Annotated in this window: 54 protein-coding genes and 1 tRNA gene (1 of these 55 running past the window's edge); 32 read left to right on the top strand and 23 right to left on the bottom strand. The window is 68.8% G+C overall.

The genetic code is table 11. The features are described from left to right. The 3 genes from ML539_RS15570 to ML539_RS12220 all read right to left on the bottom strand — a co-directional run. A protein-coding gene (locus ML539_RS15570; protein WP_279341641.1) for an ATP-binding cassette domain-containing protein crosses the window boundary here: on the bottom strand, positions 1 to 332 show its 5' portion. The gene continues 1,294 nt to the left of window position 1, outside the view; only the first 332 of its 1,626 coding nucleotides appear in the window; it begins with the start codon at positions 330 to 332; its stop codon lies off the left edge, out of view. A gap of 109 nt (positions 333 to 441) precedes the next feature. Further along, positions 442 to 2,415, bottom strand: a complete 1,974-nt coding sequence (locus tag ML539_RS12225) for a M56 family metallopeptidase (RefSeq protein ID WP_243324235.1) — start codon at positions 2,413 to 2,415, stop codon at positions 442 to 444. A 320-nt stretch (positions 2,416 to 2,735) separates the two neighbouring features. Beyond that, positions 2,736 to 3,125 (bottom strand): BlaI/MecI/CopY family transcriptional regulator, encoded by a 390-nt coding sequence (locus tag ML539_RS12220; protein ID WP_243324233.1) that lies wholly within the window; start codon positions 3,123 to 3,125, stop codon positions 2,736 to 2,738. Between the two features lie 217 nt (positions 3,126 to 3,342). Here ML539_RS12220 and ML539_RS12215 point away from each other — a divergent pair, with 217 nt between their 5' ends. From ML539_RS12215 to ML539_RS12200, 4 genes are all read left to right on the top strand, one after another. Beyond that, complete coding sequence (locus ML539_RS12215; protein WP_243324231.1) at positions 3,343 to 3,729, top strand: BlaI/MecI/CopY family transcriptional regulator; 387 nt, start codon at positions 3,343 to 3,345, stop codon at positions 3,727 to 3,729. Next, positions 3,726 to 5,915, top strand: a complete 2,190-nt coding sequence (locus ML539_RS12210; RefSeq protein WP_243324228.1) for a M56 family metallopeptidase — start codon at positions 3,726 to 3,728, stop codon at positions 5,913 to 5,915. The genes ML539_RS12215 and ML539_RS12210 overlap by 4 nt, the downstream gene beginning before the upstream one ends. Before the next feature lie 171 nt (positions 5,916 to 6,086). Then, the gene (locus ML539_RS12205) at positions 6,087 to 6,461 is read left to right on the top strand and encodes a BlaI/MecI/CopY family transcriptional regulator (protein ID WP_243324227.1); all 375 of its coding nucleotides are present in this window, start codon (positions 6,087 to 6,089) and stop codon (positions 6,459 to 6,461) included. Continuing rightward, positions 6,458 to 8,170, top strand: a complete 1,713-nt coding sequence (locus ML539_RS12200) for a M56 family metallopeptidase (protein WP_243324226.1) — start codon at positions 6,458 to 6,460, stop codon at positions 8,168 to 8,170. The genes ML539_RS12205 and ML539_RS12200 overlap by 4 nt, the downstream gene beginning before the upstream one ends. Positions 8,171 to 8,273: 103 nt before the next feature. Here the strand turns inward: ML539_RS12200 and ML539_RS12195 are convergent, their stop codons facing one another. After that, on the bottom strand, positions 8,274 to 8,729 hold the full coding sequence (locus ML539_RS12195; RefSeq protein WP_243324224.1) for a single-stranded DNA-binding protein: 456 nt from the start codon (positions 8,727 to 8,729) through the stop codon (positions 8,274 to 8,276). 125 nt (positions 8,730 to 8,854) lie between these two features. Between ML539_RS12195 and ML539_RS12190 the strand changes: the two genes are divergently transcribed. The 3 genes from ML539_RS12190 (at position 8,855) to ML539_RS12180 (ending at position 10,772) form a co-directional block, all read left to right on the top strand. After that, entirely contained in the window at positions 8,855 to 9,568 is a 714-nt protein-coding gene (locus tag ML539_RS12190; protein ID WP_243324222.1) for a gamma-glutamyl-gamma-aminobutyrate hydrolase family protein, read from the top strand. Positions 9,569 to 9,636: 68 nt separating this feature from the next. Next, a complete protein-coding gene (locus ML539_RS12185) occupies positions 9,637 to 10,425 on the top strand; it encodes an enoyl-CoA hydratase-related protein (protein ID WP_243324221.1) in 789 nt (262 codons plus the stop codon). Between the two features lie 50 nt (positions 10,426 to 10,475). Further along, positions 10,476 to 10,772 (top strand): hypothetical protein, encoded by a 297-nt coding sequence (locus tag ML539_RS12180; RefSeq protein ID WP_243324219.1) that lies wholly within the window; start codon positions 10,476 to 10,478, stop codon positions 10,770 to 10,772. On the opposite strand, the gene ML539_RS12175 is transcribed toward ML539_RS12180, so the two are convergent. The 3 genes from ML539_RS12175 to ML539_RS12165 are packed head-to-tail and all read right to left on the bottom strand — an operon-like array spanning position 10,769 to position 14,855. After that, positions 10,769 to 13,573: a serine/threonine-protein kinase gene (locus tag ML539_RS12175; RefSeq protein ID WP_243324218.1), complete on the bottom strand. Its 2,805-nt coding sequence runs from the start codon at positions 13,571 to 13,573 to the stop codon at positions 10,769 to 10,771. The genes ML539_RS12180 and ML539_RS12175 overlap by 4 nt on opposite strands. Before the next feature lie 11 nt (positions 13,574 to 13,584). Beyond that, positions 13,585 to 13,887 (bottom strand): PH domain-containing protein, encoded by a 303-nt coding sequence (locus tag ML539_RS12170; RefSeq protein WP_243324216.1) that lies wholly within the window; start codon positions 13,885 to 13,887, stop codon positions 13,585 to 13,587. Next, positions 13,887 to 14,855 carry a transketolase C-terminal domain-containing protein gene (locus tag ML539_RS12165; protein WP_243324211.1) on the bottom strand — a complete coding sequence of 323 codons (969 nt, stop codon included), beginning with the start codon at positions 14,853 to 14,855 and terminating at the stop codon, positions 13,887 to 13,889. The genes ML539_RS12170 and ML539_RS12165 overlap by 1 nt, the downstream gene beginning before the upstream one ends. 104 nt (positions 14,856 to 14,959) lie before the next feature. Here ML539_RS12165 and ML539_RS15565 point away from each other — a divergent pair, with 104 nt between their 5' ends. Both ML539_RS15565 and hrpB read left to right on the top strand, forming a co-directional pair. Then, on the top strand, positions 14,960 to 15,946 hold the full coding sequence (locus ML539_RS15565) for a hypothetical protein (RefSeq protein WP_279341639.1): 987 nt from the start codon (positions 14,960 to 14,962) through the stop codon (positions 15,944 to 15,946). Further along, the gene (hrpB, locus tag ML539_RS12155) at positions 15,946 to 18,411 is read left to right on the top strand and encodes an ATP-dependent helicase HrpB (protein ID WP_243324210.1); all 2,466 of its coding nucleotides are present in this window, start codon (positions 15,946 to 15,948) and stop codon (positions 18,409 to 18,411) included. The genes ML539_RS15565 and hrpB overlap by 1 nt, the downstream gene beginning before the upstream one ends. A 35-nt stretch (positions 18,412 to 18,446) precedes the next feature. Here the strand turns inward: hrpB and ML539_RS12150 are convergent, their stop codons facing one another. After that, entirely contained in the window at positions 18,447 to 19,115 is a 669-nt protein-coding gene (locus tag ML539_RS12150) for an aldolase/citrate lyase family protein (protein WP_243324206.1), read from the bottom strand. Between the two features lie 29 nt (positions 19,116 to 19,144). Here ML539_RS12150 and ML539_RS12145 point away from each other — a divergent pair, with 29 nt between their 5' ends. Then, the gene (locus ML539_RS12145; protein WP_347710767.1) at positions 19,145 to 19,669 is read left to right on the top strand and encodes a GNAT family N-acetyltransferase; all 525 of its coding nucleotides are present in this window, start codon (positions 19,145 to 19,147) and stop codon (positions 19,667 to 19,669) included. 103 nt (positions 19,670 to 19,772) lie between these two features. Next, positions 19,773 to 20,141 (top strand): holo-ACP synthase, encoded by a 369-nt coding sequence (locus tag ML539_RS12140; protein WP_243324201.1) that lies wholly within the window; start codon positions 19,773 to 19,775, stop codon positions 20,139 to 20,141. Positions 20,142 to 20,274: 133 nt separating this feature from the next. On the opposite strand, the gene lpxD is transcribed toward ML539_RS12140, so the two are convergent. After that, on the bottom strand, positions 20,275 to 21,264 hold the full coding sequence (lpxD, locus tag ML539_RS12135) for a UDP-3-O-(3-hydroxymyristoyl)glucosamine N-acyltransferase (protein WP_243324199.1): 990 nt from the start codon (positions 21,262 to 21,264) through the stop codon (positions 20,275 to 20,277). An 85-nt stretch (positions 21,265 to 21,349) separates the two neighbouring features. On the opposite strand from lpxD, the gene ML539_RS12130 reads away from it, so the two are divergent. From ML539_RS12130 to ML539_RS12120, 3 genes are read left to right on the top strand one after another with little or no spacing between them, the layout of a single operon-like run. After that, a complete protein-coding gene (locus tag ML539_RS12130; RefSeq protein WP_243324197.1) occupies positions 21,350 to 22,165 on the top strand; it encodes a prolipoprotein diacylglyceryl transferase in 816 nt (271 codons plus the stop codon). Beyond that, a complete protein-coding gene (locus ML539_RS12125; RefSeq protein WP_243324195.1) occupies positions 22,162 to 23,142 on the top strand; it encodes an RluA family pseudouridine synthase in 981 nt (326 codons plus the stop codon). The genes ML539_RS12130 and ML539_RS12125 overlap by 4 nt, the downstream gene beginning before the upstream one ends. Positions 23,143 to 23,175: 33 nt before the next feature. Next, positions 23,176 to 23,640 (top strand): rhodanese-like domain-containing protein, encoded by a 465-nt coding sequence (locus ML539_RS12120; RefSeq protein ID WP_243324193.1) that lies wholly within the window; start codon positions 23,176 to 23,178, stop codon positions 23,638 to 23,640. Here the strand turns inward: ML539_RS12120 and ML539_RS12115 are convergent, their stop codons facing one another. Then, a complete protein-coding gene (locus ML539_RS12115; protein WP_243324191.1) occupies positions 23,641 to 24,855 on the bottom strand; it encodes an MFS transporter in 1,215 nt (404 codons plus the stop codon). Positions 24,856 to 24,885: 30 nt separating this feature from the next. Beyond that, positions 24,886 to 25,359, bottom strand: coding sequence for a DUF2231 domain-containing protein (locus ML539_RS12110; protein WP_243324189.1), 474 nt, complete (start codon positions 25,357 to 25,359; stop codon positions 24,886 to 24,888). A 177-nt stretch (positions 25,360 to 25,536) separates the two neighbouring features. Here ML539_RS12110 and ML539_RS12105 point away from each other — a divergent pair, with 177 nt between their 5' ends. Both ML539_RS12105 and ML539_RS12100 read left to right on the top strand, forming a co-directional pair. Then, on the top strand, positions 25,537 to 26,103 hold the full coding sequence (locus ML539_RS12105) for a Rieske (2Fe-2S) protein (RefSeq protein ID WP_243324187.1): 567 nt from the start codon (positions 25,537 to 25,539) through the stop codon (positions 26,101 to 26,103). Between the two features lie 13 nt (positions 26,104 to 26,116). Continuing rightward, the gene (locus ML539_RS12100; protein ID WP_243324185.1) at positions 26,117 to 26,920 is read left to right on the top strand and encodes a DUF5777 family beta-barrel protein; all 804 of its coding nucleotides are present in this window, start codon (positions 26,117 to 26,119) and stop codon (positions 26,918 to 26,920) included. Between the two features lie 400 nt (positions 26,921 to 27,320). Here ML539_RS12100 and acs read toward each other — a convergent pair whose 3' ends face one another. After that, positions 27,321 to 29,252, bottom strand: a complete 1,932-nt coding sequence (acs, locus tag ML539_RS12095) for an acetate--CoA ligase (protein ID WP_243324183.1) — start codon at positions 29,250 to 29,252, stop codon at positions 27,321 to 27,323. 121 nt (positions 29,253 to 29,373) lie between these two features. Here acs and ML539_RS12090 point away from each other — a divergent pair, with 121 nt between their 5' ends. Beyond that, complete coding sequence (locus ML539_RS12090) at positions 29,374 to 30,027, top strand: DUF5655 domain-containing protein (RefSeq protein ID WP_243324182.1); 654 nt, start codon at positions 29,374 to 29,376, stop codon at positions 30,025 to 30,027. Between the two features lie 20 nt (positions 30,028 to 30,047). Here the strand turns inward: ML539_RS12090 and ML539_RS12085 are convergent, their stop codons facing one another. Continuing rightward, positions 30,048 to 31,001, bottom strand: a complete 954-nt coding sequence (locus ML539_RS12085; protein WP_243324179.1) for an aldo/keto reductase — start codon at positions 30,999 to 31,001, stop codon at positions 30,048 to 30,050. Between the two features lie 159 nt (positions 31,002 to 31,160). Between ML539_RS12085 and ML539_RS12080 the strand changes: the two genes are divergently transcribed. Then, positions 31,161 to 31,493 (top strand): hypothetical protein, encoded by a 333-nt coding sequence (locus ML539_RS12080; RefSeq protein WP_243324177.1) that lies wholly within the window; start codon positions 31,161 to 31,163, stop codon positions 31,491 to 31,493. 441 nt (positions 31,494 to 31,934) lie between these two features. Here ML539_RS12080 and ybaK read toward each other — a convergent pair whose 3' ends face one another. Continuing rightward, positions 31,935 to 32,417, bottom strand: coding sequence for a Cys-tRNA(Pro) deacylase (ybaK, locus tag ML539_RS12075; protein ID WP_243324176.1), 483 nt, complete (start codon positions 32,415 to 32,417; stop codon positions 31,935 to 31,937). Between the two features lie 51 nt (positions 32,418 to 32,468). On the opposite strand from ybaK, the gene ML539_RS12070 reads away from it, so the two are divergent. Continuing rightward, a complete protein-coding gene (locus tag ML539_RS12070) occupies positions 32,469 to 33,170 on the top strand; it encodes a hemerythrin domain-containing protein (RefSeq protein WP_243324174.1) in 702 nt (233 codons plus the stop codon). Here ML539_RS12070 and ML539_RS12065 read toward each other — a convergent pair. From ML539_RS12065 to ML539_RS12055, 3 genes are all read right to left on the bottom strand, one after another. Continuing rightward, positions 33,167 to 33,964: an arylamine N-acetyltransferase gene (locus tag ML539_RS12065; RefSeq protein ID WP_243324173.1), complete on the bottom strand. Its 798-nt coding sequence runs from the start codon at positions 33,962 to 33,964 to the stop codon at positions 33,167 to 33,169. The two genes, ML539_RS12070 and ML539_RS12065, sit on opposite strands and share 4 nt — an antisense overlap. After that, complete coding sequence (locus ML539_RS12060) at positions 33,954 to 34,334, bottom strand: tautomerase family protein (protein WP_243324172.1); 381 nt, start codon at positions 34,332 to 34,334, stop codon at positions 33,954 to 33,956. The genes ML539_RS12065 and ML539_RS12060 overlap by 11 nt, the downstream gene beginning before the upstream one ends. A gap of 72 nt (positions 34,335 to 34,406) precedes the next feature. Next, positions 34,407 to 34,892, bottom strand: a complete 486-nt coding sequence (locus ML539_RS12055) for a DinB family protein (RefSeq protein ID WP_243324170.1) — start codon at positions 34,890 to 34,892, stop codon at positions 34,407 to 34,409. 99 nt (positions 34,893 to 34,991) lie between these two features. Here ML539_RS12055 and ggt point away from each other — a divergent pair, with 99 nt between their 5' ends. Both ggt and acnB read left to right on the top strand, forming a co-directional pair. Next, positions 34,992 to 36,698: a gamma-glutamyltransferase gene (ggt, locus tag ML539_RS12050; protein WP_243324168.1), complete on the top strand. Its 1,707-nt coding sequence runs from the start codon at positions 34,992 to 34,994 to the stop codon at positions 36,696 to 36,698. A 165-nt stretch (positions 36,699 to 36,863) separates the two neighbouring features. Further along, entirely contained in the window at positions 36,864 to 39,440 is a 2,577-nt protein-coding gene (acnB, locus tag ML539_RS12045) for a bifunctional aconitate hydratase 2/2-methylisocitrate dehydratase (RefSeq protein ID WP_243324167.1), read from the top strand. A gap of 92 nt (positions 39,441 to 39,532) precedes the next feature. Here the strand turns inward: acnB and ML539_RS12040 are convergent, their stop codons facing one another. Further along, entirely contained in the window at positions 39,533 to 40,093 is a 561-nt protein-coding gene (locus ML539_RS12040; protein WP_243324165.1) for a TetR/AcrR family transcriptional regulator, read from the bottom strand. Positions 40,094 to 40,198: 105 nt separating this feature from the next. Between ML539_RS12040 and ML539_RS12035 the strand changes: the two genes are divergently transcribed. The 8 genes from ML539_RS12035 to murJ all read left to right on the top strand — a co-directional run bounded on the left by ML539_RS12035 (position 40,199) and on the right by murJ (position 46,740). Then, complete coding sequence (locus tag ML539_RS12035) at positions 40,199 to 40,576, top strand: DsrE family protein (RefSeq protein ID WP_243324164.1); 378 nt, start codon at positions 40,199 to 40,201, stop codon at positions 40,574 to 40,576. Between the two features lie 70 nt (positions 40,577 to 40,646). Beyond that, a complete protein-coding gene (locus tag ML539_RS12030) occupies positions 40,647 to 41,585 on the top strand; it encodes a pyridoxamine 5'-phosphate oxidase family protein (protein WP_243324162.1) in 939 nt (312 codons plus the stop codon). A 114-nt stretch (positions 41,586 to 41,699) separates the two neighbouring features. After that, positions 41,700 to 42,188 carry a 6,7-dimethyl-8-ribityllumazine synthase gene (gene ribH, locus ML539_RS12025; protein ID WP_243316997.1) on the top strand — a complete coding sequence of 163 codons (489 nt, stop codon included), beginning with the start codon at positions 41,700 to 41,702 and terminating at the stop codon, positions 42,186 to 42,188. Continuing rightward, positions 42,189 to 42,656: a transcription antitermination factor NusB gene (nusB, locus tag ML539_RS12020; RefSeq protein ID WP_279341638.1), complete on the top strand. Its 468-nt coding sequence runs from the start codon at positions 42,189 to 42,191 to the stop codon at positions 42,654 to 42,656. A 69-nt stretch (positions 42,657 to 42,725) separates the two neighbouring features. Continuing rightward, entirely contained in the window at positions 42,726 to 43,319 is a 594-nt protein-coding gene (gene accB, locus ML539_RS12015; protein WP_243324154.1) for an acetyl-CoA carboxylase biotin carboxyl carrier protein, read from the top strand. Between the two features lie 2 nt (positions 43,320 to 43,321). Beyond that, positions 43,322 to 44,752 carry an acetyl-CoA carboxylase biotin carboxylase subunit gene (gene accC / locus ML539_RS12010; protein ID WP_243324153.1) on the top strand — a complete coding sequence of 477 codons (1,431 nt, stop codon included), beginning with the start codon at positions 43,322 to 43,324 and terminating at the stop codon, positions 44,750 to 44,752. A gap of 221 nt (positions 44,753 to 44,973) precedes the next feature. Then, a tRNA-Thr gene (locus ML539_RS12005) sits at positions 44,974 to 45,049 on the top strand. An 89-nt stretch (positions 45,050 to 45,138) separates the two neighbouring features. Beyond that, positions 45,139 to 46,740: a murein biosynthesis integral membrane protein MurJ gene (murJ, locus tag ML539_RS12000; protein ID WP_243324151.1), complete on the top strand. Its 1,602-nt coding sequence runs from the start codon at positions 45,139 to 45,141 to the stop codon at positions 46,738 to 46,740. Positions 46,741 to 46,785: 45 nt separating this feature from the next. Here the strand turns inward: murJ and ML539_RS11995 are convergent, their stop codons facing one another. After that, positions 46,786 to 49,503, bottom strand: a complete 2,718-nt coding sequence (locus ML539_RS11995) for an alpha/beta fold hydrolase (protein ID WP_243324149.1) — start codon at positions 49,501 to 49,503, stop codon at positions 46,786 to 46,788. A 144-nt stretch (positions 49,504 to 49,647) separates the two neighbouring features. Between ML539_RS11995 and dtd the strand changes: the two genes are divergently transcribed. Beyond that, entirely contained in the window at positions 49,648 to 50,082 is a 435-nt protein-coding gene (dtd, locus tag ML539_RS11990) for a D-aminoacyl-tRNA deacylase (RefSeq protein WP_243324147.1), read from the top strand. Here dtd and ML539_RS11985 read toward each other — a convergent pair. Together ML539_RS11985 and ML539_RS11980 are read right to left on the bottom strand one after the other, a co-directional pair. Beyond that, a complete protein-coding gene (locus tag ML539_RS11985) occupies positions 50,066 to 50,923 on the bottom strand; it encodes a phosphatase PAP2 family protein (RefSeq protein WP_243324145.1) in 858 nt (285 codons plus the stop codon). The two genes, dtd and ML539_RS11985, sit on opposite strands and share 17 nt — an antisense overlap. Next, complete coding sequence (locus ML539_RS11980; protein WP_243324144.1) at positions 50,920 to 51,798, bottom strand: 2-oxo acid dehydrogenase subunit E2; 879 nt, start codon at positions 51,796 to 51,798, stop codon at positions 50,920 to 50,922. Before ML539_RS11980 ends, ML539_RS11985 begins: the two co-directional genes overlap by 4 nt. A 113-nt stretch (positions 51,799 to 51,911) precedes the next feature. Between ML539_RS11980 and ML539_RS11975 the strand changes: the two genes are divergently transcribed. Together ML539_RS11975 and ML539_RS11970 are read left to right on the top strand one after the other, a co-directional pair. Beyond that, positions 51,912 to 52,676: a hypothetical protein gene (locus ML539_RS11975; protein WP_243324142.1), complete on the top strand. Its 765-nt coding sequence runs from the start codon at positions 51,912 to 51,914 to the stop codon at positions 52,674 to 52,676. A 12-nt stretch (positions 52,677 to 52,688) separates the two neighbouring features. After that, a complete protein-coding gene (locus ML539_RS11970; RefSeq protein WP_243324141.1) occupies positions 52,689 to 53,228 on the top strand; it encodes a hypothetical protein in 540 nt (179 codons plus the stop codon). Between the two features lie 27 nt (positions 53,229 to 53,255). Here the strand turns inward: ML539_RS11970 and ML539_RS11965 are convergent, their stop codons facing one another. Next, entirely contained in the window at positions 53,256 to 53,951 is a 696-nt protein-coding gene (locus ML539_RS11965; protein WP_243324140.1) for an alpha/beta hydrolase-fold protein, read from the bottom strand. 96 nt (positions 53,952 to 54,047) lie between these two features. After that, positions 54,048 to 54,515 (bottom strand): YceI family protein (locus ML539_RS11960; protein ID WP_243324139.1); only part of this gene is annotated, 468 nt, incomplete at its 5' end.

Here is a 54,515-nt window from a genome sequence, read left to right as displayed (position 1 = left end):
CCGTCCTCGTCCGTCATCTCGGCCTTCTCGTAGATGGCGTCCCGCTCCTGCAGCGCCTTCCAGAGCCCCGCGTTGCCCATGATCACCGTGTCGATGACGCGGAACGCGTCGAAGGCGAACTGGTCCTGGCGGAGGATGCCCATCTTGCGGGGCCGCTGCACGGTGCCCGTCTGCTGCTCCAGCTCGCCGGCCAGGATCTTCATGAACGTGGACTTCCCCGCCCCGTTCGGCCCCGTCAGGCCGTAGCGCCGGCCCGGGTTGAAGGTGGTGGTGACGTCCTCGAAGAGGATCTTCGCGCCGTAGCGCATGGTGACGTTCTGGACTGCGAGCATGCGGACTCCCGAACCGACCATTGTACGGGAGGATCCTTGATTCTCCGAGAGCCCAGCTCCAAACGAGGCCCTGCGGGCCCCGTTTGGAGATAGGCGGCTTCGCCGCCGCTCAGGGCTTCTCTGTCCTGATGACCTTGTTCAACTCGTCCCAGAGCGCGGAGGGGTTCTTGTCCTTGAGGTCCAAGGTGATCCGGGCCCCAGGCTCGTCCGGAGGCACCTGCACCCGGACTTCCTGCGGGATCCCGGCCTCCGGCTGCCTTGCCAACAGCTGTTGGAGGGCCTGCAGCACTGCCGGCGCCGGGACATTCCCAGCCCACACCTGCACGTTCAGCCCTTCTGGGATCACGCCGAGCTGGGCGGTGAACCTGGCCATCCGCTGCATGACGATGGTGCCGGGTTTCTTGTCCTCAGGATTGAGGGAACGGAAGGTGGCCCGGGCCAGAACCACACGCTCGACCCTTACGGGGTCCACGCCCAGAAACAGGTAGGTCCAAAGGCCATGTGGATCCTTGGCCTTAGGATCGGCCTTCAGATCCAGGTCCACATAGCCCTTGGATGGGTCCGCCGGCGCCTGGTCGAGCTGTTTCAAGGCCTGCATCAAGCTTCCGAACGGGACCGTGTTCACGTGGACGTAGATCGTTCCTGCGCGACGGAGGTCATCCGCCGAATCGCGGTCATAGCGGCGGAGCCACATCGTGCCTTCCGGCGGCCTCTGCCCGCTGACGAAATGGGGAGAAAGCTCGGTCCCGGCCACTTGGCCTGTCCCCGCGGACGGTGCCGGTTTCGTACGCTCGGCATCCAGGACCATGCGGAGCTCGTCCGGGTTCACATCACTGAGTTCGATGGTGAGCGCCCGATCACCCATTGAAGGTGCCCGACCTGATTTCTCGACCCTCTGGAAAAGGAACGGCGCGGGCTTCAAATCGGCTAATTCCCTGAGTGCGGCATCCACGAGATCTAGACCAGCCTCCTTCGCGACAACAGACAACCTGGATTTGCCCGGGAGCGGACTGAACTTGGGTGTTGCAGCATTCAGGCGGCGGATGATCACCCCATGCAACGGGCAGGATTGGAGAGTCAGCCGTTTCTCTTGGGCATGGTTTTCAAGAATCAGGCGTAGTTCGGAAGGGTCCACCGCCGGAAAGTTGTAAGAATAAGGCCCGATTTCCGGCTTGGGTTCTGTGGGGATGGGCAATCGAAGCTCTGTGACCGGTCCGCTGGCTGGAATGGATGAAAGTCGGTCAAGCGCCTGTAGACCGAATTCTGCTGGCACTCGGACCCCGTCGAAGGCGACCTGACCGGCCTTGGCCACGCCGTCGGAACTGGAGTCATTGAACCGTCGGAGGACGAGTTCGTTTCCAGAGGTGGACACCGCCTCCTGGGGCCGGGCGGCATGAAGCATGAAGGAAAAACCGATCAGTAGCGCCACGACCACTCCCGCGCGTGGAGCCAGGGGGATCGGGGCCATGGGTGAAACAAGTCGACGAATGCGGTGCATGAACGAACCTCCGATGGCGCCCACGGCCAGAGCCTGGGCGACGTGTCGTGGGGGATCCGGTGGGCGGCAAAGGGCCTCCAGCCGGGTGAGCGCGGCGGCATAGTCCAGGGCGTCCCCCGTCGTTCGCACCGCCAGATCGTCGCAGCACAGCTCCCGTTCCTGACGGATCTTCGCGGAGACCCACCACACGGCCGGGTGGTAGAAGAGCAGCACTTCGATGCAAGACTGAATGAGGTTGATGGCGAAATCATGGCGCAGGATGTGGGCCAGTTCGTGGGCCAGCACCAGCTCCATCTGGTCCGGTGGCATCCCAAGCAAAGCAGCGGGCGGGACGAGGATCACGGGCCGAAGCCAGCCCATCACCGTGGGTCCCGACACTCGATTGCAGAGGAGCATCCGGATGTTGCTGGCCAGGCGCATGCGCTGACACAGCCGCAGGAGCCGGAGCTGGATATCGTCCTCGACTGCCACAGTCTCCGGCCGATGGCGAAGCCACTGCAGCCAAGCCCAGCGGCCTGCCAGCCGCAGGCTCAAGAGAGCAACCCCTGCCATCCAGATGGCGACGCAGATGGGCAACCAGGCCACGGGGTTCCCTGGACGCGGTGGCACTTCCGGAACCGCGGAGATTTGACCGGTGGGCTGGTGGGCTCCAGAGCCCTCGGCCAGGGCCCGGATCGGTGGCGCCCCCGCACGGGGCGCCACATGGCCAAGCCACTGCCAAGTCGCCACTGGAGAGGCGGCCATCATCGTCAGCGCCAGGCATGCGAGCCCGTACCTCAGTCGCGGCGACCTTCCGGTGGTGAGCCAGAACGCTATGGCCAACAGGCCCGCCAGAAGCGCACCCTCCCAGATGAAATGGATCAGGGTCCACCCCAAACGAGCCATGAGCGGGGAAGCCATCCAGGTCATTTCCGCCCCCGTTCCGAGCGTGCCTGCTCGATGAGGGCCTGGATCTCGTCCAGTTCCTTGGTGCTAGGCCGCTTGGCATGGAGGGCATGGACCAGGAGCTGCAGGGCCGATCCCTCAAAGGCTTTATCCACCAGGTCTCGGACCATGCCCTGGCGGGTCTCCTGCGCTTCCTCGGCTGGGCGGTACACATGGCTCTTAGCCTGCTCGTCCCGGAGCAACAGCCCCTTTTCCGCCATGATCTGCATGGTTTTCAGCACTGTGGTGTACCCAAGCTGGCGCTCGGGCTTCAGCCCTTCGTGGACCTGCCGGACCGTGCCTGCTCCAAGGCGCCAGAGCACACGTAGGATGGCCAGTTCGAAATCCGAAGGACGGGGAAGCTCAGACATGGGGGCTCCGGGATGTCCCAGAATCTACGGCATCGTCCGTAGATTGTCAACGGATGTTTCCGTAGATCTGTTCCCCTGACTTCACCCGTGCTCCAAACAGCGCCTGCGACCGCCGTTTGGAGTCAGGTCAGCCCCGGCGCCGGAAAGAAAATCCGGAGCCGGGGTTGACACATACACTTTTTATCGTAGGTTTTCCGGTGTAATCCCAGGACACTCCATGCGACACCCCCTGAACCGCCCTACCGATGTGGAACTCTCTGTCCTCCGGACTTTGTGGGACCTCGGCCCGGCCACGGTGCGCCAGGTCCACGAAGTGCTCGGCGCGGACAGGGATCTGGCTTACACGGCTGTGCTGAAGATGATGCAGACCATGGTGGACAAGGGGCTGCTGCTTCGCGATGAATCGGGGCGCTCCCATATCTACCGTCCCGCCCAGGCCCGGGAGCACACCCTGAGGCACCTGGTGGACGACCTGCTGGAGCGCGCCTTCGGCGGCAGGGCCCTGGACCTGATGGCCACCACCCTCTCCAGCCGGAAGCTGGACTCCGACGAGCGCGAGGAGATCGCCCAGCTGCTGGCCAAGGCCAAGGAGAAGCGTCCGTGATCCCCCTGCTCGAATCGCCCGCGGCCCAGCGCCTCGCCTGGACCCTGCTCCACTTCCTGTGGCAGGGCGCCCTGCTGGGCCTGGCGGCCTGGGTGGCGTTCTCGCTCTTCAAGCGACGGGCCCCCCAGCTTCGCCATCTGGCGGGTTGCGCCTTCCTCCTGGCCTGCCTGGGGAGCGCGATCACCACCTTCATGCTGCTCTCGCCGGTTCCTCATGTTCCGGGTCAGGGCCTGAGCTTCGCCCTGCTTCCGGGCTCTCCAGAGGCCCCCTCCACACCGCTCGTGGCGTCCGCAGCCGCACCCTTGACGACCACCCTCCCCTGGCAGGCCCGTCTGCAGCCGTACCTGCCCTGGATCCTGGCCGCATGGGTCGCGGGTGTCCTGGCCTTCAGCCTTCGCACGGTGGGTGGATGGCTCTGGCTGCGCCGCCTGAAGGCCGCGGCTACGTCCATCGTCGAGCCGCCTTGGCTCGGGCGCCTGGTCCGCAGCGCCGCCCTCCGCCGCGCGGTGCGCTTCGTCGAGTCCGCCCGGGTGGCAACCCCCATGTGCATGGGCCTCCTGCGCCCGGTCATCCTCCTGCCCCTGGGCTTCTTCGCCAACCTCGATCCCCTGGCCGCCGAGGCGGTCCTGGCCCACGAGCTCGCCCACATCAAGCGCCTGGATGGCCTCGTCAACGGCCTCCAGTGCGTGATCGAGGTGCTCTTCTTCTTCCACCCCGCCGTGTGGTGGATCTCCCGCCGGATCCGGACCGAACGGGAACACTGCTGTGACGATGCCGCCGTATTGGCCTGCGGTGACGCCGTCTTCTACGCCGAAACCCTGAGCCGCCTCGATGAATTCCGCGACCGGCCCCCGTCCCTGGCACTCCGCGCCAGTGGAGGCAATCTCATGGAACGCCTGCGCCGCCTGCTCCTCGCCGACCCGCCCCAGCTGCGCTTCGCCACGCCCAGCCTGCTCCTCGTCGCCGCCCTGGCCCTGGTCTCATCACTCCCCGCCCAGGCGGAGCGACTGGAAGCCGCCCTGACCCGGATCGAGAAAGCCGTGTCCCATCGGACCGTGACACTGCCGGTCGCGGCCGACATCCCCCACGATCCCTTTGCCTCGAATCCTCGGGTCATTCCACCCTTCGAGTCCATGCCGCTTCCCCGCGCCGCAGGGCCTGCCGGCACCCTCCCGGTCGCCCAGGAGCCGGTGATGACACCTCCTCCGTCTCCGGCAGGTTCCGAGACGCAGCCCGGCCCGGCCCAGCCGCCCGCCAAAGAGACGTTTTATCCTGCTCCCACGAAAGCCCATCCCGCGCCCATCGCCATCCCGGTGGTCGATGCGAAGAGCCTGTCCATCCTGCCGGGGACGGCCGTCCGGACCCTCCAGGCCCCCCCGTGCCCCGTCCTCATCCGGGACGAGCTGCTCACCTGGCCGAAGAAGGGCTATGCGGTGCAGGTGCCCGGCCAGTCCCTGGCCAGGGCCACCCTCCAGAGCGAGTCCAGCCTGGCCTATTTCGAGGTCCGGGCCCTCAACAAGTGGGGCGCCCCGTTCGAGGGCAGCCGCCATGGCCTCGGAACCCCGGAAGCCGCCTTCCTCAACACGAGCGACACGCCCACGACCGTCTACTTCGTCGTATGGACGAGAACTGGGTACCCCAGCGACGGAAAGATCCAGATCCTGTTGACCATCGAGCCCCTGGCCCCGGCCGCACCTTCGCAGGAACCCCGACCTGACGCCCCGGCTTCGGGGGAAAGGGCGGGCACTCCCGTGACCCTGGACAGCGGCCCCCAGCCCACCCTGGAGGAGGTCCGCCCCCTCGTCCGGACCGTCGTGGACAAGACCACCTGGGGCGCCACCGCGATCATCGTGGAGCTGAAGGTTCGAGGCAAGGGGCGGTGGAATCGCGCCTTCACGAACCACTGGCCCAGGTCGGAAGAAAAGGATCGTGCGATCCAGGCCATCGGCCCGGACATCGAGGGTTGGCTGATCGACTTCGAGACCCTATCCCGGGATCCCCAGAACGCGGCGCGTACCACCCGCCAGGCCTTCACCCTGCTGATGGACCAGAATCGGGTGATCCACTGGCGCCTGCAGTATCCCTGGACCCGGCCCAACGAAACCATGCCTGACATCAGCCGGCCGCGATACTCGGAACCAAAAGCCCCGCCCGTTCCACCGCTCCCCCCGCCCCACCGTCCTTGACCCCTGGACGCAAGAACCATCAAAGGGACGGAGCCCGAAGGCGCCGTCTCGCGGACTTCTGAAACCTTGGTGTAGGCACCACCCAGAAATAAAGGATCGAGGATGTTGACATATACACTTTTTATCGTATATTTTTTGCTGTAATTCTCGGGATACCCCATGCGCCACCCCATGAATCGCCCCACCGACGTGGAACTCTCCATTCTCCGGACTTTGTGGGACCTCGGCCCGGCCACGGTCCGGCAGGTCCACGAGGTCCTCGGCGCCGACCGGGACCTGACCTACACGGCCGTGCTGAAGATGATGCAGACGATGACGGACAAGGGGCTGCTGCTCCGGGACGACTCCGAGCGTTCCCACGTCTACCGGCCTGCCCAGGCCCGGGAGCACACCCTCAAGCACCTGGTGGACGACCTGCTGGAGCGCGCCTTCGGCGGCAGCGCCCTGGACCTGATGGCCACGACGCTTTCGAGCCGGAGGCTGGGCGTCAAGGAACGCGAGGAACTGGCTCGGTTGCTGGCCCAGGCCAGGCAGAAGCGGCCATGATCCCCCTCTTCGGGACCCCCTTCGCCCAGCGCCTGGCCTGGACCCTGGTCCACTTCCTCTGGCAGGGCGCCCTGCTGGGCCTGTTGGCCTGGGCCGCCTTCACTTGGACGCGGCGTCGGAGCCCCCAGGTCCGCTATCTGCTGGGCTGCGCCTTCCTGCTGGCGTGTCTGGGAAGCGCCGCGACCACTTTCACCCTGCTGGCTTCTCCTTCAGCGCCCGTCACCACCCCTGCCTCCGGCCCTCTTCCCGCCCCATATGCGCCTGTGCCCACGGTCGGTTCGGCCTCCGCTCCGGATGTCGCGCCCGCCCAGTCCCTCGCTCGACCTTGGCAGACCTACCTGCAGCCGTACCTCCCCTGGGTGGCGGCGGCCTGGGCCCTGGGCGTCCTGCTCCTCAGCCTTCGGACTGCGGGTGGCTGGCTCTGGCTGCGGCGACTGCGAGCTGCAGCCAGACCCATGGCCGAACCGGGCTGGCTCGAAGACCTGGTGCGGCGCACGGGGCTGCTCAGGGCCGTGCGCTTCCTGGAATCGGCCCGGGTCGCGACGCCCATGTGCCTGGGGCTGCTCCGGCCGGTCGTCCTGCTTCCCCTCGGGTTCTTTGCGAACCTGGATCCCCTCGCCGCCGAGGCCGTCCTGGCCCACGAGCTCGCCCACATCCGCCGCCTGGATGGGCTCGTCAACGGCCTCCAGTGCGCGATCGAGATCCTCCTCTTCTTCCACCCCGCCGTGTGGTGGATCTCCCGCCGGATCCGGACCGAACGGGAACACTGCTGCGACGACGCGGCCGTCCAGGCCTGCGGAGACGCCGTCTTCTATGCCGAAACCCTGAGCCTCCTCGATGAATACCGCGGGTGGACTCCATCTCCGGCCCTCCAGGCCAAAGGAGGCGACCTCATGGAACGCCTGCGCCGCCTGCTTTTGTCCGACCCGCCCAAGGTGCGCTTCACGATGCCTGGCCTGGGGTTCGCCGCGGTCCTGGCCCTAGTGGCGAGCTTGCCCGCCCCGGCTGGAAAGCCCCAGACACGGTTACCGGCCGCCGGATTCCCGGCGCCCCTTCTGGAATCCGCTGCCGAGGCTCCCCAGATGCCTGTCATTGCCCGACGCATCCAGGCCCTCCCTGACCGACCTCCGCAGGTCTTTGAATTCCCAAGCGCCCCCGGGCCCATCGCAGCGCTTCCCCCGGGTCCGATCCAGGCGTCACGAATGGTCGTGGCGGAGTACCCGGCGCAGGTCTCCGGAACGCCGAAACCATCGCCTCCGCCGGAGGAAACCCAAACCCCGCAAAAACCGGAAGCTGTGCAGCCAGACCCAAACGACGAGGCGCCGTGGCCAGCGTGGCAGGTGGCCCGGAGGCGACCTGCTTCAGCGTTCGGTCCCGATCTGGACTGCGGACCCGAACCCACGCCGGAAGAGGCTCTGGCCTTCGTCAAAATCATGGCCGAGCGGTCCCTGTGGGGTCCGAACACACAGATCCAGGATGTGAAGGTGCTCGGGAAGGTCCGCTGGTATTCCGCCCTCACGAACCGCTGGCCGCGCGGAAAGGACGCCGACACCATCATCGGCTGGGAAATCACCTTCCTCGCCAAGCCGACCCAAGTCATGGCGCCCATCGGGCGTCCTCGGCTTCGATCCATCCTCGTGGACAAGGATCGTGTGGTCCATTGGCACACCCATATTCAGGGGACCTGGAACAACGTCATGCCGAGATAAGACCACCTGGCTTCAGTGCCGGAAAATTCTTCCTGACCTGCAAAACGGCGCCAATGGCGCCGTTTTGCAGCCGTGCCGAACAGGCCGGCGGAACCCTAAATGTTCAGAAGGGGATGTCGTCGTCGGGGAAGCTGCCGCCGGCGGCCGGGCTGGGCGCGCCGTGCTCTTCAAAGTCCTGGCTGCCGCCGCGGCCGTAGCCACCTTCCCGGCTGCCGCCGCCGTCCTCCATGCGGCCCAGCATGACGAAGTTGTCGCAGCGGATGTCGCAGGCGGTCTTCTTCACGCCGGCCTGGTCGGTGTACTCGCGGTACTGGATGCGTCCCTCGATCATCACCTGCTTGCCCTTGCGCAGGTACTTCTCGGCGATCTCGGCCTGCTTGCCCCACACCACGATGTTGTGCCACTCGGTCTTGCTCTGCTTCTCGCCGGCCTGGTTCTTCCAGGTCTCGGTGGTGGCCACGGAGAACCGCGCGACAGACTGGCCCGAGGGCGTGGACTTCAGCTCGGGGTCGCGCCCGAGGTTGCCGATGAGCAGAACCTTGTTCAATGAACCGGACATGATGTCCTCCTTTGTATCGGCGGAGCTCTCCGCCTCACCGTCGACTCAGACCATCTGAGGGGGTGGTAGGGTAATCACGATTCCCCCGGGGCCCAGGCATGTCAAGCGGCAACTCAAATCTTCTGGTGAGCTGTAAAAACAAGTCCGGCGCCGAGAAGCATTACCTTCCGGCCCTGAAGGCCGCGGGCTGGGCGGGGCCCATCCTGCTGGTGGCCCCCGGCGATCCCCTGCCGGATCTGACCGGGATCGCCGGCCTCCTGCTGACGGGCGGCGACGACATCCACCCCCGGCACTGGGACGAGGCCGAGGCCGTCCATCCCAAGGCCGACGTGGACGCGGGCCGCGATGGCTTCGAGATCCCCCTGGTGCGCGCCGCCTGGGAGCGCCGCCTGCCCATCCTCGGCATCTGCCGCGGCGAGCAGGTCCTCAACGTGGCCCTGGGCGGCAGCCTGGTCCAGGACATCCCGGACCACTACGGCTGCGAGCCCTCCCGCCACCAGCACGGCACGCCGGACCAGCCGGACATGCGCCACCGCGTGCAACTCGCCCCGGGCTCGCGCCTGCGGGCCCTGCTGGGCGAGGACGTCTTCCTCGTGAACAGCCGCCACCACCAGGCCGTGAAGCGCGTGGCACCCCTCCTGGCGGCCGTGGGCTGGCACCTGGACACGGTCCATGCGGCCACCGGCCCGCTGGTGGAAGCCGTGGAGACCACCGATCCCACCCGCTGGGTCTTCGGCGTCCAGTGGCACCCCGAGAACCTCGTCGGCCTGAAGGGCCCTGCCGGCGACGCCGCCCGTGACCTCTTCGCGGCGTTCGCCAAAGCGATCGGCCACAGATAAACACAGATGGTAGTTTTCTCTATCCGCGTTCATCTGTGTTCATCCGTGGCTAACCCCCTGGAGTTCCCATGCCCTCTCCCATCCGCTTCGAGATCCGCGACCGCGTCGCCACGCTGACGCTGGATCGGCCGGACAAGCTGAACGCGCTGGTACCGGAGATGAAGGAGGGCTTCGAGGAGGCGCTGGCGAAGGCTGCGGAGCCGGGCGTGAAGGCGCTCTTTCTGCGGGGCGCGGGGCGGGCCTTCTGCGCCGGCGGCGACCTCGGCTGGATCTCCGCGGCCCTGGCGGAGGGACGCTGGGCGGAGCTGGAGTCCCTGCTGGACCTGGGCGCTGCCGTGGCCCACAGCCTGGCCACGCTGCCGAAGCCCGTGGTGGCCGTGGTCCAGGGCCCGGCGGCGGGCGCGGGCATGAGCCTGGCCCTCTGCGCGGACCTGCGCCTCGCCACGCCCGAGGCGTCCTTCGGCATGGCCTTCGTGAAGATCGGCCTCCACCCGGACTGGGGCGGCAGCGTCATGCTCTCGCGCCTTGTGAACCCCGCCGTGGCCGCGGAGCTGATGATGACCGGCGACACCCTGGACGCCGCCCGAGCCCAGGCCCTGGGCCTCGTGAACCGGATCGTCCCCGCGGACCAGCTGGAGGCCGCCGTGGAAGCCCTCGCCCAGCGCCTGGCGGCGGGGCCCGCCGAGACCTTCGCCCGCATCAAGGCCACCCTGCTCCGCAACCAGGGCCTGGATGCCGAGACCCTGCAGGTCCGCCTCCAGGCCGAAGGCGCCCAGATGAAGGCCGCCATGCGGCACCCCGACGCCAAGGAGGGCCTGGCCGCCTTCTTCGAGAAACGGACGCCCCGATTCGCCTGATCCTCCATCCGAGGTGGTGCAAACCGGCATTGTGATAGATTTTTATGTCTATGCCGCCCATCCTCACCATCTGTGCCGATTGCGAACGCCAGGCCCTCCGCAGCCCCCGGCGCGGCAAGGCCATGACCGAGGCTCTGGCCTGCCTCACCCAGCTGCTCCTCAGCCGCAAGCGGCTTCAGGGGCTTCAGATCGTCCGGGAATCCTGCCTGCAGAACTGTCCCTTCGGGCGGATCTGCGTCGCCCTCAGCCAGGGCGATCAGGAAGTACGGCATCACCTCTCGCCGGAGGAGGACCTCAAGGCCGTGGCGGCGAAGCTCGCAGGCACCGCCCGGACTGAATCACGCTAGCGGGGCTCCGCCAGAAAGGCGGCCCGTGCGGCTTCGAGTTCGGCCCGGATCTCCGGAGCCTGGCGGTTGGGATCCTCGATCGCCCGCACCAGCTCGGCCAGGGCGGCGTCGCGCTGGCCCGACCGGGCCGCCAGCCAGGCCTTGGCCCGGTGGACGTAGGGCGAGTCCGCAGACCCGGCCGGAATGGCGAGGAGCCACTTCCCGGCTTCCTTCAGGTCGGGCCTGGGCCTGCGGACCAGACATTCCGCGGCCGCAGCCTGGGCGTTCGCCCGGACATCCGGAGTCACCCCTTCCGGCAAGAGCTCGAGGACCTGCCGGTAGCCCGCCAGGGCCGGGCCGAAGCGCTGCTGGAGGCGCTCCAGCTCGGCCGTGTAGAACCGGCACTCGGCCTCGATGGTCCGCAGCCCCGAGGCCTCCGCAAGGTCGAGCGCGCGGCGGTGGAAGACCGCGGAACCGGGCAGGTCCCCCTTCATCTGGGCCAGGATGCCGAGGTTCCGCAGGCAGGTGATGCGGCCCACCCGGTCACCCACGGACTCGCGGGTCGCCAAGGCCGCGGTCAGCCGCACCTCGGCCGCCGGCAGGTCCCGGGCCATGAGCGCGACCACCCCCAGGTTGTTCTGGGCCAGGGCCTCGCCCCATCGGTTCCTCAGCCCCTGCTGAAGGTTCAGGTTGCTCTGGTAGAGGGCTTCGGCGGTCCCGAGATCGCCCCGCTTCAGCGCCAGGTTGGCCAGGTTGTTCTGGGCCAGGGACTGGTAGACCTTGTCCCCGGTCTGCTGGCTGAGCTGGAGGGAACGCTCGTAGAATTCCCGGGCCGCCTTGGACTTCCCCCGCTCGGCCGCGATCAGCCCCAGGTGGTTGTAGGCGATGATCTCCCCATCCCGGTCGCCGATGGCCTGGGCCAGAGCCAGGGTGGCTTCCCGGAGCTTCTCCGATTCATCGAGCTGCCCGAGATCCTTGGCCAGGTACGCCTTCAGGCCCAGGGTCCGCCCCTCGGCCCACCGGTCCCCCGTGGCCTTCGCGGACATGAGCGCCCAGTTGGCGACCGCGGGCGCCTGATCCCGGCCGAGGCGACGGAGGCAGGCGGCATAGGCCGACACGGCGCTGGAGAAGGCCGGAGCCTTCATGGCGGCGTCCTGGAGATAGGGTTCGCTTCCCTTGAAGTCCCCCTTCAGGAACAAAGCCTTTCCCTGGGCATAGGCCGCAAAGGCTTGCGGCGGCACCGGCGTGTTCTGGACCGTGCCTGCCCGAAGTGGGTCCACCTTCCGAAGCAGGTCGTTGGCGGCGGGATCCACCAGTTCGTAGGGCGCGAACGAATCCTGGCGGGGGGCCCGAGCCGCCCCCGAGAAGCGGACGCGTCCCGATCCGTCCACCAGCTCGTAGGTCAGCACATTCACCTGCCCGGCGGGGTCCCGGCCCAGGGTTCCCCGGAGGAACAGCTGGGCGCCCAGGGCGTTGGCGATCCGGGGCTGGCTGGCCGGATCCAGGGCTTCTGCAGCGGAGATCCGGAGGGTCGACAACACCCGGGCCACGGATTCGGGTTCCACCACGTCCAGGTGCGGCGAGCCCCGCAGGGCCGTCGACAGGAGCTCCGTCATGCCCACGCCCACCTGGGCCTCGAAGGCCGGATCCCCCGTGGCGTTGCGGATCGGCATGACCGCCATCCGCGGCGGACGTCCCCTGCCGAGGTCCCCGATGATGCTGCGTCCGAACAGGTAGTAGGCGCCCCCCGCCACCATGGCGAGGCCGATGGCGAGGCCTGCGGCCCACCTTACGGCCGGGTTTCCCGCCAGGTGGCGGCTGATGGCATCGGCCACCTGGCGGCTCGTCGGCCGCTTGGCCGCTTCCCGCAGGAGCATGGTCCGCAGCAGGGCCCCGAGCCATCGGGGCAGCCCCCGACCCCGCAGCGGCCGGAGGTCGCCCTGGATGGTGGCCACCATCCTCTCCCGGCCCTCGCCGGGAAACGGGTGGTCCCCCAGCAGAAGCTCCCAGGCGACCACACCCAGGGAGAACACGTCGCTCGCCGGACCGGCGCGCCTCCCGCGCATCTGCTCTGGAGACGCATAGGTGGGGCTGCCCATGAACACGCCGGCTTCCGTCATCTCGCCCCAGTCAGAAGGCGACGGAGAGGGAGGCGCGGAGCCCACGCTCGTCCGTTCCTCCCGGTCCGGGGCCGGGACAGCCGCCAGCGTCGGTCCGCTCTCCTGCGGGTGAGACAGGCCCGCGAGATTGAGGATGTTCCCGGTCGGATCCTCCCCCTCGGCCGAGGTTGCATCCACGAGCCTGGCCAGGCCGAAATCCAGGACCTTGACCTGGCCATCGGCATCCACCATCACGTTGCTGGGTTTCAGGTCCCGGTGGATGATCCCCTTGGCGTGGGCCGCCTCCAGGGCGAAGGCAATGGCGCGCAGGACCTGGAGCTTGCGCCGGAGGTCCAGCCCCTTCGCCAGCTCGGCCAGGGTCTTCCCCTCGATGAACTCCATGGCGATGTAGGCGCTCCCGTCCGCCTCCACCCAGTCGTGCACCTGGCACACGTTCCGGTGGTTGAGCTGGGCCAGCGCCTTGGCCTCCCGGCGGAACCTGGCCTTGGCCATGGCCTTCCCGTCCTCGCCCAGGTGGATCGCCTTGAGGGCGACCCTCCGCTCCAGCACGGGGTCCCAGGCCAGATACACGGCCCCCATGCCTCCCCGCCCCAGGAGAGCCTGCACCTGGAAGCGGCCGATCCTGGACCCCGCGGGCAGGACGCCGGCCCCGGAAGGGCGCCGGGACTCCGGATCGGGAGGCGCTGGCGTCGCTGGCGGCATGGCCTCCCCTCTTAGCGCATGCCCCGGCTCTGCGCGGCCTCGATGAGCTCCTTGATGCGGCGGGCGTCGGCCTTGGTGTGGCCGTGGCTGGTAAGGGGGTCGCTGCCGCCGGTGCTCTCGATGACGATGTCCGACCAGAGCAGGCCGGTCTCGATGCGCACGCTGGCCACCTTGGAGAGGTGGATGCTGATCTCGTTCACCGTGAACCACGACCGCTTCCGTCGGATCACGGCCGCCTCGGTCACCTCGATGACCGTGGCGAAGAGGTGGTTGCCCTTCGTCCAGCGGCTGGCCTGGAAGGTCTCGGTGGCCATCAGAGGGCGGCCTTGGCGGCGGCCATCACGGCCGCGGGCGTGACGCCGTAGGCCTCCAGCAGCTTCTCGGGCTTGCCGCTCTGGCCGAACTGGTCCTGCACGCCCACGCGGCGCAGGGGCATGGGGTGAGCCTCGGAGAGGATCTCCGCCACCACACCGCCCAGGCCGCCGTGGGCCTGGTGCTCCTCGCAGGTGACGACGGCCCGGTGGGCCTTGGCCAGCTTCAGCAGCGTCTCCCGGTCGAAGGGCTTGATGGTGGGGCAGTGCAGCACCGTGGCCTCGATGCCTTCGGAAACCAGCCGCTCCGCAGCCTCGAGACAGATGGACGTCCCCAGGCCGCAGCCCACCAGCAACACGTCCGTACCAGGGCGCATCATCACAGCCTTGCCGATCTGGAAGCGGTAGTCCTCGGCATGGATACGGGGGAACTTGTCGCGGGTGAGGCGGACGTAGACGGGGCCCTGGTGGGCATAGGCGGCGCGGATGGCCTGCTTGGTCTCGAAAGCGTCCGCGGGCGAGATCACCGTCATGCCGGGGATCATGCGCATGAGGGCCAGATCCTCCAGGCACTGGTGGGTGCCGCCGTCCTCGCCCACGGTGAGGCCCGCATGGGTGGCCACGATCTTCACGTTCTGGTGGCCCACGCCACAGGCCTGGCGCACGAACTCGTAGGCGCGGCCCGTGGCGAACATGGCGAAGGTGCTCACGAAGGGCACCACGCCCGTGGTGCTGGCCCCGGCGGCGGCGGCCACCATGCCCTGCTCGGCGGCGCCCATGTTGAAGAAGCGCTCCGGGAAGGCCTTGGCGAACTTGCTGGTGCGGGTGGAGCCCGCCAGATCCGCGTCGAAGACGACGATGTTGGCGCCCTCGTTGCCCAGCTCCACCAGGGTGTCCCCGTAAGCGTCCCGCAGGCTGTCCATCGTCACGCCCGCCTTGCCGCCCACGCCCGCCGTCTCCATGCCCGCCATGAGGTCTCCTTGAGGCTCCATTCTACGCGAGGGAGGCCGGCGCTGCCGCGCGGCGCCGCATCGGGATCGCCAGAGGCGGTCCCGCAGGTTGGTAGGCTGGAAAGATGCGACGTCCCCGACCCGCCGCCCTCCTGTGGGGCCTCTTTGCCGGCCTCGGCCTCGCCGGGGCCGGCCTGCGCCTCCGCGCCCCCCACGCCCCGGCCCTGCCCTGGATCGGGGGTGCCCTGCTCGTACTGCTGGCGTTCCGCCTCTCGGCGATGGCCCTGGACTGGCGCCGGGGACGCCTCCCGGGCACGCGCCTTCTGCTGCCGGGCCTGCTGCTGGCCGAGGGCCTCGGACTCGCCCTGCCCGGCCTTTCGGCCCCGGCCGCGAAGGTCCGGCTGGGCATCGCCCTGGCGCTGGAGGCCCTGCTGCTGGTCCTGGCCCTCCGGGCCTGGCGCACGGCCCGGTTCGGGCCCGGCGCGTGGCCCGAGGACCGGATCGCCGCCGCCTTCGAGGCCCTCGTGCCTCCGCGCGCCGCCCGGCTCATGGCCCTTGAGCTGGTGATGCTCGGCGGCGCCCTGCGCTTCCTCCTCGGCGGCTTCCGCGATCCTGCCCCAGAAGGCTTCAGCCACCATCGGGAATCCGCCCTCCGCAGCTTCCTCCCGGCCCTGCCCCTCCTCATCCCCGGCGACGTCCTGCTGATGAAGGCCCTCTTCTCGGGAATGCCGGCCTGGGCCCGCTGGACGCTGCACGGCTCCACGGTCTACGCCGTGCTCTGGCTGGTGGGCCTCTACGCCTCGATCAAGGCCCGTCCCCACCAGGTCCAGGACGGTGAGGTGCGCCTCCACCAGGGCCTGGTGAAGTCCGTGGCCTTCCCGGCGGCCTCGGTGCGGTCCGCCGCGCCCCTGCCGGACTTCGACGACGACTGGGCCCGCCACGCCCACCTCAAGGGCGTGTCGAGGCTCGTCGCCAAGGGGGCGCCCCTGCTGGAGCTGGCCCTGGCGGCCCCCGTCCGGGTGGACGGGATGCTGGGCGCCGGCCGGCCCACCCAGCGGCTGCTGGTCTCCGTGGACGACCCGGCCGCCTTCCGCGCGGCGCTGGGGTGCTGATGCGAACGCCCCTTCCCATCGACCCCCTGCTGCCCCGGATCGTGGCCAGCCTGCGGGACGCCCCGAACCTGGTGCTCCAGGCCGATCCCGGCGCGGGCAAGACCACGCGGGTGCCGCCGGCCCTGCTGGAGGCGGGGCTTCTCGGGGGCGGCGAGTGCTGGATCCTGGAGCCCCGGCGCCTGGCGGCGCGGCTCGCCGCCACCCGCGTGGCCGACGAGCTGGGCGAGGCCCTGGGCGAGCGGGCGGGCTACGCCGTGCGCTTCGAGCAGAAGGTCTCGAAGGCCACGCGCCTGCGCTTCGTCACCGAGGGCCTGCTGCTGCGGCGCCTGCACGGAGATCCGCAGCTGAAGGGCATCGCCGCCGTGGTGCTGGACGAGTTCCACGAGCGCCACCTGCACACGGACCTGGCCCTCACGCTCCTGCGCCGGCTCCAGCGCGCCGCGCGACCGGACCTGAAGCTCCTGGTCATGTCCGCCACCCTGGATCCCGGCCCCGTGGCGGCCTACCTCGACGCGCCCGTGCTGCAGAGCGCGGGCCGGGCCTTTCCCGTGGACACGGCCTTCCTGCCCCGCCCGGACGACCGGCCCGTGGAGCTGCAGGTGGCCGACGCCCTGGACCGCCTCTACGGCGACGGGTGGAAGGGGCACACGCTGGTCTTCCTGCCCGGCGCCGCGGAGATCCGCGCCTGCCTGAGGGGCTGCGAGGCCCTGGCCGCGCGGCGGGGCCCGAGCCTCCGGCCCCTCCACGGCGAGCTGTCGCCCGAGGCCCAGGCTTTCGCCCTGGAGGCCACCGGAACCCCCAAGGTCATCCTCAGCACCAACGTGGCGGAGAGCTCCGTCACCCTGGACGGCATCGGCGCCGTGGTGGACACGGGCCTGGGCCGCGAGGCGTCCCACTCGCCCTGGTCCGGCCTCTCAGGCCTGCGCACCGTGCGCATCAGCCAGGCGCGCTGCACCCAGCGCACGGGCCGCGCGGGCCGCACGGGCCCGGGCCGCTGCCTGCGCCTCTTCACGGAGGCCGACTTCGGGGCCCGCCCCGCCTTCGACACGCCGGAGCTGCAGCGGGCGGACCTCGCCGAGCCGCTGCTGGCCCTGCATGGCATGGGCATCACACGGCTTTCTGAGCTCCACTGGTTCGAGGCGCCTCCCGAGGCCGCCGTGACCGCCGCCGAGGGCCTGCTCGCGCGCCTGGGCGCCCTGGCGGACGGCGCCCTCACGCCCGTGGGCCGGCGCATGGCGGACCTGCCCCTGCACCCGCGCCTGGCCCGCCTGGCCGTGGCCGGCGAGGACCTGGGCATCCCGCAGCTGGCCCTCCGCGCCGCGGCCCTACTGGAGACCGGCAGCCTGTCGGCCCGCCAGGGCCTGGATCGCGGTCCCGTGAAGACGGGCCACGGCGCCGACTCGGACCTGCTGCTGCGCCTGGACCAGTTCGAGGAGGCCGAGGCCGCGGGCTTCGGCGCGGGCGCCTGCCGGGCCGCTGGGCTGGACGCCTCCGCCGTGCACCGCGCCAAGCGGGCCGTGCAGTCCCTCTCGCGCCTGCTGCCTGCCGTGCCGGAACCTGCGGATGCCGAGGCGCGCCTGCTCCGGGCCCTCCTCGCCGCCTACCCCGACCGCGTGGGGCAGCTCTCGGCCAACGGCACCTGCGCCTTCGCGGGCGGCGGCGGTGCGAAGCTCGACCCCGCCAGCCGCGTGCGCCGGCCCGGCCTCGTCCTGGCGCTGGAGGCGGAGGCCGCGAAGCAGGGCACGGGCACCCAGACCCTCATCCGCCTGGCCTCCCGCTGCGAGGCCGACTGGCTGCTGGACGCATTCCCCGAGCGCCTGGAGGCCGTGGACGAGCTTCAGTTCAACACCTTCGCCGGACGGGTGGAGCGTCGTTCCGAGATCCGCTTCGACGGACTGGTGATCGATGCGAGCCGGGGGCCTGCGCCAGCAGACCCGCAGGTAGCGGGCCTGCTGGCGCAGGCCCTGAGGGAACGGCCTCTGGACGAGGTGCCTGCGCGCTATCTGGCGCGCCTCTCCTTCCTGCGGAAGCACCGGCCGGACCTGGATCTGCCCGAGGACCTGCTGGGCCCGCTGCTGGCGGGAGCCTGCGTCGGGCGGACGACGCTGCGCGAGGTGCAGGACGTGGACTGGCCCGCGGCCCTGCGCCAGGCCTTCCCCCCAGAAACCCTGCGCCTGCTGGACACCTGGGCCCCGGACGCCATACAGCTGCCCAAGGGGCGGCCCACCAAGGTCCACTACGAGGACGACCCGCCCTGGATCGCCTCGCGCCTCCAGGACTTCTGGGGCCTCAAGAAGACGCCCGCCGTGGCCGGCGGCGCGGTGCCCCTGGTGCTGCACCTGCTGGCCCCCAATATGCGGGCCGTGCAGGTCACCACGGACCTCGCCGGCTTCTGGCAGCGCGCCTACCAGGAGCTGCGCCCCGCCCTCTCGCGGCGCTACCCCAAGCACCACTGGCCGGAGTGAGGGATTCAGTCTGGAGTCCGGAGTCCAGACTTCCTTCAGCGGTCCAGCCCCTCCAACATCGCCCGGGCCCCGGCCTCCAGCAGGGCGCCGTCGGTGCCGGTGGCCAGGAGGGTGAAGCCGTCGGCTTCGTGGGGGCGAATCTCGGCGGCGGTCATGCGGAAGATGCCCAGGGGCATGTGGGCCTCGCGGCAGGTCCGGGCGATGGCCCCGATGGCGGAGCGCACTTCTGGGTGGTCGAACTGCTCGGACAGGCACAGGCTGGCGCTCAGGTCGTAGGGGCCCACGAAGACCGCGTCCACGCCGGCCACGCGGGCGATGGCCGCGATGTCGGTCAGGGCCTCCTTGGATTCGGCCTGCACCACCACCAGGCACCGGCCCTTCACGGCCTGCACCACGGCCTCAGCCTGGGCCGCGGCATCCACGTGAGGCACGATGAGGCCCGCCACGCCGCAGCCTGCGGCTTCGGCCAGGAGATCCGGATCCAGGCGCGGCACCCGCAAGAGGCAGGGCACCGCGCCCTTCAGGGCCGCCAGGGTGCGGGAGGCTTCCGGCAGGCCGAAGCCGCCGTGCTCCCCGTCCAGGAAGAGCCAGTCGAAACCCTGGCGCGCCAGGGCCGTGGCCACCTCCGGCCTCGGAATCTGCACCAGGGTGCCCAGCAGGCGCTCGCCGGCGCGGAGCCGGTCGCGGAAGGAAGTCAGGGACATGCGCACCTCCACCCTCCAGGGTGGACTGGATCCGATCGGTACGGGACCGGTTTGGTAACCTTGGACCCATGCTGACCTTCCGACCCATCGAGCCCCGGGACGACGCCGCCATGGCGGCCCTCATCCGCGCGGTGATGCCCGAGTTCGGCGCCGACGGGCCGGGCTTCGCCCTCCATGATCCCGAGGTGGACTTCATGAGCCGGGCCTACGGCGTACCTGGCGCGGCCTACTTCGTGGTGGTGGACGAGGCCGGGAAGGTGGTGGGCGGCGCGGGCGTGGCGGCCCTGGAGGGCGGCGAGTCCGGCGTGTGCGAGCTGCGCAAGATGTACTTCCTGCCCGAAGCCCGGGGAAAGGGCATGGGCGAGGCGCTGCTGCGGCACTGCCTCCAGGTGGCGAAGGACCTGGGCTACCGCACCTGCTACCTGGAGACCCTCACAGGCATGGACCAGGCCATGAAGCTCTACGGGAAGGTGGGCTTCCAGCCCCTCTGCGCGCCCATGGGCCGCACGGGCCACGGCGGCTGCGACCGCTGGTACGCGCGGGAGCTGGCGTGACAGTCCTCAGTCCTCAGTCTTCAGGCCTCAGTCAGCTCGCGCGCCATGGCTGGCCCTTCCTGACTGACTGCCGACAGCTGACCGCTGACAGCCAGGAGCTCGCATGATCCTCGGCCTCGGAACCGACCTCTGCCCGCCCAGCCGCTGGCGGCACCTCATCGTGCGCTTCGGGGCCGAGAAGGGCGCGCGGCGGATCCTCCACCCGGAGGAGGCAGACTACCTGCTGGGGGGCAACCGGGAGCGGCTGCCCGAGCGGCTGGCGGGACGCTGGGCCCTGCGGGAGGCCTTCGGCAAGGCCCTGGGCACGGGCCTGGACGGCTGGTCCTGGAAGGAGCTGCGCTACGTGAACGGGCGGATGTGGGCCGTGGGGGCCCTGGCCGACCTGCTGGCCGCCCGCGGCATCCGCAAGCTCCACGGCAGCGTGAGCCACGACGGGGACCTGGCCGTGGCCGTGGTCATCCTCGAGGACTGATCCCTCGCTACGCCCGCACTCGACTGGAAAAGCGTCCATAAGCGGAGGCAGAGAACATGCACCGGGCGTTTCCGCGCCTTCCGTGTCCCTGCTTGTCGGGCCGAGGTTCGCCGATGAACAGGCGTTGTGTTGATCAGCCCTTCCGCAGCTGCTTCATGAGCCGCGGCAGGCGGTTCAGGGCGGCCTGGGCCTCGGTCCACTCCTTGTGGGGCCGGGCGGGGAATCCCGTGACGAAGCTGCCCTCGGGCAGGCTCTTGGCCACCACGCTGTTGCCCCCCACCACGCTGCGGCTGCCGATCTCGATGTGGCCCACCACGCCCACCTTGCCGGCCAGGGTCACGTAGTCGCCCAGCTTCGTGGAGCCGCTGATGCCCGTCTGGCTCACCAGCAGGCAGTGGTTCCCCACTTGCACGTTGTGGCCCACCTGCACCTGGTTGTCGATCTTGGTGCCCTGGCCGATGCGCGTGGGGCCCAGCACGCCGCGGTCGATGCACACGCAGGCGCCGATCTCCACGTCGTCGCCCACCTCCACCCAGCCCACCTGGGGGATCTTGGCGTGGCGGCCCTCCACCAGCACATAGCCGTAGCCGTCGCTGCCCACCACGGAGTTGGCGTGGATGGCCACCCGGTTGCCCAGGCGGGTGCGGCGGTAGAGCACGGCGCCGGAGAACAGCTCGCAGCCCCTGTCCAGTACGCAGTCGTCGCCAACATGCACGCCCGGATGCAGCACGCAGCCTGCCCCGAGCACCGTCCGGGCGCCCACGGTGGCGCCAGGGGCGATGCGGCAGCCCTCCCCGATCACCGCCGTGGGATGGACGGGGCGGTCGCTCCACTCGGGAGCCGGCTCGGGGTGCAGCCAGCCGATGGCCTGGGCGAAGGCCCAGTAGGGATGCTTCACCCGGAGGACGGGGTGCTCGCCCATATCTGCCGTCGCGTCCACAAAGATCAGGCCCGCGGCACTTTCCCGGGCCTTCGCGGCATATTTGGGATTGGCCAGGAAGGATACCGAACCCGCTCCCGCCTCTTCCAGGGGCTTCACTTCGGAAATGGGCCGATCCGGGGGACAATGCTCAAGGTTGCCGCCCAGACGTTCCGCCAGCTCGCGGGCTGTGATGATCGGCATGGCACCCTCCTCGTCAGTCTTCAGTCTTCAGTCTTCAGTCTTCAGCCTTCAGCCTTCAGTTTCCAGTCTCCCGTCGGGATCCCGCATGCATCCAGTTCTTTTCGAGATCGGTTCCTTCCCCCTGGGCACCTACGGGCTGCTGCTGGCCATCGCCTTCTTCGCGGGCACAGCCCTGGCCAAGCGGCAGGCGAAGCTGGATGGTCTGAACCCCGCCGCCATCACGGACATGGCCATCGCCGTCCTCATCGCCGCCATCCTGGGCTCCAAGCTGCTGATGATCATCGTGGGCCTCTTCACGCCCGCCGGCCAGGAAGGCGCCATGACCTTCCGCGAGATCTTCACGATGTCCACGCTGCGGGCCGGCGGGGCCATCCACGGCGGCATCATCGCCGCCACGGCCACCTTCTTCTGGAAGCTCCGCAAGGGCCAGGGCCTGCCCCTGCGCCTCACCGGCGACGCCCTGGTGCCCGGCGTGGCCCTGGGCCAGGCCATCGGCCGGCTGGGCTGCTTCTCCGCCGGCTGCTGCTATGGCACGGAAACCCACGTGCCCTGGGCTGCCACCTTCACCGACCCCATCGCGCACGCCTTCAGCGGCACCCCGCTCGACATCCCCCTCCACCCCGTGCAGCTCTACAACAGCTTCGCCAACCTCACGGTGATGGCCGTCCTCCTGCTGGCCCGCGGGAAACGCCAGTTCCAGGGCCAGATCTTCGCCCTCTACTTCCTGGTGGAGGGCCTGGGCCGCATCGTCACCGAGACCTGGCGCGGCGACGGGGACCGTGGCACGGGCTGGCTGGGCTGGGCCTGGCTCAGCACCGGCCGCCTCACGGGCGTGGCCTTCATGATGCTGGGCGCGGGCCTCTGGCTCTTCTGGAGCCGCCGGAAGGAAGCGACCCGATGATCAGCCTCCGCGCCGAGGATGGCGCCCCCCGCCTGGACCGCTTCCTGGCGGACCGCTTCCCCGAAGTCCCCCGGGCGCGCTGGGACGCCCACGTGCGCACGGGCGAGGTGAAGGTGAACGGACAGCCGGTGTCCAAGGGCGGCGTGAAGCTGCGTCCCGGGGACCTGGTGGAGACGGAGCTGCCCATCATCGCCGCCCCGGCCGCGCACCTGGAGGCCGAGGCCATCGACCTGCCCACGCTGTTCGAAGACGGCCAGCTGTGGATCGTCGACAAGCCCGCGGGCATGGTGGTGCATCCCGGGCCGGGCCATGCGGGCGGCACCATCGTGAACGCCCTGCTGCACCGCCTCAAGGCCCCGGTGGTCCTCGAACCCGGCGACGAAGAATCAGAAGACGCCGAAGAATTGGCCTCCGGCTGGCCGGGCCTCGTGCACCGCCTCGACCGCTACACCACCGGCTGCCTCTGCCTGGCCAAGACCGCCGAGGCCCAAAGGGCCATCCAGGCCCAGTTCAAGGCCCGGACCGTGGAGAAGCGCTACCTGGCCCTGGTGCGCCACTCGCCCCGCCTGCCCCAGCTGGGCAGCCTCCTCATCGACGAGCCCATCGCCCGCCACAAGCAGGACCGCCTGCGCATGGTGGTGGCCGAGGGCGGGCGTCCCGCGCAGACCCGCATCCGCGTGCTGGCCCGCACCACCAGCGTGGCCTTGGTGGAGTGCGAGCTGCTCACGGGCCGGACGCACCAGATCCGGGTCCACCTCGCCCACCTGCGGGCCCCGCTCATGGGCGATCCGCTCTACGGCGGGCCGGGTCGCTGGAAGGATGTGGACGGCGGGGCCCTGCTGCTGCCCCATCCGGCCCTCCACGCCTGGAAGCTGTCCGTGGACCACCCCCTGACCGGGGCCCGCATCGATGCCGTGGCGCCGATCCCCGAGGCCTTCCGCGCCCTCGCGGCCGCTCTGGGCTTGCCGGAGGTCTGAGGCCGGGGCATCATCCCCGTACCGGGAGGTGCCATGTCCCCGCTCGCCCAGGCCCTGACAACGCTGAGAGGCTGGATGGAGACGTACCCCTTCCTGCCGGGCCTGGTCTTCGCGGCCCTCTGCCTCCTCCTGCTATTCGGGGTGGCCCTGCCGCGCCTCCGCTCCTGGCGCCGGGGCCGCGGACGGCCCGTGCTCGATCCCCTCCAGGTCGAGGAACTGCTCCAGGGCCCCGGCGTCCTGCTCGTGGACCTGCGGGACGAGGCGGCCTTCCGGCAGGGCCACATCCGGGGCTGCCTGCATGTGCCTTTCACGGAGCTCACCCGGCGCTTCGGGTCCCCGGACCCTCAGGCCAAGCGGGCCCTCGTCCTCGTGGACGAGACGGACGCGCTGTCTCATCGCGCCCTCAAGCGCCTCACCGCCCGGGGCTTCGACTGGGTCTACGTCCTCAAGGGCGGGATGCGCGCCTGGCGCGGAGCCAACCGGCCCGTGGTGAAGTGATCAGGCCCCGTCCGTCTCTTGCAGGCCCCAGCGGTCCCAGAGCAGCAGCAGGAGCAGGCCCGGGATGGCCGCCGCCGCGCAGACGGGGAAGTAGAGCTTCCAGCCGTACCAGTCCGCCATGAAGCCCGTCAGGCCCGCGAAGAGCGTGCGAGGCAGGGCCATGAGGGCGCTGAAGAGCGCGTACTGGGTGCCGGTGTAGCTGCGGTTGCAGGCGCCCATGAGCAGGGCGGCGAAGGCGCTGCCGCCCATGCCGTAGGCCAGGTTCTCCAGGGTGTTCGCCGCCACCAGCAGGGGCAGGTGGCGGCCCAGCAGGGAGATGGTCCAGAAGCCCAGGATGCTGCCGGCCTGCACGAAGCCGCAGATCCAGAGCGCCTTCCGAAGGCTCATGCGCGTGAGCATCCAGCCGCCCAGCAGGCCGCCGAGGATGATGGCCACCATGGCCGTGGTCTTCTGCACGAAGCCGATCTCGGTCTTCGTGAAGCCCATGCCCCGCAGCAGGAAGGGGATGGTCATGGACTCCGCCAGCCAGTCGCCCAGCTTGTAGAACACGGCGAAGGCCAGCAGGTAGGCGATGCCCCGGCGCTGGAGCAGGTCCTTGAGGGGCCCGGAGATGGCCTCCCGCAGCGTGCGCGGGGCCCGGGCCACGGCGTCGGTGTTCTCGGCCATCCAGGTGCCGATCATGCCCAGGACCGTGAGCCCGGCCATGGCCAGGTAGGTGGCGCGCCAGCCCAGCTTGTCCGCCAGGATGAGCGCCAGGCCGCCGCTCACCAGCATGGCCACCCGGTAGGCGGCGATGTGGATGCTGTTGCCCAGGCCCAGGTGCTTCTGGTCCAGGGCCTCGGCGCGCCAGGCATCCACGGCGATGTCGAAGGTGGCGCTGGTGACGGCCACGGCCAGGGCCAGGACCACCACGCGGAGCAGGTCCAGGTGCGGCTGGGTGAGGGCCAGCCGGGCGAGCGCGAGGGCCATGCCCGCCTGCATGACCAGCATCCAGCCCCGCCGCCGGCCCAGGCCCGGCAGGGAGAAGCGGTCCAGGAAGGGCGCCCAGAACACCTTCAGGCTGTACGGCAGCGTCACGAAGCTGAAGAGGCCGATGGTGGCCAGGCTCAGCTTCTCGTCCGTCATCCAGGCCTTCAGCGTCGAGCCCGTGAGGAACAGCGGGAGTCCCGACGCGAAGCCGAGGAGCAGGAGGACGGCGTACTGGCGGGGCTTCATCCCACCAGCCTAACCGGAGTCACCCGCCGCTCAGGGCTCGCCCCCGTGGGTGTGCAGATCATGAACCATGTGGCCGCCCAGGTGGCCCGTGCGGAGCACTGCCCCCACGCCCATGGCGCTGACCAGCAGCCAGAGGATGAACAGGAGCCGGGCCAGGCGAGGCGACAAGTCGCGATGGAGGAACCGGGAGGCTCCCAGGTGGAGGACCCAGGTTCCCGCCAGGATGCTGAAGATGGCCACGGTCCACTCGGCCGCCTCCTCATGCTGGTCCAGGGCGGCCCGCAGCGCCGGCGTCCGGTGCGCCAAGTTCTCCGCGGCGTCCCCCGTGGCCAGGGCCAGCAGCGCTCCCGCGAGCCCGAGCAGCAGCAGGAGCAGCGCCATGGCGTGGATGCCCCGGCGCTGGGCGGGCCAGAGCGCGCCAATGAGGAAGAGGAGCGGCGCCGTCATCAGCAGCGCGATGGGGAAGTGGACGATGGCGGGATGGAGGTGGTTGAAGGGCGGCACGGGAACTCCGGGGCAGGATCGGCAGGATGTCCCGATCAGGATGCGCCCAGGGCCAGGGCGGACGCCAGACCGGAGGGGCCGGTTTCTGCCATCCGGATCTGGGACCGCGGCGGGCCTCGCCGCATCCTCGCCTGCAGGTCCCGTGGCCACGGCCGCGGCCCTTCCTGAGGAGGCCCCATGCCCCGCCCCGAACCATCCATCCCCGCCGCCGCCCCCGCCTCCGCCCCGTCCAGCGGCCTCGACCGCCGGGAATTCTGCGCCTGCGCCCTGGCCGTGGCCGCCGCGGCCGCAGTCGTCTCCTGCGGGGGCGGCGGCGGAGGGTCAGCTTCGGCGCCTCCGCCGCCTCCCCCGCCTCCTCCTCCCAGCACGGTGACCACTTCGGAGACGAAGGCCAGCATGCTGGCCCAGCCGTCCGGAACGGTGAAGGACTACACCACCACCGCCTCCGGCAGCTGCCCCCTGATGCTCGGCGCCGCCCAGGGCTACTACCTAGTCCGGGACAGCGCCGGCATCTACGCCTTCAACGCGAGCTGCCTGCATCAGGGCGGGCGCCTCGGCCCCACCCAGACCGGCTTCAACTGCCCCTGCCACGGCAGCCAGTACGACCTCAACGGCACAGTGACCCAGGGTCCGGCCCCGGTCGGGTCCACCCTCCAGCACTACGAAGTCAGCGAAGCCACGCCGGGCGGGGTCCTGGTGATCGATCCGTCCAAGCCCGTCTCCGCCGCCACGCGGCTGACCTGAGCGAGACGGGACCATGCCCCTCCGGCCTTCCCTCACCGCCCTCCTTCCGCTCGTGCTCGTGGCCGCCCCCCTTAGCGCCCAGGAACCGGAGCCACCCTCCGATCTCCCCCTGGGCCTCAACCTGCCCACGGCGGACCACCTGGAGGGCTGGCAGCCTGCCATCCGCTTCACGCACCGCTTCACTGAATCCGCCCGAGGGAACTCGAAGGATTTCTATGGCCTGGATGGCGGCAACTTTCCGGGCCTGGGCTTCGATCTCGGCATTGCCGCGGTGCCCGGACTCAACGCCCAGATCTACCGCACGGCGGATGGCAAGACCGTCACCCTGGCCCTCCAGGAGCGGATCCTCAATCACCCTCATGTCCGCCTGGCGGTGCGGGTGGAGCGCTTCGACGAGACCATCCAGCGCACCACCTACGCCTTCGGGACCGTGGGCCTCACCGGCGCGGCCGTGCAGCTCCCCGCTGAGTTCCTGGTGGGATCCTTCTCCCTCAGCCTCGTGCCCACCTGGCTGTCCCGCACCACCACCCGGGACCAGGCGCTCTTCACCGCCGGGGCGGGCCTCCGGTGGCGCTTCGCCGAGAGCCAGTCGGTCCTGGCCGAGTACTACCCCCGCCCCTCCCGCCTGGACCGCGCCACCTACGAGCCCGGCTACGCCGTGGGCTACCGGTTCCAGACCAAGGGCCACCGCTTCACGCTCATGGCCACCAACGTCCAGGGCACCACCGCCCACCAGGTGCTGAGCGGCGACTACGCCGGAGGCCCCCGGCCCCCCGGCCGCTGGGCCTTGGGGTTCAACCTCGTGCGAATCTTCTAGCTCCCAAGGAGCGTGGTGCCGTCAGGTGGAAGCAGAAGCTCGGCGCGGCTTCGCCGGGCCGAGCGCGGGGGTCCGGGGGTGTTCGCGCAGCGAAGCGGAGCGAGAAACCCCCGGAGAGCAGAAGCGAGGCGCGGCTCCGCCGAGCCGAACGCGGGGACCCGGGGTGTTCGCGAAGCGAAGCGGAGCGGCACCTTAGATCCTCGTGCCGCTCGCGCCGCGGGGGATCCCCCGGAGAGCAGAAGCGAGGCACGGCTCCGCCGGGCCGAGCGCGGGGGTCCGGGGGTGTGCGCGCAGCGAAGCGGAGCGAGAAACCCCCGGAGAGCAGAAGCTCGGCACGGCTCCGCCGGGCCGAGCGCGGGGGCCCGGGGGTGTGCGCGCAGCGCGGAACCCCCGGACAGCATCAATCCGCCAAGGTGCTCAGATCCCCCGGATCCTGCCCCAGGGCCCAGGCCTTCAGGGCGCGGCGGACGATCTTGCCCGAGCGCGTCTTGGGCAGGCTGGCGCGGATCTCGATGTCCGAGGGGGTGGCGATGCCGCCCAGGTCCTCGCGGACATGGTCCTTGAGACTGGCGATGAGCCCGGGGCCCGCCTCGACACCAGCCTTGACCACCACGTAGGCCTTGATGCTCTCGCCCTTGATGGCGTCCGGGATGCCCACCACGGCGCTTTCCGCCACGGCGGGATGCCGGATGAGCGAGCCCTCGATGTCGGCAGTGCCGATGCGGTGGCCCGCCACATTGAGCACATCGTCGGAGCGGCCCAGCACGGCGATGTAGCCGTCGGCATCCCGCACGGCCACATCGCCGGCGCTGTAGCAGCCGGGGATGTCCCGCCAGTAGTCCTCATAGCGCTTGGGGTCGTTCCATACGGTGCGCAGCATGTAGGGCAGCGGGAACTTGATCACCAGCAGCCCGCCCTGGCCGTCGGGCACGGGGCTCCCGTCCCGGTTCACCACGGCCAGCTGCGCCCCGGGCATGGGCTTGCCCGCCTTCCCCGGCCTGACTTCGAAGGTGGGCAGGGTGCCGATGACGGGCCCGGCGATCTCCGTCTGCCACCAGTTGTCCACCACCTGGCCATTGCCCTGCCCGACGAGATGCTGCTGGGCCCAGCGGTGGGCCTCGGGATTCAGGGGCTCGCCGGCGCAGGCCAGGAGGCGCAGCTTGCTCAGGTCGAACTTCCCGGGGGCCTCGGCCCCGTGGCTCATCCACATGCGCACGGCCGTGGGGGCCGTGAACATCACGTTCACCCCGAAGCGCTCGCAGAGCTCCCAGGTGACTTCCGGACTGGGGTAATCCGGCGCGCCCTCGCGGCACAGCACGGTCGCGCCGATGCTGAGGGGGCCGTAGACGATGAAGCTGTGGCCCACGATCCAGCCGATGTCGGAGGTGCTCCAGTAGATGTCCCGCTCCTGGATCTGGTAGAAGGCCTTGCTCAGGTAGTTCACCCCCACCAGGTAGCCCCCGGTCGCATGCACCACGCCCTTCGGCTTTCCCGTCGTTCCGCTGGTGTAGAGGATGAACAGCGGATGCTCGGCGTCCACCATCTCCGGCTCGCAGTGGATGTCGCGGCCCTGCTGGATGTCGTAGAAATCCTTCTCGCGCTCGCTGGCGAAGGTGACCGGCGCGTCGCCCGGCCGCGAGCCACGGCGATGGACGATGACGTGATCCACGGAACTCAGGTCACGCACCGCCTCGTCCACGATGGGCTTGAGGGCGATGGCCTTGCCCCGGCGGTAGGTGAAGTCGGAGCACACGACGACCTTGGCTCCGGCATCCTCGATGCGGGTGCGCAGGGCCAAGGCACCCATGCCCGCGTAGACCACGCTGTGGATGGCGCCGATGCGGGCGCAGGCCAGCATGGAGATGATGCCTTCCGGCGTGAGGGGCATGTAGAGGATCACGCGATCGCCCTTCTTCACGCCGAGGCGCTTGAGCGTGTTGGCGAAGCGGTTCATCTCGCGGTAGAGGCGGTTGTAGGTGTAGGAGCGCTCGTCGCCGTCCTCGCCCACCCACAGCAGGGCGGCCTTGTTGCGCCGGTCGCTGTGCACGTGGCGGTCGATGCAGTTGACGGTGGCGTTGAGCTTCCCGCCCAGGAACCAGGCGTGGTTGGGCGCATTGAACTCGAAGACCTTGCTCCAGGGCTCGGCCCAGTCCAGACCCCGGGCCTTGTCCGCCCAGAAGGCGCCGGGATCGGCCTCCGCCAGGGCCCGCTCCACCTCGTAGTTGATGGCCGCCTGCTTGGCCAGCCAGCCCCGCATCGGAATGGGGGCCTCCCCCTTCTGCAGCGCCTGGATGGTCTTCTGCTGGGTGATGCTGATTTCCACGTCGCTCATGGAAGGCTCCGAGAACGGGGTGAGGTGGATTGGGTTGGAAGGTTGGGAGGGAAGGTAGCACGGTCGTGGAACCTGGAACCCATGACAGGGATCACAGCTAGACTTCTGCGCAGGAGCCTCCATGGCCGCTCAATCCCAAGTCCCCTGCCCCTATGACCTACACCCCAGCGTGGCCTACATCCAGGCCATCCTCGCCAACCTCGAGCGGAACTCGGGCCGCGACCTGGCAGCCTGGGTGGCCCTGGCCCGGAAAGAAGCCCCAGCCGACCTCAAGGGCTGCTCAGCCTGGCTGAAGGCCCAGGGCCTCGGCGGCAACCAGGCCGGCCTGGTGGCCCAGAGGGCCTGCGCTGCGCCCGGCCAAGCCACCAGCCACGCCTTCGACGACACGCCGGAGGGCTATCTGGCCGCGGCGCCCCGCTACGTGGAGGCCCAATACGCGGGGAAGAAGGCCGCCCTGCGCCCGCTCTTCGAGGCCATCGTCCTCCGGGCCCGGGGGCTCGGCTCCGACGTGAAGGTCTGCCCCTGCGAGACCATCGTCCCCCTCTACCGCCATCACGTCTTCGCCCAGGTGAAGCCCTTCGCCTCGCGCCTGGACCTGGGCCTGGCGCTGGGCGATCCCGCCACCGTCAAGGACCCCTCCGGGCGGCTCAAGGACACCGGCGGGTTCCGGAAGAAGGACCGGATCACGCACAAGCTGGAGATCACCACGGAGGCGGATCTCGATGGGGTCCTGCCCTGGCTCCGGCACGCCTATGAGCGGGATGCCAAAGCCTGAGCGCCGGCCTCCGGTGCAACTCAGTACCGGCTGGCGGTCTCCAGGGCGGCCATGTCTTCGGCGCTCAGCGTCAGCGAGGCCGCGCGGATCAGGCTGTCCAGCTGGTCCAGGCTGGTGGCGCTGGCGATGGGAGCCGTGACGCCGGGGCGCGCCATGAGCCAGGCCAGGGCCACCTCCGCAGGCTTGGCCCCGTGCCGCGCGGCCACGGTGTCCAGCACCCCCAGGATGCGGAAGCCCCGCTCGTTCAGGTAGCCCTTGACCCCCTTCCCCCGCGGGCTCTTCCCGAGATCCGCTTCGCTGCGGTACTTACCGCTGAGGAAGCCCTTGGCCAGGCTGAAGTAGGTGATGACGCCCAGCCCCTCGGCCATGGCGAGGTCCCGGAGGGCGCCGTCGTAGCTCTGGCGGTCGTACAGGTTGTACTCCGGCTGCAGAACCTCGTAGCGGGGAAGGCCCTTGGCGGAGGCGCCGAGGGCCGCGCCCAACTGGCCCGCGTCGTAGTTGGAGGCCCCGACGGCCCGCACCTTCCCGGCGGCGATCAGCTTCTGGTAGGCGGCAAGGGTCTCCTCATGGGGCGTGCCCGGATCGAACTTGTGGGACAGGTAGACGTCAATGTGGTCGGTCTGGAGGCGGCGCAGGGAGTCCTCCACGGCGCGCTCGATCCAGGCCGCGGACAGGCCCTTCCGATCCGGCCCCATCTCCATCCCCACCTTGGTGATGAGGACGATCCGGTCGCGGCAGCGGCGGTCCTTCATCCACTCCCCGATGATCGCCTCGGATTCGCCGCCCTGGTTCCCGGGCTTCCAGATCGAGTAGACGTCGGCGGTGTCCAAGGCCTCGAAACCCGCTCCCGCGAAGCGGTCCAGGATCTCGAACGAGGTCTTCTTGTCGATGGTCCAGCCGAACACATTGCCGCCAAAGACCAGCGGGGAGATGGAGAGGCCGGTCCGGCCGAGGGGGCGCCTGGTGTGCGTCATCGAAACCTCCGAAGGTCCGCTGAGAGGGTGAGGCGGGCCCGAATAAAGATAAGGCTCAACCGCAGAGAACGCAGAGAACGCGGAGGAATTGGTTGATAAATTAATGATACCGGTACCTAACTAAGATGTATCTTTTTCGTCAATGATCTTGGATACGTCATGAACAAAATCGTCGTTGCTGCGATAGGCTGCGCCATCCTTATTTCTGGTGGATGCGACTGGGCAAACGTGAGCAGGCAGGAGGTGGGTGCATCGAGAGATGTCGAGTGGCAGCCATACCTGGGAAGCGACCGATCCGGTGTCGAGGCATTCCAAATCGGAGAGGAATTCATCAAGATTCGTTTCCGCAACAAACGTGTCTATACCTACTCAACCAAGCGAATCCACCCCAGTAAAATTGATCAAATGAAGGCGCTTGCTTCAGAAGGACGTGGTTTGAACACCTTCGTCAATCAGAACCCTGACGTTCGTCACGGATTCGACAGGGAGTAGGCCAATGAGAAAAGGTGTTGGATTGATCCTCCAAGGAATCGCGATTCTCTACGCTGCCTGCTTGGCCCTGGCACTTGTCTTGGTAGGTTATGTCGAAAATATAGATCCCAGGACAGGGGTGCACAGAGATGGTCTGGGACGGATCCTCGGAGCGACCCCCGGGTGTTCTGGTCTATTCAGTCAGGTGGGATCTCCGGGTGGTGGCTGGGAATTGCTCGATACAGCAGTGTTCTTCGGATCAATCGTGATTATCACGATCATTTACAGAACTGGAAAGAAGCTACGGGCGCCCATCAGTAATTGAGAGCCGGTTCCACCAATGAAATCTTCGAAAGTTCAGTCCCCCTTTGCGCCGGAGATTTCTCTGGCAGTCTTTGACAAAATTCCTCTGCGCTCTCCGCGTTCTCTGCGGTTAAACAGTCTGAAGGAGTGTGTCGGCGCCTACGGAATCGCCACGTTCACCCGGACGATCTTCAACACCCGCTCCAGATCCTTCGGATCCAGCCCCACAAGGAAGCCGCGGCTGCCGCCGTTGAGATAGATCTTCGGCAGCACGAAGATGCTGGCCTCGGCGTGGATGGGCATGGCCTTCCTGGTGCCGAGGGGGCTGGTGCCGCCCACCAGGTAGCCGCTGTGGCGGTTGGCCACCTCGGGCTTGCAGGGCTGCACGGTCTTCGCGCCGACCTGGCGGGCCAGTTCTTTCGTGCTCACCTCGCGATCGCCGTGCATGAGGATGACGAGCGGCACGCCCTTCTCATCCTCCATCACCAGCGTCTTGATGACCGCGTGCTCATCCACGCCCAGCTCCCGGGCGCTCACGGCCGTCCCGCCGTGGTCCTCGTAGCGGTAGAGGTGCTCGGTGTAGGCCACGCCCGCCTGCCGGAGCAGCCGCGTGGCGTTGGTGGATGGCGCCTTGGCGCTCATGGCGCAACCTTGGTCATGGCACCATGATCCCACGCTCCGGCAGGAGACTCCGTGTCCATCTCGCCGCCCGACCCCCTCCTGGCTCTCGCCCTCGTCGTGGTGGCCTTGGGCCTGCTGGACCGGCTGGGGCTCTGGATGGAGGCCCGCGGCTGGATCTACTGGCGACGGCGGCGGGCGCAGGGCTCTGCCCTGGGCGCCACCTTCCTCGAGCTGCAGAAGATCTTCGAATCTGGGAAGGCCGAGCATGTCATCGCCGCCCGGGAGAGCGCCGGGAGGGAGAGCCCGGATCCCATCGCCGGCCACCTGGCGGCGGACCATGCCGAGATCGATGCGCTCTTCGGAGAAGCCAGGATGGCCATGGATCGCGGTCTCCAGCCGGAGGCGCACCGGGCCCTGGATCGGATCTGGATGCGCCTGGCCGTGCACATCCGCGCAGAGCACAGGGCCCTCTTCCCTGCCGTGGCCGAGGCCCGCCCGGACCTGGCGGAGGCCCTCCAGACCCTGCGCGAGGACCACGACTTCTTCATGGCCACCCTGGCGGCGGCCGTGAACGCCCTGAAGGGGGCCGAGCTGGACTGGGCCGCGATCCGGTCCGGTGTCGAGGCCGTCCAACGTCGCCTGGCAGCGCACAACTCCCTGGAGGAGGAGCGGATCTACCCGGTGGCCGACCAGCTCCCCGAGGCCCAGAGGAGGCATCTGGCCGGCGAAGTGTCCCGGGAACTGGCGGCCCTTCCCACGCGCTACGGAGACTAGCCTCCGAAGGCCCGGAAGCTCGCCCCTTCGGGAACGTCCAGCCCGAAGACCTCCCTCAGGACGGGGATGACCTCTTCCGGCGTAAGCTCGCGACCCTCGATGGCGTCGCCGCGGATCTCGGCATAGGCGCGGTTGCGGAGGATGCGGCGCACCTCGGGGCCCGGAAGCTGCGCCGTGAGGGTGGCCACGAAGCGGGACTCGGGATGGGTGCTTGTGTAATGGTTGGCCATCTCGTAGTCCACCGGGAACCGCTCCTCGGCCCGGAACGCGTAGAAGTCCACCCAGGTGCCGTCCTGGAGGCACTGGAGCACGTTCAGCGGCTCTCCATCCGTCTCCTCGGCCACGCGGTAGCGGTGCAGGAACTGGACATGGGGCTGGCCGTCCAATGGCAGGGGTTGCAACAGCCCCTCCCCGCCGAAGCCCACGTCACAGAGCCAGCGTCCGCCCTCCAGCAGCACCAGCAGCAGCATGTGGGTGCGGGGGAGCAGCGCGGTCGCGCCGCGACGCACCCTCGCCTCGCAGGGGATGACCTCGAAGCCCACGCGACGGAGTACCGCCAGGAAGAGGCCGTTCTGCTCGAAGCAGTAGCCGCCGCGGCGGCGGCGCACCAGCTTGGCCTGGAGGGAGGCAAGGTCCAGGCGGATGGGCAGCCCCATCTGGATGTCCAGGTTCTCGAAGGGGATGGTGGAGGCGTGGGCCAGATGCAGAGCCCGCAGCGTGGCCAGGTCGGGCCGCGGCTCGCCCGCGAAGCCGATGCGCCGCAGGTAGGCGTCCAGGTCGAGGTCAGCGGACATACTGGGCTTCACCCTTCCCGAAGGACCAGTCGGCCAGCTCGTTCTCCACCAGGCAGATCATCACGTCCTCGGGTCGGAGACCGGGATCCTTCGCCAGGTTTTCCACGATCCGGCGGTACAGCGCCTGCTTCATCTCCACGGTGCGTCCCTTCCGGAGCGTGATCTGGATGGCCACCCATTCCGGCGACCGTTCGATGCCCAGGTAATGGGGATCGAAGATCAGGCCCGAGACGTGCTCCGTGAGGATGTGGAAGCGATCGTCCGCCGGGACGTTCACTGTCGCGGCGAGCGCTTCCTGGACGCCGTCCGACAGGGTCTGCCGATAGGCGTCGCTCACGCCGGAACGATGAGATATGCGCACGAGAGGCATGGGATCTCCTTCGGGGAGTCGCTCATTCTAGCCATGGCCGACGAGGGTGTTGCGACATTCGCTGGTGGGGGTTCAGCGCGTCTTCCAGGCTGCCGCATTCCGCCGGATCTGGGCGGCGTGGACCTCCAGGTGGGCGGCGTAGTTCCGGAGCCAGTCATCGGATCCGTAAGGGCCGCTCTGCGTGTGGCGACCCAGGCGGCCCCAGGCCGATTCCGGCAGCCGCTCGAGCGTGGAAACCGTGTGCGCCCTCGCCGCCTCGATCAGCTGGAGCGCCAGCTCCGGGTCCGAGGCATGGTAGTCGAAGCGCTGCGCCCACGCGTTCTCGTCGTAGCCCACGATGAGGGGCTCGGGATCCGCCAGCAGGAGCCGGATCCGGATGGCGGCATAGGTCTCGGAGTCGGCGCAGTGGACCACCACCTCGTGGGCGCTCCACTTCCCCTCGGCGGGTCGCCAGGTGCGGGCCTCCACGGGCACCTCCTCCCAGGCCCGACGGAGCAGGGCGGGGCCCGTGCGGTAACGCAGAAGATGAGCTTCCCGGGTGGCAGCATCGAACGTCATGGGACACCTCGACACCAGCATGGCGCAGCGGACCTCGAAATGAAGCCTCGACTTGCGAGGCAACCAGGGCTTCAATGAGGTCCTCTCCCGGAGTTCCCTATGCGCCTCTCGACGCGCCTCCCCGCGGCATGCCTCGCTCTTCCCCTGGCCGCCTTCTCCCTGCTGGCCGGCGACCGCGTCACGGGCCGGGCCTTCGCCACGCGCTCCGAGGTGGCGGCCCAGCACGGCATGGCCTGCACCAGCCAGGCCCTGGTGACCCAGATCGCCCTCGATATCCTCAAGCAGGGCGGCTCCGCGGTGGATGCGGCCATCGCGGCGGATGCCGCCCTGGGTCTCATGGAGCCCACGGGCAGCGGCATGGGCGGTGACCTCTACGCCATCGTGTGGGACGCGAAGACGAAAAAGCTGCATGGCCTCAACGGCAGCGGCCGTTCGCCGAAATCCCTCACCCTCGATCACTTCAAGAAGCTGGGCCTGAAGCACATCCCACCCCAGGGACCGCTGCCCGTGAGCGTGCCCGGCTGCGTGGACGGCTGGTTCGAGCTGCACCGGAAGTTCGGGAAGCTCCCCATGGCCCAGGTGCTGGCGCCCGCCATCCGCTACGCCAAGGAGGGCTTCCCGGTTTCCGAACTCATCGCCTACTACTGGGGCCGCAGCGTGCCCGTGCTGGGCAAGTACCCGGGCTTTCTCGAGACCTTCACCGTGGACGGCAAGCGCGGCCCCGTGAGCGGCGAGGTCTTCCGCAACCCGCGCCTGGCGAAGACGCTGGAGGTCCTCGCCAGGGACGGCCGCGACGCCTTCTACAAGGGCGAGATCGCCCGGAAGATCGACGCCTACATGAAGGCCAACGGAGGCTTCCTCAGCTTTGAAGACCTGGCCGCCCACCACTCGGACTGGGTGGAACCCGTCAGCGTGAACTACCGCGGCTACGACGTGTGGGAGCTGCCCCCCAACGGCCAGGGCATCGCCGCCCTCCAGATGTTGAACATCCTCGAGGGCTACGACTTCTCGAAGATCCCCTTCGGCAGCCCGCAGCACGTGCACCTGTTCACGGAGGCCAAGAAGCTGGCCTTCGAGGACCGGGCCAAGTTCTACGCCGACGCGGCCTTCATGAAGGTGCCGCTCTCCTGGCTGCTGTCGAAGGACTACGCCGCCCAGCGCCGGGCCCTCATCGGTGAGCGGGCCTCGCGCCGCCTGGAGGCGGGCCACCCGCCCCTGAAGGAAGGCGACACGGTCTACCTCACCACCGCCGACGGCGAGGGCAACATGGTGAGCCTCATCCAGAGCAACTACCGCGGCATGGGCAGCGGCATGACACCGGGCGACCTGGGCTTCTGCCTCCAGGACCGCGGCGAGCTGTTCAATCTCGAAGAAGGCAACGCCAACACCTACGCCCCTGGCAAGCGACCGTTCCACACCATCATCCCGGGCTTCATCACGAAGAACGGCGAGCCCTTCCTGAGCTTCGGCGTCATGGGCGGCGAGTTCCAGCCCATCGGCCACGCGCAGATCGTGATGGACCTCATCGACTTCGGCATGAACGCCCAGGAGGCTGGAGACGCCCCCCGCATGAGCCACGACGGCTCGCCGGAGCCTACGGGTGAGAAGGGGAAGCTGCCGGGTACCATCCAACTGGAAAGTGGGTTTCCCTATGAGACGGTCCGCGAGCTGATGAACCGCGGCCATGGCGTGGGCTGGATGTTCGGTGGCTACGGCGGCTACCAGGCCATCCGCTGGGATCCCAGGCAGAAGGTCTACTTCGGCGCCAGCGAGTCGCGGAAGGACGGCCAGGCAGCCGGCTACTAGGAATTAGCCCCGAAGTTGGCCTCCACAACGGCGCCGGTGGGCGCTCCCCAGAGCGGCCCATGTAGAATGGACCTGGCGGGAGTCTATGCCTGCCCTCTGCGGGGGATGGTGCCCCGCCAAAGCCATATCGTTCGCGCCAAGCGGCGTTTCCAGGGGGAGTTGACCGTGCTGCAAGCCTATCGCCAACACGTTGCCGAGCGTGCCGCCCTCGGGATTCCGCCCCTGCCGCTCACCGAGGCTCAGACCGACGAGCTCACCCGCCTGCTGGCCAATCCCCCCAAGGGCGAAGAGGCCTTCCTCCTCGACCTGCTGACCCACCGCGTGCCCGCCGGCGTGGACGACGCCGCCCGCGTGAAGGCGGCCTTCCTGGCCGCGGTCGCCAGTGGCAAGGAGAAGGTGGCTCTGGTCTCGCGCGAGAAGGCCACGGAGCTGCTGGGCACCATGCTGGGCGGCTTCAACGTCAAGCCCCTCATCGACCTGCTGGACGACGCTGCCGTGGGCGCGATCGCCGCCGAGGGCCTCAAGAAGACCCTGCTGGTCTTCGACGCCTTCGAAGACGTGAAGGCCAAGGCCGACAAGGGCAACCAGAATGCCCAGGCCGTGCTGAAGTCCTGGGCCGAGGCCGAGTGGTTCACCAGCCGCCCCGAGGTGCCCCAGAGCCTCACGCTCACCGTGTTCAAGGTGACCGGCGAGACCAACACCGACGACCTCTCCCCCGCGCCCGACGCGTGGAGCCGCCCCGACATCCCGCTCCACGCCCTGGCCATGCTGAAGAACGCCCGGCCCGGCATCAATCCCGACGACCCGGGCAAGGTGGGTCCGCTCAAGCAGCTCGAGGGCCTCAAGGCCAAGGGGAACCTGGTGGCCTACGTGGGCGATGTGGTGGGCACCGGTTCCTCCCGCAAGTCCGCCACCAACTCCGTGCTGTGGTTCACGGGCGAGGACATCCCCTTCGTGCCCAACAAGCGCTTCGGCGGCGTGTGTCTCGGCACCAAGATCGCCCCCATCTTCTACAACACCATGGAGGACGCCGGCGCCCTGCCCATCGAGCTGGACGTGAACGGCATGGAGATGGGCGATGTCATCGAGCTGCGCCCCTATGAGGGCAAGGCCCTGAAGAACGGGCAGGTCATCGCCGAGTTCAAGGTGAAGTCCGACGTGATCTTCGACGAGGTCCGCGCCGGCGGCCGCATCCCCCTCATCGTGGGCCGCGGCCTCACCACCAAGGCCCGCGCGGCCCTGGGCCTGCCAGCCTCCACCGCCTTCCGCATGCCCGTCACGCCCAAGGACACCGGCAAGGGCTTCAGCCTCGCCCAGAAGATGGTGGGACGCGCCTGCGGCGTGAAGGGCATCCGCCCCGGCACCTACTGCGAACCGAAGATGACCACCGTGGGCTCCCAGGACACCACGGGCCCCATGACCCGCGACGAGCTGAAGGACCTGGCCTGCCTCCAGTTCTCCGCCGACATGGTGATGCAGTCCTTCTGCCACACCGCGCCCTACCCCAAGCCCGTGGACGTGAAGACCCACCGCGAGCTGCCGCCCTTCATCACGAACCGCGGCGGCGTCTCCCTGAAGCCCGGCGACGGCGTCATCCACAGCTGGCTGAACCGCCTGCTCCTGCCCGACACCGTGGGCACCGGCGGCGACTCCCACACCCGCTTCCCCATCGGCATCTCCTTTCCCGCGGGCTCGGGCCTGGTGGCCTTCGCCGCCGCCACGGGCGTCATGCCGCTCGACATGCCCGAATCCGTGCTGGTGCGCTTCAAGGGTGAGCTGCAGCCCGGCGTCACCTTGCGCGACCTGGTGAACGCCATCCCCTACTACGCCATCCAGCAGGGCCTCCTGACGGTGGAGAAGAAGGGCAAGAAGAACATCTTCAGCGGCCGCATCCTCGAGATCGAGGGCCTGCCCAAGCTGAAGGTGGAGCAGGCCTTCGAGCTGACGGACGCCTCCGCCGAGCGCTCCGCCGCCGGCTGCACCGTGCGCCTGGATAAGGAACCGATCATCGAGTACATGACCTCGAACATCACGCTCATGAAGTGGATGATCGCCAACGGCTACGAGCACCGCGAGACGCTGGAGAACCGCATCAAGGCCATGCAGGCCTGGATCGCCAAACCCGAGCTGCTGGCCCCCGATGCGGACGCGGAATACGCCGCCGTCATCGAGATCGACCTCGCGGACGTGAAGGAGCCCATCGTGGCCTGCCCGAACGATCCGGACGACGTGAAGCTGCTGTCCACCGTGGCCGGCGACACCATCGACGAGGTGTTCATCGGCTCCTGCATGACCAACATCGGCCACTTCCGCGCCGCCGGGAAGCTGCTCGACGGCAAGACCGACCTCTCCACCCGGCTCTGGATCGCCCCGCCCACCAAGATGGACGCCTACATCCTCACCCAGGAGGGCTACTACGGCATCCTCGGCCGCACGGGCGCCCGCATGGAGATGCCCGGCTGCTCGCTCTGCATGGGCAACCAGGCGCAGGTCCGCAAGGGCAGCACGGCCATGTCCACCTCCACCCGCAACTTCCCCAACCGCCTGGGCCTCGACACCCGCGTCTACCTGGGATCCGCTGAGCTGGCCGCCATCTGCGCCCTCCTCGGGAAGATCCCCACGGTGGAGGAGTACAGGGCCCAGATCGGCGTCGTGGACGCCAAGGCGAAGGACATCTACCGCTACATGAACTTCGACCAGATCGCGGACTTCCGGGAGATCGCCGACACCGTCACGGTCTGATTTCAGCTTCGCCCGATCAGAACGCCGGCCAACAGGTCGGCGTTCTTATTGGCAGCTTGGGGCTGAACCGGATCCCCGGCCGACCTGGGCATTCAGACAATCCGCAGGTAGTCCCGGCGCAGCGATTCGATCACCCGGAGGAATACGTCGGGCGCCTCCAGCCCCCTGGCCACGATCAGGCTGCCCTGGATGGCGACGATGGCCGCCTCGGCCCGCTGCCGGGCGGCCTCTGGAGGGTGCCCCGCATCCAATGCCAGGCGCTCGAATCCGTGGACAAGACGCTGGAAGATCCGCTTCACCGAAGCTCGGGCTCCGGGCTGGTTCCTCAGGGCCATGACATCCAGGAGGCAGGACTTCGTGCCTTCGCCGTAGAAGGCGTTGAAGGCGGCCAGTACCTCCGCGAGGCGGGCCTCGGGCTCGCCGGGTCCGTCCAGCGACACAAACACGTGGTCTTCCAGCCAGTCGGCCGCCAACGCCATCACTGCCTCGGCCATCTCGCCCTTCCCACCCGGGAAGTGGTGGTAGAGACTGGCCCGCCCCAGACCGGTCACCTCGGAAATGCGGGCAAGCGAGACCCCGTCGAACCCGCACTCCCGGAATTCCTCCAGGAGGTTCAGAAGAATGCCTTCACGGGTGGATCGCTCGCCGCTCATAGAGAAAAAATACACCGAACGATCGGTCTAAAACATATTGACCCGGACTTCAGGGGGCCATATCTTTGACTTTACCGATCGTTCGGTCTAATCCGGGAGTCTCTCATGACCAAGACCGCCATCGTCCTCTTCTCGGATCCCAAGGTTGGATCCGAGGAGGCCTTGGGCCGCCTCTTCAACGCCCTTTTCCTGACCTACGACCTCAAGTCGCGCGGTGAGGAGGTCGCCCTCATCTTCCAGGGCGCCGGTACCCGCTGGGCCGCCGAGGTGACCAAGACCGACCATCCCGCCGGCCCCCTCTTCCGGGCGGTGCAGGACAAGGTGGCGGGCATCTGCGGAGGTTGCGCCGATGTGTTCGGCACCACGGAGGAGGCCCAGGCCACAGGTCTGCCCCTCGGTCGCGATCTGCAGATTCCTGGCGTGGGCGGGGTCATCAGCCTGGGTGACTACCTCGTCAAGGGCTATCGGCTCGTGACCTTCTAAGGCACGCGAACCCCGCGGAGGATTCACCGGCCCGACGCCTTCCGGGGCGCCGGGCCCAGGAGGAGGAGCCATGACTCATCCAGGCCCTTTCCATGAAGGTGAGCTCAAGGTCCAGGCCCGGGCCGGCGAACGCCACACCGCCGTGCTCAACGGACGCATGATTCAACCCCGCGTCATGCCTCAGGCCATTCCCTTTGTTGCGCGTCAGCCCTGGGCCGTCCTCGGTGGGACCGACGGCCAGGGCCGCCTGTGGTGCTCGATCCTGATGGGTCGTGAAGGCTTGGCTGAAGTTTCAGTGGACGGAGCTGAGGTGGGGTTCGATCTGACGCATGCGCCCGTTCATCCCGCGAACCCGTTGTTGACGGGGATCTCCGTGGGCCAGCCCCTGGGCGCGCTGTTCATCGAGCTCGTCACGTGGCGGCGACTTCGGGTGAATGGGCGCGTCGCGGTGTCGGATCCTCATCAGGTTCGCCTGACCGTCGAGGAAGCCTTCCCCAATTGCCCCAAATACATCCAGAGGCGGGCCCCCGCCGCTGCCCAGGGCGCCATACAGGCGGTTTCGGAATCGCGATCAGGCCTTGTCCTCGGAACCTCGGAACAAGCCCGCATCACCGGCGCCGACACTCTTTTCCTGGCCACGATGCATCCGGATCGCGGGGTAGACACCTCCCACCGGGGTGGGCAGCCGGGCTTCGTGGAAGTCCTCGACGAGCGCACCCTGCGATTGCCGGACTACCCCGGCAACGGACTGTTCCAGTCATTCGGAAACCTGGCCGTGGACGCGCGGCTAGGGCTGGTGGTTCCCGATTTCGACTGCGGCGACCTTCTGCACCTCACCGGCACCGGCGAGGTGGTGTGGGATGCACCGAGCGCTGGGCGCGCCGAGGTGGATTCGGCCGCGGCAACGGGGCGATCCCTTCTCATCCGCGTAAATGCCTGGATCCTCACGCCACCCATGAATGGCGCCGCGGCCTGGGATTTCATGGAGGCGTCACCGTTCAATCCATAAGAAGAGACCCTCCGAGGAGAGGACGGCAGCGGGAGAGACCTGCGGAATCTCTACTTGGCCCGCTCTCGCACCGTGTTAGACTCTTCCCCTTCAACCACCTTTCGGGGGGTTCCCATGGGGATCTTTGAGGGCCACATCCGCGTCCACGACGGCGACCGCTTCGCCCTGGTGGCCTCGCGCTGGAACGACTTCATCGTCGACCGCCTCATCGAGGGCGCGAAGGACTGCATCCTTCGCCACGGCGGCCATGAAGACCAGATGGACCTCATCCGCGTCCCCGGGAGCTTCGAGCTGCCCCAGGCGGCCAAGCTGGCGGCCCAGAGCGGCCGCTACGCCGGCGTCATCGTCCTGGGCTCGGTGATCCGCGGAGGCACGCCCCATTTCGACATGATCGCCGCCGAGGTCACCAAGGGCGCCGCCCAGGTGGCCCTGGACACCGGCCTGCCGCTGTCCTTCGGCGTGCTGACCACCGACAGCGTGGAGCAGGCCATCGACCGGGCCGGCGCCAAGATGGGCAACAAGGGCTGGGAGGCCGCCCAGAGCGTCCTCGAGATGGCCGACCTCGCGCACGCCCTCAAGGCCGGAACGAAGGGACGCAAGTAGATGGGAGTTCGCCGCCGGGGGCGCGAGTACGCCCTTCAGATGTTGTACGCCATGGACCTCACCGGCTACCAGCCGGACCAGGTGTTCGCCGGGTTCTACGCCATCCAGGACCTGAACCGGGATGCCTTCTACTACGCCCGGCGCCTGGTGGACGGCGTGTACGGCCACATGGAGGAGATCGATGACGTGCTGGCCAAATACGCCGAGCACTGGAAGATCCACCGCATGGCGGCCGTGGACCGCAACCTGTTGCGCCTGGGGCTCTTCGAGCTGATGTACGTCAAGGAAGTGCCCTTCCCCATCGTCATCAACGAGGCACTGGAGATCGTGAAGGAATTCAGCGACCAGGAAGGCACGCAATTCCTCAACGGCATCCTGGATGCCGCGCGCAAAGAGTTCCGCCCCGAAGAAACCGGCCCCCGGCTGCGCAAGAAAGCCGTGGCCGCCGATCCGCCGGAAGAATCGTGACCTGACCCTGTCCGGCTGGTTTGCTATGCTCGTTCCCTTCCCCAGCCTGATCCGACCGTTGGAGCATTGATGAGCACCTCACGCAAGAAATCCGCTGTAGCCAAGAAGCCCGCCCTGGCCCCCAAGGCCGCCCCCTCCAAGGCCACGCCCAAGGCAGCGGCCCCCCGGACCGCCCCCGGCGCCTCCCTGGGCCTGGAGGAGATCAAGGCGCTCATCGCCCTGGTGGGTCGCGAGCCCTTCCAGGAATTCGAGTTCGAAGCCGGCGACATGCGCTTCCGCATCCGGAAGGACGGCCCGGCTCCTGTCGTCCAGGCCACCCCCATGGCCGCCCCTCAGATGGTGGTCGCCGTCCCCGCGGCCCAGCCCTCCCCCGCCGCGGCGGTCCCCGCGGCCCAGCCGGCCGTCCCCGCGGATGAGCCCGGCATCCACTACGTCACCAGCCCCATCGTCGGCACCTTCTATCGCGCCTCGAACCCCACCGCCGCGCCCTACGTCTCCCCCGGCGATTTCGTGAAGCCCGGCCAGACACTCTGCATCGTCGAAGCCATGAAGCTCATGAACGAGATCGAGTGCGACGTCTCCGGCGAGGTCGTGAAGGTGCTGGTGGAGAACGGCACCCCCGTCGAATACGGCGAGCGCCTCTTCGCGGTCCGGATCGGTTAGCCATGGCCTCCGCCATCAAGCGCAAGGGCTCGCAGCCCGCACCCACCGCGCCGGACGAGCCGCCGTTCAGGAAGATCCTCATCGCCAACCGCGGCGAGATCGCGCTCCGCGTGATCCTGGCCTGCAAGGAGATGGGCATCCAGACCGTGGCCGTCTACTCCGAGGCCGATCGCAACGCGCTCCACGTGCGGTTTGCCGACGAGGAGGTGTGCATCGGCCCCCCGCCCTCCTCCAAGTCCTACCTGAACATCCCCCAGGTCATCGCCGCCGCAGAGGTCACCGGCGCCGAGGCCATCCACCCCGGCTACGGGTTCCTCAGCGAGAACGCCCACTTTGTGGAAGTCTGCCAGGCCTGCGGGATCACGTTCATCGGACCCAACGCCGAGATCATCCGGAAGATGGGCAACAAGGCCCAGGCCAAGGCCACCATGCTGGAGGCGGGGGTTCCCCTCATGCCCGGCAGCGACGGCATCATCGAGACGGTGGAGGAGGCCCTGGTGGTGGCCGAGCAGATCGGCTACCCCGTCATCGTGAAGGCCAGCGCCGGCGGCGGCGGGCGCGGCATGCGCATCGTCAACTCCCCCGAAGAGCTGCCGGACCTCTACAACACCGCCCGCAGCGAGGCCAAGAGCGCCTTCGGCGACGATGCTGTCTACATGGAGAAGTACCTCCTGGAGCCGCGCCACATCGAAGTCCAGATCATGGGCGACCTCTTCGGCAACGTGGTGCACCTGGGCGAGCGCGAGTGCTCCATCCAGCGCCGCCACCAGAAGCTCATCGAGGAGAGCCCCAGCGCGGCGCTGACGCCGGAACTGCGCCAGCGCATTTGCGACACCGCCGTGAAGGCGGCCCGGGCCGTGGGCTACTACAATGCCGGCACCATCGAGTTCCTCCTCGACAAGCGCGGCGACTTCTTCTTCATGGAGATGAACACCCGCGTGCAGGTGGAGCATCCCGTCACCGAGCTGGTGACAAGCATCGACATCGTGAAGGAACAGCTCCGCGTCGCCGCCGGCCAGAAGCTCAGCTTCCGCCAGGAGGACGTGATCCAGAAGGGGCACGCCATCGAGTGCCGCATCAACGCGGAAGACCCCTTCAAGTTCACGCCCTGCCCCGGCCGCATCAGCGCCCTGCACTTCCCCGGCGGCCCCGGCATCCGCGTGGACACCGCCATGCACCAGGACGCAGTCATCCCGCCCCACTACGACTCCATGGTGGCCAAGCTCATCGCCTACGGCGCCGACCGCACCGAGGCCATCGCCCGCATGCGCCGCGCCCTGGACACCCTGGTCATCGAGGGCATCAAGACCACCGCCCCCCTGCACCGCCGAATCATGGACCACCCCGACTTCATCTCCGGCGCCTTCTCCACCAAGTGGATGGAGACGTTCATGGAAGACCTGAAGCGGAACCCGGTCGGGGATCCGCGCTAACGGGTCGCGAGGGACGCTGCCGTGCAGCGTTCCGAGCGGGGGCCCGTCCGCGGATCCATAACAACCAGGTCGGCCCCAGTCTTCTGGCCGATCGCAAGGCAGGCGACTGAAGGCCGCTTGACAAGCGGGGCCCCGTCCGCGGATCCATAACAACAAGTTCGGCCCCAGCCTCCCTCGGCGCCGTTCAGGAAAGCCGCAAAACCCGATAGACTGGACCTCGTGCCGCTATAGCTCAGTTGGTAGAGCGCCCGCCTTGTAAGCGGATGGTCGTTGGTTCAATTCCGACTAGCGGCTCCAGTCTTTCCGGACCCAGTTCCACGGTTCGGCTTCCCAGGCGGTTCCTTCACCGCAGACAACGCGGAGAGCGCAGAGGAAAGACGCTCACGATGACCGAGCCGCCCCCCACCCGTCCCAGCCTGCTCCGCTCTGCGGGGGTCGTGGGCTTCATGACGCTGCTGAGTCGCCTCACGGGGCTGCTCCAGACCTTCTTCCTCAGCCACGTGCTGGGGGCGGGCGCGGCAGCGGACGCCTATGCCGTGGCCTTCCGCCTGCCCAACCTCCTGCGCCGCTTCACGGCCGAGGGCACCATGACCGCTGCCTTCCTGCCCACCCTGGCGGAAGCGGAGACCGCCGAGGGCGAGGCAGCCATGCGGGCCGTGGCGGCGCGCTTCCTGGGCACGCTGCTGGCCATCCTGCTGCTGGGCGTGGTCCTGGTACTGCTGCTCATGGGGCCCCTGGCAGGCCTGCTCATGATGGGGCGCCCCGAAGCGCAGGGCGAGCTCACTACGAAACTGGGGCGCATCATGTTCCCCTACCTGGCCCTGGTGAGCCTCACGGCGGGCTTCGCGGGCCTGCTGAACCTGCGGCACCGCTTCGCCCTGGCGGCCGCCGTCTCGATCTTCTGGAACGTGGCCTTCATCGGCTTCGGCTGGACGGCGCTCCGCGTGCTGGAGCGCTCGGCGCGAGTTCCCTACGAGACGGTGGCGGTCGTGTGCGCCCTGGCTGTGCTGGCCGGGGGCGTGCTCCAGCTCCTGGTGCTGCTGCCGGCCATCCGGAAGGAGGGCTTCGGCCTCTCCTTCGGCCTTCACCTGCGGGACCCCTGGGTGCTCAAGACCCTGCGCCGCATGGGGCCAGGCCTCCTGGCAGCCGGGATCTATCCCATCAACGCCCTCATCAGCGCCATGCTGGCCTCCTTGCTGCCCAACGGCGCCCAGATGGTGCTCTACAACAGCGGCATGATGGGCGAGATGGTGCTGGGCCTCTTCGCCATGAGCCTCGCCACCGCGGGCCTGCCCACCCTCTCCCGCCAGGCCGAGGCCCAGGACTGGGCAGGCCTGAATCAGAGCCTCACCCAGTCCATCTCTGCCTCGGCCCTCCTGGTGTTGCCGGCTTCCGTGGGCCTGGCGGTGCTGTCGCGGCCCATCTGCGCCCTGCTCTTCCGCACCGGTGCCTACACGCCGGCGGCTTCTGACTGGACGGCCCTGACGCTGGTGTTCCAATCCGTGGGGCTGGTCTTCGTGGCGGCCCAGCGGCTGGGCAACCAGGCCCTCTACGCCCTCAAGGACTACCGGGGGCCCGCGGTCCTGGCGGGCGGCACGCTGCTGCTGAATGTGGCCCTGAGCCTCGCCCTGCTGCGCCCCCTGGGCACCGGCGGCCTGGCCCTGGCCAACGGACTGGCGAGCCTCGCGGGCCTGCTGGGCGTCCTGCTGCGCTTGCGCCCGCGCCTGCCGGGCCTGGACCTGCGCCCCCTCCTGAAGGCCACCTTCCACGCCCTGGCCGCCTCGATCCTCATGGGCCTGCTGGCCTGGGCGGGGGCGGGCCTCTTGGGGATGGACGCCCCTCATGCGTTCCGCCGGGCAGGCCTGGCCCTGCGGTTGCTGCCCCTCATCGGCGCCTGTGCGGCCGCCTACGGCCTGGCCGCCGTGGCCCTCGGCCACCCCGAGGCCCGCGACCTGTCCGGCAAGATCCTGCGGAAGGTGCGGAGATAGAAAGGGCCGGGCAGCGGCCCGGCCCTTTCCATCGCCTGCCGGCCTTCAGTTCTGCAGTTCCACCGTGATCACGGCGCCGCCCATCTGGGGGCCCGTGGCCGTGGTCTTGATGACTTTCCGGCTGGCGGTGTCCACCCACAAGGTGGTGTTGCCAGGCTCGCCTTCGGCGGAGGTGAGCTCCACCTTCCAGGCCTTGAAGCTGCCCGCGGGCACCTTCAGGTCCTCCTGGCCCAGCACCTTGGCCTGCTTGAGCTGGACCTTCTGGCGCTGGAGGTCCACATTGCGGAAGGTGACGGTGTAGCCCTCCGCCAGGGGCAGGCAGGCCAGGGCGTCCTCGGCGCCAGAGCCCTCGGCGTAGGCTCCGCCGCCCAGCTCGATGGTGAAGGGCTTGGCGGCGCCGCCCATGGCCATGGAGCCCGTGGCCTTGGCGCCCTCGTAGGACACCTCGATGGCCACGGGGCCCTGCTTCACCTGGCGCTTCAGGGGCACCAGGCTGTCCTTGGCCATGGTGGTGGTGTCCACCGCCTCCCCGCCTGGCAGCTTGGTGGCATCGGTCACCACCCAGGAGCCACCCTCCTCTTTCACCGTGCGGATCATGGTGATGGCCATGGAACGCGGTCCCATGGCGAAGGTGCCGGCATAGGTGAAGGTGCCGGCCGTGGGCTTGGCGACGGGCTTGGGAATGGTCACGGACGCCGCGTCGGCCTTCTTCGCCAGCACCACGGTCTTGGGATCGACGGTGATCTCCGGCAGGCGCTTCATGACATCGGGCTTGCCACCTTCCTGATGGCGGCCCTTGAGGTACTTGGCCAGGAAGGTCTCTGCAGCGGCGAACATGGCCTGGTTGTTGACGGGCCTGGCGAAGCCGTGGCCTTCGTCCGGCGCGCACAGGTACTCCACGGGGAAACCGCGATCCCGCAAGGCGATGACGATCTGGTCGCTCTCGGCCTTCTTCACGCGGGGATCATTGGCGCCCTGGATGACCATGAGCGGGGTGTGGATCTTCGCCGCGGAGTTCAGCGGTGACTGGCGCTCCAGCTGCTTCTTGCCCTCGGGAGTGTTGGGGTTGCCCATGCGCTCGTGGAAGACGATGCGGCCGGCCTCCCAGTAGGGCGGGATGGTCTCCAGCAGGGTCAGCAGGTTGGAGGGGCCCACGATGGACACGGCGGCGGCGTAGAGGTCCGGCGTGAAGGCCACGCCGGCCAGGGTGGCGTAGCCGCCATACGACCCGCCCAGGATGCCCACCCGCTTGGGATCGGCAATGCCCTGGGCCACCAGGTGCTTCACCCCCCAGGTGAGGTCGTCCTGCATGAGGTCGCCCCACTGCTTGTTGCCGGCATTGAGGAACGCCTTGCCGTACCCGGTGGAGCCCCGGAAGTTGGGCTGCAGCACGGCGTAGCCGCGGTTGGCCAGGAACTGGGCCAGGCTATTGTAGCCCCAGCTGTCCCGGGCCCAGGGGCCGCCGTGGGGCACCACCACCAGGGGCAGCCCCTTGGCAGGCACGCCCTTGGGCAGGCTCAGGTAGGCGGGGATCTCCAGGCCGTCGCTGGACGTGTAGCGGATGGGCCTCATGGCGACGAGGTCCTGCCGGGGCAGGTCCTTGCGGGAGACATATTCGAGGCTCAACTTCTTGGTGCGGCGGTCGAAGAGGTAGCGCGTGCCGGGATCCCGGTCGCTGGTGCTCGTCACCATCACCAGCTGCTCATCGGTGGTCATGGAGCCCAGGCTGATCTCCCGCCCGGGCAGCTTCTTCTGCAGCAGCTTGTAGTCCGCCTCCCAGGCCTTGTCCTTCCAGTAGATCCGGGTGCGGTCATCGTCGTAGGTCGTGGCGATCAGCTCGTCCGTCAGGTCGGAGAACACGGCTGACCCGAAGTCCACGCGGCCCTTGGGGTCGGATTCGAGCTTCTCCTCCTTGCCGGTGGCGGGATCGAAGAGCACCAGCTCCGAGAGGTTCCGGGCGCCCTTGTTCGTCTCCAGGTAGACCCGCTTGCCGTCCTTGTGGAAGTTCACCGGCGCCGCGGATTCGAAGACCGAGCACTCGTAGACCGTCTTGAAGCCCTCGGGATCCACGCGGAGGATCTCGGTGTCGCCCTTGTCGGTGGTGCGCAGGGCCAGGCGCAGGTTCGCCTGCTTGTCGAAGACCCAGCCGGCGATGCGCTCGGTGTTCTTTCGCACCAGCGTCCGCTCACCCGTGGAGATCTTCACCTTGTAGACATCGTGCCAGGCGGCGTCGCGGTCGTTGAGGCCCACGTAGATCGTGTCGGGATCGGCTTTGGGCACCGCGTAGATCATGGCGCGGGCGCCCTTGGCCGCCGTCAGGTTGCGGGCCTCGGGGACCTCCTTGCCGGCCGCGGCGGGTGCCGCCGGGTCCACGGCATAGACGTTGTAGTTCTCGTCGCCGTCCTTGTCCTGAACGAAGAGGATCTGCTTGCCGTCCCGGCTCCAGAAGAAGGCCGGAATGGGGCGCTTGGGATCCGCGGTGATCAGGTGTCCCTTTGCGTAGGGCTCCCCCACCTTCTTGACCCAGATGTTGCGGGTCTCCTTGTACGGCTTGAGGAAGGCGATCCACTTCCCGTCGGGAGAGATCTGGGCCGCGGCGATCTCGGGATTGCCGAAGAACTTGTCCCGGTCGATGAGGGGCGGCAACTGGCTCTTTTTGGCCGCGGCAACCGGGGCCTTGGCCCCCTGGGCGGCCAGGGGCAGCGCCAGAGCCAGGACAAGGCCAGACCACAGGAGGCTGGACAAGGACACATGACGTTTCATGGGCTCGAGCTCCTTGGAAAGAATGGGTGAGAAACCCAGGTTACGCCGAAGCCGACCTGAGGGTTGAGCATGAATGCGGCCGGCTGCGGATCCACCCGATGACCCGGCCCCTCCGCCATGGCACAGTTCGGAGGGGGGCATGCCATGAAAGCCGTCATCCAGCGCGTGAAGCGGGCCTCGGTCCGATGCGGAGAGCTGGAGGCCGCCATCGGGCCCGGCCTGCTGGTACTCGCGGGCCTCGAGACCGGGGACACGGAGGAAACCTGCGCCTGGGCGGCTGCCAAGATCGCCTCCCTGCGCGTCTTCGAGGATGATGCCGGGAAGATGAACCTCGGCCTTGCCGACGTGGGCGGCGAGATCCTCGCCATCAGCCAGTTCACGCTGGCGGGCAGCATCGCCAGAGGCCGGCGGCCCTCCTTCGATCAGGCCATGGCCCCGGATACCGCCCGGTTGCTCTTCCGGAAGTTCCTCGACCAGCTCAAGGCCCAGCACCCCCGCGTGAAGTCCGGCTTCTTCCAGGAGCACATGGAAGTGGAGCTGGTGAACGATGGGCCCGTGACCTTCATCCTCGAGCGGTGAAGGGCCTCGCCAGCCACCCCGAAAGTGGTCCGGCGAGCGTCAATGTCAGGCCTGCGAGCAGGAGGCCCGCCGCCACATCCACCACGTAGTGCACGCCGATGTAGACCGTGGCGAAGACCACGGCCAGGGCCCAGACCCAGAGCAGCGGCGCCCAGCGCGGGAAGGGCCGCGTGGCCAGCAGGGCCGGCAGCACGGAGAGGGCCGTATGGCCACTGGGGAAGGCGTCCAGCGTGGTGGATTCGGCCCCGTGAAGGAAGGCGCGGACGGCCTGGGAGACGGCGCCGCCGCCCAGCTTCGCGGCCGCGAGCGCCTCCGGCACCCTCGGGCCTTCCGCGGGCCAGAGGAAGTAGCCCAGGAAGGACAGGTAGAAGCCCAGCAAGATCCGGAAGGCGACCCGCTCGAAGCCCTCCGGGCCCAGCCGCCGCCAGGCCTGGACCGCCACCGTGATGGGCAGGAAGTAGAAGCTGGCGTAGGCGAGGTAGACCAGGTCCGTGAAGGCCGCGGGCCGGCCGAAGGCGCCGTGCCAGGCCATGGCGAGGCGGCCGAACCAGCGGGCGTCGGCGGCGGCGAGCGCCACGTCCCAGCGGTGGACGTTGACCGCCACCACCAGCGGCTGGAGGAGCAGGAACACGAGGAGCACCACCAGGATCGGCAGGAAGTCACGCAGCACCGCGCCCGCCTTCCCCGTCACCCGACCCACCAGCAGGAGGGCCACGAGCAGCCCCGCGAACGTGGCGCCACGGGGGATGCCCCCTTCGGGCCGCGCCAACACGATGAGCAGCAGCAGGCCCGCCAGGACCAGGGTCGTCAGCCGCTCGGAGGGCCGCAGGGCGGCGATCATGATATCGGCGCCCCCGGATCCACGCCCGACCAGACGGGTGTTCCCTCCGGCGGGCCCAGCCAGCGGGCCGGATCCTCGAGGATCTTCTGCACCAGGGCCAGGGAGCGGGCGCAGGAGAAGGCGTCGTCGATGCGCTCGTCGAAGGTCCAGCGCACGGACAGGGCCTCCTCGGAGGTCGCGCCGTCCCGGCCGGCGAAGACCGCGCGGCGGGGGGCCGACACGGCCCCGAAGATGGAGACGGTGCCGTATTCGTACAGATGGTGGAACACGTCGGAGACGCCCACGGAGCCCAGGTTGGCGAGGAAGATCGTCGCGTACATGGGGTCGTCCCGGATCATGAACCCGGGAAAGAGGTTCCAGCGGTCCAGCCATCGCGCGAGGGCCACCAGCCCGCGCACCAGCGGGCCAGGAAGCCGCATGATCAGCGCCACTTCCTTGTCCACGGCGCAGTCCTTCTCCCGCGCCTCGTCCACCCGCGTCGAGATGCGCCGGGAGAAGTCCGGGAAGCTCTCGCCCTTGGGGCACGCCAGCTTCACCGTGACATCGGCTCCGTCATCCGTGAACTCACGCTTGGCCACGAAGGAGATGGACACGCCGCGGCGCTGGTAGATCCGTCCGCCCGAGACGAACCGGTTCAGGCGCGGGCGGGCCTCGAGCGCCACCGCAGTGGCGTACGCCACCAGGTGGAAGAGCGTGGCGCGGGGATGGTGGGTGCGGTTGTAGGCCTTGAGCCAGACGCGCGCGGCCGCGATGCGGTATACGGATTCCTGGTAGACGCAGCTCTCGTTCCGGCCCCGCATGAGGTAGGGCATGATGCGCCGCACGGGAGCCTCGCCGCGGATCAGATCGCCATCGGGACGGGAGAAGAGGGGCATGGACCAGGGTTGTCATCCGGGCCAGCCCTGTCAAGACGACCCATGAATCCTCTTTTCACATTGACACGTGTCCGAGCCGGGATTATCCATGGGGCACCTTTTCCGGTGAGCCCATGACGACGCCCTTCGCACGCCTCCGCCTGCCCGCTTCCGGCCTGCCCATCTCCACCCTGCTTGGCGCGGCCCTCCTCCTGACGGGAGCGCCAGCCGCCACCCAGGAGGCGGCGCCCTGGACCATGACGGTCTACCTCCAGCAGAGCTGGCCCAAGCAGACGGAGACCAACCGCCAGATCAAGGACATCAACGCGGCCACGGGCCAGTCGTTCAAGACCTGGGACGACGTGGCCAACCTCAACCTGGGCCTGCAGGCCTTCCGGGACCTGGATCCCCGCTGGAAGGTTGGGCTCGAGCTGGACTATTCCCGGGGCAAGATCGATGGCGCGGCCACCGTGGACTCACCCGCCGGCCCCGCCACCCTCGCCTTCGAGCAGAAGTACACGGTCTACGCGGACCTTCTCGTCCTCGCCCAGTTCCGTCCCCTGGGCACAGAGCGCCGCTGGATCCCCTTCCTCCAGGGCGGCCTGGGCGTGGCCTACGAGAAGGACCGCACCAGCCTGACGCTGCGCAACCCCTACCTGGACGAGACCCTGCTCCACGTGAACAACGACGGATGGTTCCCCATGTACACCTTCGGAGTCGGTGTGGACGTCTACTTCTCCGAGAAGCGCACCTGGTACGCCGAGGCCGGCGTGAGCTACACCTGGGCCCGCCTCAAGCACGACGTCGCCGCCAGCGGCTCCCTGGCCCCGCCCACGGTCACCGCCGACACCGACTCCACCGGTCCCAACGTATGGCTGGGCGTCGGGCGGCGATTCTGAGCAGGTGGGCCGATGCCCCGACGCGTCCTCATATGGCTGGTGATCCTGCTCCTGGGGCCGCCCTTCCTCCGGGCGCAGGAGTTCAGGGTAGGAGCGGGCGTATTCCTGCTGGCCGAACGGGGCCAGGACTTTCAGATCAGCTTACGGCCGGCCGCGAGCCCCTGGCAGGTCGGCTTCCGGCACGTCCAGTGGCGGGACCACTTCAATGATCCCTTCACCGGCCGCAGGCTGACGGAAACGACGGAGACCCGCAGCGGCCCCCTCGTGAACTACCTTTTCAGCCCCCAGTCACCGGGCAGCTGGTACCTCGGCGGTGCGGTGTTCCGCTGGTCCAAGCGGGAGGAATCCCTGATGACCGGCGAGGTGAGCCGGGCCGCCACCACAGCGCCCTTCATCGGAGGGGGCTATACCCGGGTCCTGGGCCGCCATGGCTACTTCAACCTGGGTCTCTACCTCAGCCCCGGCGCCGAGCTATCCACCAAAACCAGCGTCAGTTCTGAGGACGACAGCGGCGCCTTCGACATCCAGATCCAGCTCGGGGCCCGGTTCTAGGCCGCTTCGAAGCGGCACGCACCGAGGTCAAGCAGCTCCGGCCAGCCCGCCGATCCAGGCGAGGACATCGGCCCGCATCTCGGGGTTAATGGTGTGTCCGGCCGGATAGAGGCGCGTGACGTGGGGTACACCCAGGTCCTCCAGCCACTGATCGGCCCGCCGGGCCCAGGTCATGGGCAGGGTGTGGTCCCGCTCGCCGTGGCCGATGAAGGCGCGCAGGTGCGCCAGCCATTCCCGCCTGGCGATCCGGGGCTCGAGCTCTGGCAGGATGCGGCCCGAGAGGATGGCGAACCCGCCCACGCGCTCAGGGGCGCTGAGGGCCACGCTGGCGCTCATGATGCCGCCCTGGCTGAACCCGGCGAGGACGGTCCGGCGCGCCTCCACCCCGTAGTCGGCCTGCAGGTGGTCGACGAGCCGGATGAGCGCGTGGCGGCTGTCCTCGGCTTCGCCTGCGGCGATCTTCGGGCCCTCCGCGGTGAACGCCACGCGGAACCAGCCGAACTGGCCGGGCCCGAGCGGGAGGCGGCTGCGGACCAGCACCACCAGGGTGTCCGGAGCCAGGCCGGCCGCGAGGTCGGCAAGGTCCGTCTCCCGGCCCCCGACCCCGTGCAGGAGCACGACGAGGCCCCGGGGCCGGTCGGGTTGGGGCTGCATCACGCGGTAGGCCAGGCCTGAAGCGGCGTCCTGCTGCAGAGGACCTGGGGAAGGGAGGGATGGAGTCATGGCGGAACCTCCGGGAAAGAAGGGCAGAACGGCCCGCCTCCGGCCGCTCCAGGGGAACGGCCGGAGGCGGATGGGGACAGCGCGATCGGAATCGGCTTACTTCTGGGCGATCTGGGCGACCTTGCCGGCCTCGGCGTTCAGGCTGACGGCGACGGTCTCGCCGATGACGCCGGGGAAGGTCTTGATGCCGTACTCGTTGCGGTTGAGGCTGAGGGCGCCGTCGATGAAGCCTGCCACCACGCTGCCGGGCGCCATGCCGGGCTGGGTCCCCGCGTTGGTGATGGGGAAGGTGATGCGCTTGGTCACGCCGTGCAGGGTGAAGTCGCCGGTGATCTCCAGCTTGCCCTTGGCCACTTCCTTCACGGAGGTGCTCTTGAAGGTGATGGTGGGGTACTTCGCCACGTCGAAGAAGTCCGGGGACTTCAGGTGCTTGTCGCGGGCCTCGTTGTCCGTGGTCAGGCTGGCGGCGTCGATGGTGACGGCCACGCTGGACTTGCTGATGTCGGCGGTGTCGACCTGGATGGTGCCTTCGAACTTCGTGAAGCGGCCGCTGACCTTGGCGAG

The sequence above is a fragment of the Geothrix sp. SG200 genome, assembly GCF_022808935.1.
GTDB lineage: Bacteria > Acidobacteriota > Holophagae > Holophagales > Holophagaceae > Geothrix > Geothrix alkalitolerans.
The sequence above is the reverse complement of the archived record's forward strand: the minus strand, read 5'-3'. Positions and strand labels throughout refer to the sequence as shown.

What these genes read in the sequence shown, in the direction of transcription:
- ML539_RS12220 (WP_243324233.1), bottom strand. Translation starts at nt 3,125, where the DNA reads ATGTCTGAGCTTCCCCGTCCTTCGGATTTCGAACTGGCCATCCTACGT.
- ML539_RS12215 (WP_243324231.1), top strand. Translation starts at nt 3,343, where the DNA reads ATGCGACACCCCCTGAACCGCCCTACCGATGTGGAACTCTCTGTCCTC.
- ML539_RS12205 (WP_243324227.1), top strand. Translation starts at nt 6,087, where the DNA reads ATGAATCGCCCCACCGACGTGGAACTCTCCATTCTCCGGACTTTGTGG.
- ML539_RS12200 (WP_243324226.1), top strand. Translation starts at nt 6,458, where the DNA reads ATGATCCCCCTCTTCGGGACCCCCTTCGCCCAGCGCCTGGCCTGGACC.
- ML539_RS12195 (WP_243324224.1), bottom strand. Translation starts at nt 8,729, where the DNA reads ATGTCCGGTTCATTGAACAAGGTTCTGCTCATCGGCAACCTCGGGCGC.
- ML539_RS12185 (WP_243324221.1), top strand. Translation starts at nt 9,637, where the DNA reads ATGCCCTCTCCCATCCGCTTCGAGATCCGCGACCGCGTCGCCACGCTG.
- ML539_RS12180 (WP_243324219.1), top strand. Translation starts at nt 10,476, where the DNA reads ATGCCGCCCATCCTCACCATCTGTGCCGATTGCGAACGCCAGGCCCTC.
- ML539_RS12175 (WP_243324218.1), bottom strand. Translation starts at nt 13,573, where the DNA reads ATGCCGCCAGCGACGCCAGCGCCTCCCGATCCGGAGTCCCGGCGCCCT.
- ML539_RS12170 (WP_243324216.1), bottom strand. Translation starts at nt 13,887, where the DNA reads ATGGCCACCGAGACCTTCCAGGCCAGCCGCTGGACGAAGGGCAACCAC.
- ML539_RS12165 (WP_243324211.1), bottom strand. Translation starts at nt 14,855, where the DNA reads ATGGCGGGCATGGAGACGGCGGGCGTGGGCGGCAAGGCGGGCGTGACG.
- ML539_RS15565 (WP_279341639.1), top strand. Translation starts at nt 14,960, where the DNA reads ATGCGACGTCCCCGACCCGCCGCCCTCCTGTGGGGCCTCTTTGCCGGC.
- hrpB (WP_243324210.1), top strand. Translation starts at nt 15,946, where the DNA reads ATGCGAACGCCCCTTCCCATCGACCCCCTGCTGCCCCGGATCGTGGCC.
- ML539_RS12150 (WP_243324206.1), bottom strand. Translation starts at nt 19,115, where the DNA reads ATGTCCCTGACTTCCTTCCGCGACCGGCTCCGCGCCGGCGAGCGCCTG.
- ML539_RS12140 (WP_243324201.1), top strand. Translation starts at nt 19,773, where the DNA reads ATGATCCTCGGCCTCGGAACCGACCTCTGCCCGCCCAGCCGCTGGCGG.
- lpxD (WP_243324199.1), bottom strand. Translation starts at nt 21,264, where the DNA reads ATGCCGATCATCACAGCCCGCGAGCTGGCGGAACGTCTGGGCGGCAAC.
- ML539_RS12130 (WP_243324197.1), top strand. Translation starts at nt 21,350, where the DNA reads ATGCATCCAGTTCTTTTCGAGATCGGTTCCTTCCCCCTGGGCACCTAC.
- ML539_RS12125 (WP_243324195.1), top strand. Translation starts at nt 22,162, where the DNA reads ATGATCAGCCTCCGCGCCGAGGATGGCGCCCCCCGCCTGGACCGCTTC.
- ML539_RS12120 (WP_243324193.1), top strand. Translation starts at nt 23,176, where the DNA reads ATGTCCCCGCTCGCCCAGGCCCTGACAACGCTGAGAGGCTGGATGGAG.
- ML539_RS12115 (WP_243324191.1), bottom strand. Translation starts at nt 24,855, where the DNA reads ATGAAGCCCCGCCAGTACGCCGTCCTCCTGCTCCTCGGCTTCGCGTCG.
- ML539_RS12105 (WP_243324187.1), top strand. Translation starts at nt 25,537, where the DNA reads ATGCCCCGCCCCGAACCATCCATCCCCGCCGCCGCCCCCGCCTCCGCC.
- ML539_RS12100 (WP_243324185.1), top strand. Translation starts at nt 26,117, where the DNA reads ATGCCCCTCCGGCCTTCCCTCACCGCCCTCCTTCCGCTCGTGCTCGTG.
- acs (WP_243324183.1), bottom strand. Translation starts at nt 29,252, where the DNA reads ATGAGCGACGTGGAAATCAGCATCACCCAGCAGAAGACCATCCAGGCG.
- ML539_RS12090 (WP_243324182.1), top strand. Translation starts at nt 29,374, where the DNA reads ATGGCCGCTCAATCCCAAGTCCCCTGCCCCTATGACCTACACCCCAGC.
- ML539_RS12085 (WP_243324179.1), bottom strand. Translation starts at nt 31,001, where the DNA reads ATGACGCACACCAGGCGCCCCCTCGGCCGGACCGGCCTCTCCATCTCC.
- ML539_RS12080 (WP_243324177.1), top strand. Translation starts at nt 31,161, where the DNA reads ATGAACAAAATCGTCGTTGCTGCGATAGGCTGCGCCATCCTTATTTCT.
- ybaK (WP_243324176.1), bottom strand. Translation starts at nt 32,417, where the DNA reads ATGAGCGCCAAGGCGCCATCCACCAACGCCACGCGGCTGCTCCGGCAG.
- ML539_RS12065 (WP_243324173.1), bottom strand. Translation starts at nt 33,964, where the DNA reads ATGTCCGCTGACCTCGACCTGGACGCCTACCTGCGGCGCATCGGCTTC.
- ML539_RS12060 (WP_243324172.1), bottom strand. Translation starts at nt 34,334, where the DNA reads ATGCCTCTCGTGCGCATATCTCATCGTTCCGGCGTGAGCGACGCCTAT.
- ML539_RS12055 (WP_243324170.1), bottom strand. Translation starts at nt 34,892, where the DNA reads ATGACGTTCGATGCTGCCACCCGGGAAGCTCATCTTCTGCGTTACCGC.
- ggt (WP_243324168.1), top strand. Translation starts at nt 34,992, where the DNA reads ATGCGCCTCTCGACGCGCCTCCCCGCGGCATGCCTCGCTCTTCCCCTG.
- ML539_RS12040 (WP_243324165.1), bottom strand. Translation starts at nt 40,093, where the DNA reads ATGAGCGGCGAGCGATCCACCCGTGAAGGCATTCTTCTGAACCTCCTG.
- ML539_RS12035 (WP_243324164.1), top strand. Translation starts at nt 40,199, where the DNA reads ATGACCAAGACCGCCATCGTCCTCTTCTCGGATCCCAAGGTTGGATCC.
- ML539_RS12030 (WP_243324162.1), top strand. Translation starts at nt 40,647, where the DNA reads ATGACTCATCCAGGCCCTTTCCATGAAGGTGAGCTCAAGGTCCAGGCC.
- ribH (WP_243316997.1), top strand. Translation starts at nt 41,700, where the DNA reads ATGGGGATCTTTGAGGGCCACATCCGCGTCCACGACGGCGACCGCTTC.
- nusB (WP_279341638.1), top strand. Translation starts at nt 42,189, where the DNA reads ATGGGAGTTCGCCGCCGGGGGCGCGAGTACGCCCTTCAGATGTTGTAC.
- accB (WP_243324154.1), top strand. Translation starts at nt 42,726, where the DNA reads ATGAGCACCTCACGCAAGAAATCCGCTGTAGCCAAGAAGCCCGCCCTG.
- accC (WP_243324153.1), top strand. Translation starts at nt 43,322, where the DNA reads ATGGCCTCCGCCATCAAGCGCAAGGGCTCGCAGCCCGCACCCACCGCG.
- murJ (WP_243324151.1), top strand. Translation starts at nt 45,139, where the DNA reads ATGACCGAGCCGCCCCCCACCCGTCCCAGCCTGCTCCGCTCTGCGGGG.
- ML539_RS11995 (WP_243324149.1), bottom strand. Translation starts at nt 49,503, where the DNA reads ATGAAACGTCATGTGTCCTTGTCCAGCCTCCTGTGGTCTGGCCTTGTC.
- dtd (WP_243324147.1), top strand. Translation starts at nt 49,648, where the DNA reads ATGAAAGCCGTCATCCAGCGCGTGAAGCGGGCCTCGGTCCGATGCGGA.
- ML539_RS11985 (WP_243324145.1), bottom strand. Translation starts at nt 50,923, where the DNA reads ATGATCGCCGCCCTGCGGCCCTCCGAGCGGCTGACGACCCTGGTCCTG.
- ML539_RS11980 (WP_243324144.1), bottom strand. Translation starts at nt 51,798, where the DNA reads ATGCCCCTCTTCTCCCGTCCCGATGGCGATCTGATCCGCGGCGAGGCT.
- ML539_RS11975 (WP_243324142.1), top strand. Translation starts at nt 51,912, where the DNA reads ATGACGACGCCCTTCGCACGCCTCCGCCTGCCCGCTTCCGGCCTGCCC.
- ML539_RS11970 (WP_243324141.1), top strand. Translation starts at nt 52,689, where the DNA reads ATGCCCCGACGCGTCCTCATATGGCTGGTGATCCTGCTCCTGGGGCCG.
- ML539_RS11965 (WP_243324140.1), bottom strand. Translation starts at nt 53,951, where the DNA reads ATGACTCCATCCCTCCCTTCCCCAGGTCCTCTGCAGCAGGACGCCGCT.